Here is a 54870-nt window from a genome sequence, read left to right as displayed (position 1 = left end):
CAGGGCATTGACCGGGTTGACCCAATCCAGTGCATGCAGATGGTAGAAATGCACGATGTGGTCGTGAACCTGAAGGTTCAGCTGCATGATGTTACGGATCGAGTTCGCGTTGTCGGGGATGGAAATCCCCAGCGCGTCCTCGACGGCGCGCACGCTGGTCAGGGCGTGTGTGCCGGTGCAGACCCCGCAGATTCTTTCGGTGAAGGCCCAGGCGTCGCGCGGGTCGCGGCCCTTGAGGATCACCTCCAGACCGCGCCACATTGTGCCGGTGGAGACAGCGTTGCGAATGATACCCGATTCGTCGACATTCACTTCGCACCGCATGTGCCCTTCGATGCGGGTGACCGGGTCGACGACGATACGCTGACCGCTGGTGTCGAGGTCAAAGCCGTTCGGAGTGGTCGCCATCTATCAGGCCTCCTCTTTTGTCTTGTTGTCTTCGGTTTTCTTCTGGGCACTCTTGAGCGCGCTGGCAGCCACGTGCAGGGCGATCCCCGCCCCGAGGACGCCTGCGGCAGTCGCGCCGATCTTGTCGGCGTTGGCCTCGATTCCGAACGCGTTGACCTTTGTCAGCCGGTCGTAGAAACCTCCCTGGTCCCAGAACCCGTCCTCGGAGCAGCCGATGCAGCCATGGCCGGACTGGATGGGGAAGCTGACACCCTCGTTCCAGCGGATCGTGGAACACGCATTGTATGTGGTCGGACCTTTGCAGCCCATCTTGTAAAGACAGTAGCCTTTGCGGGCGTACTCGTCGTCCCACTGCTCGACGAACTGACCTGCATCGAAATGCGGGCGGCGATAGCACTTGTCGTGAATCCGCTGGGAATAGAACATCGCCGGGCGGCCCTGGCGATCCAGCTCCGGCAAGCGGTCGAAGGTCAGCATGTAAGTGATGACGCCGGTCATCACCTCGGCGATCGGCGGGCAGCCGGGCACCTTGATGATGGGTTTGTCGGTGATGACCTTGTGCACCGGAGTCGCGCGCGTGGGGTTCGGCGCGGCGGCCTGTACACAGCCATACGAGGCGCAGGCGCCCCAGCTGATGATTGCCTTGGCGTGTTCGGCCGCATGGCGCAGCTGCTCCACGAAAGGCTTGCCGCCGACGATGCAGAACATCCCATCCTCGTTGAGCGGCGGGTTCCCTTCCACCGCGAGGATATAGTTCCCCTTGTATCGGTCGATCGTGTCCTGAAGGGCCGCCTCGGCCTGATGCCCGGCCGCCGCCATCAGCGTATCGTCGTAATCGAGGCTGATCATCGACAGCACGACATCCTTGGCCAGCGGATGGGCCGACCGGATGAAGCTTTCCGAACAGCAGGTGCATTCCAGCCCGTGCACCCAGATGACCGGGGTGCGCGGCTTTGTTTCCATCGCGTGGGCGATCCTGGGGACGAAGCTGGGCCCGAGCCCAAGTGCGGCCGCCGTCAGCGAGCAGTATTTCATGAAGCTGCGCCGGGTGATTCCTTGGCGGCGCATGACGTCGTAGAAGGTTTCGATTTCCGGCAAGGGGGCCTCCCGTTGCAAATGTGTTACCGGCCCCATGCAATCAGGCGGCGCCGGGCACGGCAAAAGAAAAGCCGTTTTGGGCCCTCGGCAGGTTTTTTCTTTTTAAAACAATATAAAAGCCGGAATTTGCGGAGCTTTTCCGCACCCGCATCCGGAAACGGACTTACCGGCGGGCAGCCTGTCCGGTCAGGGAGTTTCCGAATTTTCCAGATGGCGGGCTGCCGCTGCGACAGCTTGCCCCAGGGCCAACCCCCCGTCATTGGACGGGACCTGCCGATGCACCAGAACCGGCACCCCCTCAAGGGCTTTCAGGGTGGCCGCCAGCAACCGCGCGTTCTGAAAGCACCCCCCCGACAGGGCAACGGCGCGGGCCTGCCCGCGTTCCACCAGGCTCCGGGCCTCTTGTGCAAAGGCCCCGGCCAGACCGGCGTGGAACCGGGCCGCCATCTCGCCCGGCGGGCGGGTGGTGCGCTCCCCGGCCCAGGCGGCAAACAGGGGTGCGGGGTCGATCACGCCGTCTGCTCTGCCCATCGGGTAGGCCGGGGCGTCATGACCTTCGGCCAGCGCCTCCAGGCGCATCGCGGCTTCGCCCTCGTAGGTTTGGGCCAGGGGGCAAAGCCCCAGCCCGGCGGCGAAGGCATCGAACAGCCGCCCGGCGGAGGAACTTTGCGGCGCGTTCACCCCGGCCCTGGTGGCGGCCCGCAGCGCGTCGCGGGGGCAATCCGCCAGCAGCCTGTCGGCCAGGTCGCCAAGCCCCGCCTGATCCAGCCGCACCAGGAGGTTGCGCCACGGTTGCCGCGCGGCCATGTCCCCCCCTGCCAGCGGCGCCGGGGCCAGATGCGCCACCCGCCGCGCGCTTCGGTAATCGCCCAGCAGAACTTCCCCCCCCCAAAAGGTGCCATCACTTCCCAGGCCGGTGCCATCCAGGATGATCCCGGCCACGGGCCCGCCGTCGAGCGGCCAGAGGGCCTCCGCCAGGCAGGCGGCAAGGTGGGCGTGGTGGTGCTGTATATGTTCTACAGGCAGGCCCAGTGAGGGCGCCAGACCCGTGGTGCGATAGCCGGGATGGGTGTCGCAGGCGACGATCTCCGGACGATGATCGAAAAGGGCGGCGTAATCCTCCTGCGCCTGCCGAAAGGCTTCCCAGCAAAGCGCATCGTCGAGCGTGCCAAGGTGGTGCGACAGGAGGGCCTGGCCGTTCTTCGTCAGGCAGATCGCGCCTTTCATCTGCCCGCCGAGGGCCAGCACCTGTGGCGCGTCGGCGAACCCCTCGGGCAGCGGCAGCGTACCCGGCACCCGCCCCCGTGCCCGGCGCAGCACCATTGGCGGGCTGGCGCACTCCACCCCGTCATCGAGACGGCGGGCAATGGGCCGGTCATGCATCAGAAAGGAATCCACGAACGGGCCGAGCTTTTTGCGGGCTTCGTCATTGGCGATGACCTGCGGCTCCCCGGAGAGATTGCCCGAGGTCATTACGAGCGGACCGCCGAACGCTTCCAGCAGCAGATGATGCAGCGGCGTGTAGGGCAGCATCACCCCCAGCCGTGTCATCCCCGGCGCCACGGTGTCGGGCAGTGTGCCGGTCGCGCGCACCAGCACCACCGGCGCGGCGGGGTCGCGCATCAGGGCGATCTCTGCCATATCCGGTGCGCAAAACCCGGGCAGAATCGCCTCTGTTGCCATCAGGGCAAAGGGCTTGGCCGGGCGGTGCTTGCGGCGGCGCAACAGGTCCACGGCGGTGGCGTCGCGGGCGTCGCAGGCCAGATGAAACCCGCCCAACCCCTTGATCGCCAAGACCTTGCCCCCGGCCAGCAAACGCGCGGCGGCGGCGATCGGGTCCTTTGCCGCAGGTTCCATCCACAGGCGGGGTCCGCAGGCAGGGCAGGCGATGGGCTGCGCGTGAAAGCGCCGGTCGGCGGGGTTTGCGTATTCCGCCCGGCAGGCCGGGCACATGTCGAACCCGGCCATCGTCGTTTGCGCCCGGTCGTAAGGCAACCCGGTCAGGATCGAAAAGCGTGGCCCGCAATGGGTACAGTTGGTGAAGGCATAGCCCTGCCGCCGCCCCTGTGTCCGGGTTTCTTCCAGGCAGGCCGGACAGGTGGCGGCATCGGGCGTTACACGGGTTTCCGCTCCTTTCCCCTCGCTTGGGGCGATGGTGAAATCGCGGGGCAGGGCGCTAAAACGGATCGGCCAGCTTTCTACCGAATCAACCCGCGCCAACGGCGGCGGGTTTTCCCGGAGCGCCGCCTGAAAGCGGTTCAGATCCCCCCCGATGGCGCGGATCAGGACCCCTTCGGTATCGTTGAGAACCTCGCCCCGTATCCCGAGATCTTCGGCCAGAAGCCAGACGAAAGGCCGGAACCCCACACCCTGTACCTGCCCCCTTACCCGGATTTCACGCCCTTCCATCAGTGCACCGTGCAGACCATGCAGGGGTCGAAGGAGCGCACGATGTGCTGAACGGCAAGGGTGGCCCCTTCGTCCGCAGGGGTGCCTTCCAGCGCGGTTTCCAGCGGGCCGGGGGTGCCGGCCCCGTCGCGGGGGCTGAAGTTCCAGGTCGTCGGCGCAATGATCTGGTAAGAGGCGATGCGACCCTCTTCCACCCGCACCCAATGCCCCAGTGCGCCGCGCGCGGCCTCCACCAGGCCTGCGCCTGCTCCGTCCCGCAGATCCGGGGCGGGGGCCATGAAGCGTGAGCTCGGCATGATTTGCGCGGTGAGATCTTCCATCAGAACCTGTGTTCGGGCCAGCTCCAGCAGCCGTGCCGCAACGCGGGCCAGAACGCCACCCCCCGCCAAGGCCCGCGCCAGGGGGTGCCCGTCGATCACCTGCCGGGCCAGCGCGCCGGTTTCAAAGGGCAGGCCGTTCAGGCGTGGGGCCTTGCACCAGCTGTAGGCCCCGTCGCGCATATCCTCATCGGGCTCGGTGTGGCCGGAGGCAGGGTGCGCCGGACCACCCAGCATCCAGCTATGGGCCGTGTCCTCGACAAGGCCGGACAGCTCCAGCGGCGCGGGTGCCCCGTTCCACAGTCCCGCCGCGAAGCCGTGGCCTTCTGTCAGGGCGTAGGCTCCGAAGGACAGGTAGCGCCCGGCCCCGCGGCCCAGGGCGTCAAGATCCAGATCGGCGGCGATCTCCATGAACAGGCCGGCATCGCCGGTGTCCCAGCCTTGCAGCGCAGCGGGGGAATCCAGGGCAATGAATGCCTCCAGCGGGGCGCCGAAAAGGGTGCGCTCCAGATATTGGCGGAACGCGCGCAGGCTGGAGAGAATGCGCACCTTGTCGCGCGCACTCGGGCTGCGGGTGACGCCACCGGGCTGAATCGCCAGCGTATGTGGCCACTTACCCGCCAGCAGGCCCAGGACATGCATCAGCGCCGCGCGCGCCTCGAGGACTTCGCGCGGGGCGGCGCCCTCCATCGCCGTGAACCGCGCCACCGCGCGGGCGTGCCACGGGTGCGCGGCATAGGCGGGGCGGGCGAAATCGGGCATGAAGAACAGATTGAAATGAGTCAGGTGATCGGCGGCGTTCTCCACCGCGTGGATCAGGGCCGTTACCAGTGCCCCCTGTGGTGCGGGACGGTGTGCCCCCGCGGCGGCCAGCGCCTGCGCTGCGGCTGCCGACTGGCTGATCGAGCAGATCCCGCAGATGCGTGGCGTCAGGGTCAGGGCGTCGCTGGGCGGGCGCCCCCGAAGCATCCTTTCGAATCCGCGATAGAGGGGGGCGTTTACCTCTGCCCGTGCAACCCGGCCCCCGGACAGCGTCAGGTGTACCTCCAGATCGCCCTCCACCCGGTTGAAGGGGCCAACGACAAGGCGCGTGCCGCTCATCGGGGCCGCTTTCGGAGACTGGGGGGGATGGTGATGCGGTCGGCCACGGCGTTCTTGGCCAGCCGTTCCGGGGTGGCGGCCTTGGACAGGGAGGCCAGCGCCATGAACCAGGCCTTGGGCATGTCGCTGGGCAGGCCGACGGGAATGCCGCCCACCTTGGGCGTTTCGGTGAAAGCGTGGGCCGGTTCCTCGAATTCCGGTGCGGTGCAGGCGATGCAGGGGTAGCCCCCCTTTGTGCAGGAGCCGCCGCCGTTCCAGGGGCGGATGTTGCAATCGCCTACGGCCTGTGTGCCGATGCAGCCGAGATGCTCCATCATGCATCCCAGTTCACACAGCTGGCGGGCACTGGCCTTGTATTCGTAGAACTCGTTTTTCGGGCAGCCGTGATGGACGAGGTGATCGGCGTAGAATCTGGGGCGTGCCAGCGGGTCGAGCCCATCCGCCGCCAGTTCCCCCGCCGCCAGCATCAGGAGCGTTTCCCCGACCCAGTCGGGGTGGGTGGGGCAGCCCGCGACATTGATGACCGGCAGGCCGCCTGACGCCTGGAAGCGTGCGGGCAGAATGCCGCCTTTGTGGCCGCCTTCGTATTGCAGCCCCACCGCGTCCGAGGGGTTGCCCCCGGCACTGGTTACGCCGCCGTAGGCGGCACAACTGCCTACGGCGACAACATGGGTGGCCCGTGGCACAAGGTTGGTGATCCAGTCCAGCATCGATCGCCCGGTGCCCGACAGCATCTGGTATCGCCCGCTGCCGCGCGGGCCGCGCGCGATGGCACCCTCCACGCAGAGAATGTCCAGCGGAATGTCTCCCCGTTCGACGGAGTCCAGCAGGGTGCGGGCCTGCGCCCCGGTTTCGGCGCTGAGCGCCGGGTGCCACAAGAACCGCAGCCCGGCCCCCGCGAGAAGGTCGAGAATACCGGGCGCTTCCGCGCAAAGCAGCGACATCGTGCACCCACCGCAGCCCGCGGCCTGAAGCCAGAGGATATTCATTGGCCATTCCCGGCCAGCGGCAGGTCCAGCCGGAAGCACGCGCCCCCCTCGCCGGGGCAGAGTCGCAGATCGCCGCCATGCTCCTGCGCGATCTTGTGGCTGATCGCCAGCCCCAGCCCGGTGCCTTGGCCCACGGGCTTGGTGGTGAAAAACGGATCGAAAATCGTCTCGCGCACGGCTGCGGGCACGCCGGGGCCGTCATCGGCCACGGTCAGCACGCCACGCGGACCGTCCATGCCGGCGGTCAAAGTGATGCGCCCTCCGTCTTCCATCGCATCCAGTGCGTTCTGGATGAGGTTCATGACCACTTGCTGAATATGGCCGGGGCGCCCCCTGACGCGGAGTTCCGCCAGCCCCTCGAAAACCGCCTGTACGGTGCTTTCGGAGCCGCGCATCACCCATTGCGTCGCCACGGTCGCGGTTTCGACAAGATCGAAGGCGACTTCCTCGCCGCTGCCCTCCGAGGACAGCCGACGCAGGTCCTCGACGATGTCGCGCACCCGCTCGGCCCCATCACGGGCTCCGCCAATGGCTTCGCGCAGGTTGCGAAGGGCGCGGTCCAGCTGCAAATCCTCCCGCAGGGCGATAAGATCCTCCCGGCTTGCGCCCGCCTGGACACGGCTGAAATAGGTTTCGAACTTGTCCGCGTAACGCCCCAGCGCGTGGGCATTCGCATAGACGAAACTGATGGGGTTGTTCAACTCATGGGCCACACCCGCCAGAAGCCGCCCCAGCGAGGCCAGCTTTTCATTGCGCACGAGGTGCGCCTGCGCGGCTTTCAATTCGTCATGGCCGGCGGCAAGCTCTGCATAGGCCTGCCGCAACTCCCCCACCGGGCGGCCGGTCAGGACATGGCCCGCGACGCGGCCCCTGTCATCGAAGCGGGGGCTGACCGACAGTTCCAGCGGGCCGGGGCCTCCGGGCGTGTCAAGGCTGGCTTCGATCATCACGGGGGCGCGGCGGGTGGTCACCTGGTGCAGCGCCTGCGCGAGGGCCGCGTGGTCCGCCGGGACAAAAAATTCCGCGACGTGGTTGCCAAAGGCCCCTTTGCGGCCGGTATGGGTGGTGACGGAGGTGGAAACTTCTTCCACATTTCCGCTGCGCGAGACCACGATCAGGATGTCGGAAACCGAAGTCAGAACCGAGGCCAGAAAACCCCGCATGGTTTCCATTTCCGCGTTCTTCCGTTCAAGCCTTTCCTGGTACTCGACCAGTTCGGCATAGGTGCGGTCCACCGCCGAAAGAACATCGGCCCAGACCGCGTCGGAAACCGCATCGGGTGGGGTAACGGATTTACTGAACAGCTTGGCCATGGTCGCTCCCCGGCCAGAATACCCGGCTCCGCTGCCCGCGCAACGAAAATGCGCGTGATGCGGAGCCGGGGGCTCAGCCCTCTTCAGGGACGTGGCGCACGGCCCCCTGGGCCGCGCTGGTCGCCATGGCTGCGTAGGCACGCAGGGCGGCGGAAACCCGTCGCTTGCGCGGGTGGGCGGGCTTCCAGCCGGCCTTGTCCTGTTCGGCGCGGCGGGCGGCAAGCCCGGCCTCCGCCACAGCAAGGCGAATGGTGCGGCGGGGAATGTCGATCTCGATCGTGTCGCCGTCACGCACCAGCCCGATGGGGCCGCCATTCGCCGCCTCGGGCGAAACGTGGCCGATGGACAGCCCCGATGTGCCACCGGAAAACCGCCCGTCGGTGATCAGCGCGCAGGCTTTGCCCAGCCCCTTCGATTTCAGGTAGCTGGTTGGGTACAACATCTCCTGCATGCCGGGGCCGCCCTTGGGGCCTTCGTAGCGGATGACGACCACATCGCCTTCCCGGACCTTGCCGGTCAGGATGGCGCTGACGGCGGCGTCCTGACTTTCGAAGACCCGTGCAGGCCCGGTGAAGACGAGGATGCTGTCATCCACCCCGGCGGTTTTCACGATACACCCGTCCGGGGCGAGGTTGCCGGTCAGCACCGCCAGCCCGCCATCGGCAGAGAAAGCGTGCGCGGCGTCGCGGATCACGCCGGTTTCCCGGTCTGTATCGAGATCGTCCCAGCGGCGGTCCTGGCTGAACGCGGTTTGCGAGGGCACCCCCCCCGGCGCGGCGCGGAAGAAGTCGCGCACTTCGTCCGAGGGCGTGCGGCTGATATCCCAGGTGTCGATGGCCGCGCCAAGGGTGGGCGCGTGTACGGTGGGGCTGTCACGGCGGATCAGCCCGGCACTGTCGAGCCGCCCGAGAATCGCCATGATACCGCCCGCGCGGTGGACATCTTCCATGTGGACGTCGTTCTTCGCGGGCGCAACCTTGCACAGAACCGGAACCTTGCGCGAAAGCGCATCCACATCGGCCATGTTGAAATCCACCCCGCCCTCGTGGGCGGCCGCCAGAATATGCAGCACCGTGTTGGAGGACCCGCCCATCGCGATGTCCAGCGTCATCGCGTTTTCAAAGGCTGCGCGGTTGGCGATGCCGCGCGGCGTGGCGGTGGTGTCGTCCTGGTCGTAGTACCGCCGGGCAAGGCCCACGATACGGTGGCCGGCCTCTTCGAACAGGCGGCGGCGGTCGGCATGGGTGGCCAGAACCGAGCCGTTGCCGGGCAACGACAGGCCCAGTGCCTCGGTCAGGCAGTTCATCGAGTTTGCCGTGAACATGCCGGAGCAGGAGCCACAGGTGGGACAGGCGGCGCGTTCGATCTCCAGCACCTGCTGGTCGCTGAACCGCTCGTCGGCGGCGGCGACCATCGCATCGACAAGGTCCATCGCCTGTTCCTTGCCGTTCAGGACCACCTTGCCGGCTTCCATCGGGCCGCCGGAGACGAAGATCGTCGGGATGTCCAGCCGCATTGCGGCCATCAGCATGCCGGGGGTGATCTTGTCGCAATTGGAGATGCAAACCATCGCGTCGGCGCAGTGGGCGTTCACCATGTATTCGACGCTGTCGGCAATCAGGTCGCGCGAGGGCAGGGAGTACAGCATTCCGTCATGGCCCATGGCGATGCCGTCATCCACCGCGATGGTGTTGAATTCCCTGGCCACGCCACCGGCCTTTTCGATCTCCCGCGCGACAAGCTGGCCCATGTCCTTGAGATGCACATGCCCGGGCACGAACTGCGTGAAGGAATTCACCACTGCGACGATCGGTTTGTTGAAATCCTCGTCCGTCATGCCGGTGGCACGCCACAAGCCCCGGGCGCCGGCCATGTTGCGGCCATGGGTCGAGGTGCGGGAACGGTAGGTTGGCATGGCGATCTCCGGTTGCTGGCTCTCCTGATGGATTTGCACCCCCCCCGCTCTGCCGTCAAGGGCGGCTCAGAGCCGGGGAACCACACCGGGCAGGTTCAGGGCTTGCAGCAACTCCCGTACCTCCTGGCGGGCGGCGATGTTGCTCATGGTCAGGTTTTCGGCGCCGGTGTCGCGTAAATCCAGCAATGTCAGGCCATTGGGGAACAGCTCCCGGAAGATCACGCGCTCCGAAAAGCCGGGGGCGACACGAAACCCGATCCGGCGGGAGAGATCCTCCAGCGCCTCGCCGACCTTGCGTTTGTTGTGCATGTGCTGGGTCCCCATACGGTTTCGCAGCACGATCCAGTCGATCGGTTTCAACCCCGCCTGGGCGCGCAACTGACGTGCGCTCCAGACCATCTCGGAATAGATCGAGGGTCCGGTGATCTGCCCGGTTTGCCCATCGCGGCGGGCAAGCAGATCGAAATCGATGAAACTGTCATTGAGCGGTGTGACCAGCGTATCGGCCATCGAATGGGCCACGCGGCTGGCGCGGGTATGGGAACCGGGGCAGTCGATCAGGACGAAGTCTTTTTCCGACTGAAGCGTTTCCATCACGCGGTTGATCCGGGCGTCCGTCGGGTTCAGGCCCGCAGGCAGGTCGGCGCGGTCGATCTCGGGCAGTTCGCGGTAATCGGGGGTGGGCAGTTCCAGCCCTTGTTGGCGGCAAAAGATGCGGCGGTTCTCGACATAACGTCCAAAGCTGCGTTGCCGCAGGTCCAGATCAAGCGCGCCCACCTTGTGCCCCAGCCGCGCCAAAGCGGTTGCCAGGTGCATGGACACGGTGGATTTGCCTGCGCCCCCCTTTTCGTTTCCGACAACAATTATATGCGCCAAGATGAAACCCTCTGCCGGAATCAGAAACGGCGCGCCCCCGGGGGCGCGCCGCCGACTATATGGTGCGCCCCGCCGGGGAGGAAGCGCAGGCCGGGAATCAGAAGCCCAGACCCTCGTATTTTTTCTTGAATTTCGACACACGACCACCGGTGTCCATCAGGCGGGTCCCGCCCCCTGTCCAGGCCGGGTGAGACGAGGGGTCGATATCAAGCGACAGCGTATCGCCTTCCTTGCCGTAGGTGGATTTCATCTGCACCACGGTCCCATCGGTCAGTTTGACGTCGATGATGTGGTAGTCGGGGTGGATATCTTTTTTCATGCCCGGTCTCCTTACGCTTCGGCGCCGGCTTTGGGCTTGTAGGTGGAATCTTCCGCGATCCGGGCGGATTTGCCCCGGCGCGAACGCAGGTAGTAGAGCTTGGCGCGGCGCACGCGGCCACGGCGCACGACCTCGATGCTCTCGACATTGGTCGAATAGAGCGGGAACACACGCTCCACCCCTTCGCCGAACGAAATCTTGCGGACGGTGAAGGATCCGGCAATGCCCTTACCGTGCTTGCGGCTGATGCATACGCCTTCATAATTCTGGACGCGGGTGCGGGTGCCTTCGGTAACCTTGTACCCCACGCGAATCGTGTCACCGGCCTTGAAATCCGGGATTTTCTTGCCGAGCGCGGCAATCTGCTCCGCCTCGAGCTGTGCGATCAGGTCCATCGCATTTCTCCTGTCTGCTCACGGTTCGGTCCGTGAAGGTGATGTGCGCCCTCAGAGCTCTTGGTCTCCATCCGGGTCCCTACCGTGTTTGGCACGGTAAGCCCGCCAGAGGTCAGGTCGGCGTTTCTGCGTCAGCCTTTCGGCCATGTCCCGGCGCCATGTGGCGATATTCGCGTGATGACCCGACAGGAGAATATCGGGGATCGTGCGGCCTTTCCAGACGGCGGGGCGGGTGTACTGCGGATGCTCAAGCAGCCCGTCGGAGAAGCTCTCCTCCTCGGTGGATGCCTGATTCCCGAGCACGCGGGGTATAAGGCGAACCGTCGCATCAATCAAGGCCTGTGCGGCGATCTCTCCGCCGGTGAGGACGAAATCCCCCAGCGAAACTTCTTCCACCGCATATTCTTCCAGCGCACGTTCGTCCACGCCTTCAAACCGGCCGCACAGCAGGGTCATCCCTTCGCTCCGGGAAAAGCGCGCGGCCATGGACTGATCAAAGGGTTTGCCGCGGGGGGAGAGATAGACAACCGGCCAGCGGGCCGGATCGGCCGGGGTGCCGTCTGCGGCCTGCTCCAGGGCCGCGCCCACCACGTCGGCCCGCAGCACCATCCCCGCGCCGCCGCCCGCGGGGGTATCGTCGACATTCTTGTGGCGACCGTCGCCAAAAGGGCGCAGGGCGACCGTTTCCAGCGCCCACAGACCTTCCTCCAGGGCCCGCCCGGTAAGCGAATGGCCCAGAACGCCGGGAAACGTTTCGGGAAACAGGGTGATGACACGCGCCGTCCAGGCGCCTTTCACGCGCGGGCGGCCCGTCAGGTCGCGTGGGTGCGCGGAGGCGTTGATCGACAAACGCCCGTGGGATCTTGCAGCGGGCACCTTATCTGCCGTTGCGCGACGACATCGCCGCCAAGACCAGCCCGGCGGTCAGGCCCAGCGCCGAAACCACCAGCGGCAGCAAGACCGGCAGCGGCAGGGCTCCGAAAAGGCGGCTTATCCCTAGACCGACGAGAAAGGCGAGGTTTACCCAGATCAACTGGTTCAGCACCATGCCGGGCAGGACCTGAAGCAGGCTGCGGCCTTCACGGGTGCGGATCAGCCGGGTGCGCGGGTCGTAGACACGGGACACGGTTGCCAGCGCGGCGATGACAAGGATTGCCCAGGCGGGGTGGGCGGACAACCCCGCGAGGGCGGCCCCCGCCAGAAGCAGGGCGTAGGAAGTTGTTGCGAGTGTTTTGGGCATTGAAGGCCTCGTGCAGAGATATTTCGATTAGCCAAACAACCCTTCCGGCGGGTCGGCAATGAGACGCCCCGCCGCAAGGTCCACGGTGGGAACGCAGTCATTCGTGAACGGCAGCAATACGGTGGATCCGAGGCCGGGGCCATGGATCTCAAGCAGATCCCCGGCGCCATGATCGTGGACCGCCCGGACCTCGCCAAGCCGGACGCCGCCGGTGTCGATCACCTCCAGCCCGATCAGGTCGGTGTGGTAAAATTCGTCCTCGGGCAGGGCCGGAAGGACCTCGCGGCCGGCATAAAGCCGGATGCCGCGCAGAGCGTCGGCGGCGTCCTTGCTGTCCACGCCGGAAAGGCGGGCCGCAAAGCCGCCTTTCACCGGGCGCGTCAGCCGAAGGGAAAAGCCGCGCCCTTCGGGTGTGTACAGCGGGGCATAGTCGGCGATGGCCTCAGGCGTGGCGCAAAAACTTTTCAGCCGCACCTCCCCCCGCACACCGAATGCGCCGGTGATCGCCCCTACACAGACCCGTTCGGCCATTTTGCGTCCCCCCTAGCGGGTTTCCATCCACAGGCCCGGTGCGCGCTTCTCCCAGCCGATTTCTTCCAGCTCGGGGCTGTCGCGCACCGCTTCGGGCCAGCCGATGCAAAGATACGCCACCAGCGTCCAATTGTCAGGCACATCCAGATCCCGGCTCAGCCGGTCCGGGTCCAGTATCGAGACCCAGCCAAGCCCAAGGCCCTCGGCCCTCAGCGCCAGCCAGAACATCGAGATTGCCGCCACCACCGAGTAACGGCGCATCTCGGGCATGGTGGCCGCCCCAAGGCCGCTGCCCTGCACGGTGGCGTCATCGCAGTAGATCGCCAGTTGCACCGGCGCGCGATCCATACCGGAAAGCTTCAGTTTCGGGTAAAGCGCGGCTTTCTTACCGGCATAGCCGGCAAGGGCCCGGGCATTGGCGGCCTCGAAGTTTTCCCGCGCGGCCTTGCGGGCGCTGGCGCTTTCGACCCGCAAAATCCGCCACGGCTCCGACAGGCCGACCGAAGGGGCAAGGCGGAAGGACTCCAGGCATCGTGCCAGCACGGTTTCGTCCACCGGGGCGGTGCGGAAATGGCGCACATCCCGCCGCCAGCGCATCAGTTCCGTTAGGTCGTTGCGGAAGGCGGCGGGAAAGATATGTGTGTCCCCGGACACGGCTTATTCTGCGCCGTTCCCGGCCTCGGCCGCCTTCGCCGCCCTGGCTTCGGCACGTTCTTTGGCCTTGGTCCCGGGCGCACCCTTGCTGGGGTTGCTGCGGGTCTTCTTCTCCAGCAAGCCCGCGGTTTCCAGCATGCGGGAAATGCGGTCGGTGGGCTGTGCGCCCTGAGACAGCCAGTGCTTGACGCGCTCGACGTCCATTTTCACGCGTTCTTCGCTGTCTTTGGGCAGCAGCGGGTTGTAAGTGCCCAGACGTTCGATGAAGCGCCCGTCGCGCGGCATGCGCGAGTCGGTTGCCACGATGCGGTAGAAGGGGCGTTTCTTGGACCCTCCACGGGCCAGACGGATTTTCAGTGCCATTGGTTCTCTCCTTGGGTTTGGGTTCGGCGGTTTGCCTATCTTTGATGTTCGATGTGATGCCGGATCACTTCCTGTATGATGAAGCTCAGGAATTTCCGGGCGAATTCCGGGTCGAGGTCGGCCCGCCGGGCCAGATCTTCCAGCCGGGCGATCTGGCGGGCTTCCCGTTCCGGATCAGAGGGCGGAAGGTCGTGCTCCGCCTTCAGCTTGCCCACCGCCTGGGTGTGCTTGAAGCGTTCCCCCAGCGTATAGACAAGGATCGCGTCCAGCCGGTCGATGCTGTCGCGATGTTCCTTCAGAATTTCTGCGGCGCGTGCGGCGTCAGTCAATCCGGCCTCCCGTTCCGAAAAGAGCCTTTGCAGTGCTGTTCTCCATCGCGATCCCATCGGCAAGCTGGCTGCCGCGCAGGGCCGCGGGGCCGGGATGGCGGTAGACGATGTCGTGGCTGTCCACGGTGGGCGCATCCGGGTCCGGGCGGGCTCCCAGCCGTTCGGCCAACTGGACCGAGCGGATATTCTTCGGGTCGAGATAGGTCACCGCCGTGTCCCAGCCCATCCGGTCATAGAGCCACGCGCGGGCAGCGTGGGTGGCTTCCAGTGCGATGCCGCGCCCTTCGGCGCCGGGCCAGATCATCCAGGCGATCTCGCGCTCGGGCCAGCCTTTTGGAAACCAGCCCCCGGCCATACCGCAGCTTTCGCCGCTGGTGCGGTCGGCGATCACCCACATGCCGAAACCATGGATCTTCCAGTGGCCGATCTCGGCGGCGTAGAGCATCCAGCTCTCGTATTCGCTCAGCGGTCCCCCCATGAAGCGCGCCCGATAGGAGGTGAAGGTGGCCTCGAATCCGGGGTAGTCCCGCGGTGCGGGCGCGCGCAGGATCAGGCGGGCGGTTTCCAGGGTGGGGATGGACATCAGGCGCCCCCCGGTGCGGGATGGCGGTAGACGTCCAGCGTGCCGAGATGGGGCCTGCTGACCTGCCCTTCCCTGACCGCGCCCATGCGCGCGCAGACGCGCGCCGAGGCGGTGTTTTGCGGATTTACCAGCGAGATCACCGTAGACCAGCCCAGCGTGCCGTAGGCGTAATCGCGTGTGGCAAGGGCGGCTTCGGTCGCGTAGCCGTGCCCCTCGAACCCGTCGAACAAATCCCAGCCGATCTCCGGTTCCGGCCAGCCTTCGGGGTTCCACAGGCCGACGATTCCGCAGGTTTGCGCGGTGTCGGCAAGGTCGACCATCCACCGGCCATAGCCGCGCAGCGTCCAGTGACCGATTTCGGTGGCCAGTTGGCGCCACGCCCCCTCGGGGTCCTTCGGGCCGCCCACGAAGGACGACCGCGCCGACGCGTAAAACCGTGCCATGGCGGTGACGTCACGCGGTCCGGGTACGCGCAGGGTCAGCCGTGCGGTCCGAAGGGTGGGAATGGGAAGGGCGCGGTGCAGGGTCATTTTTTCCTGTCCAGCCCGCTGAGCGGCGGCAGCCCCCCGCCCAGTCCGGGCATGCCGCCCATCTTGCGCGCGGCGTCTTCCATCGCCCTGGGGTCCATGTCGGGCATCCCGCTCTTGCCGAGCATCCCGCCCATCGCCTTCTTCAGCATGGCACGGCCGCCTTTCTTGCCGAGCTTCTTCATCATGTCCGACATTTGCCGCTGCATTTTAAGCAATTTGTTCAGTTCGCTCACGTCCAGCCCGGCGCCCTTGGCGATCCGTTTTTTGCGGCTTGCCTGTAGGATCTGCGGGTTGGCGCGCTCGCGCCGGGTCATGGAGTTGATCAGCGCGATCTGGCGGCGCAGGACCGAATCGTCGAAGCCGGCCTGTTCCATCTGCCTGGCCATCTTGCCCATGCCGGGCATCATGCCCATGATGCCTTCCATACCGCCCATCTTGAGCATCTGTTCAAGCTGGGATTTGAGGTCGTTCATGTTGAACTGGCCCTTCTGGAAACGCTTCATCATGCGCTCGGCCTGCTCGGCCTCCAGCGTGGCCTGGGCCTTTTCCACCAGGCTGACGATGTCGCCCATGCCAAGGATGCGTCCGGCGATGCGCTCGGGGTGGAACTCTTCGATCGCGTCGAGTTTTTCGCCAAGACCCACATACTTGATCGGCTTGCCGGTGACCTTGCGCATCGACAAGGCCGCCCCGCCGCGCCCGTCGCCGTCCATCCGGGTCAGGATCACGCCGCTGATGCCGATCCGGGCATCGAAATTCTCGGCGGTGTGAACGGCGTCCTGGCCGGTCAGCCCATCCACCACCAGAAGCGTTTCGCGCGGCGCGGTGACGTCGCGCACGGCCTCGACCTCGGCCATCAGCGCGTCGTCGATGGACAGGCGTCCGGCAGTGTCCAGCATGTAGACATCGTAACCGCCCATGGTCGCCTGCTGTTTGGCGCGCCTGGCAATCTCAACGGGGTTCTGGCCGGGGACGATCGGCAGGGTATCGACTTCGATCTGGCGGCCAAGGATTGCCAGTTGTTCCATCGCAGCGGGGCGGTTCACGTCGAGCGAGGCCATCAGCACCCGCTTGCCGTTGACCTCTTTCAGGCGCAGGGCCAGCTTGGCGGTGGTGGTCGTCTTGCCACCCCCCTGAAGCCCGACCATCAGAATGGGGGCGGGCGGGTTGTCCACCTTCAGCGCGCCCGGCTCACCCTCGCCGGTGAGAACCTTGACCAGTTCGTCATGGACGATTTTTACCACCTGCTGGCCGGGGGTGACGGATTTCGTCACCGCCTGCCCGGTGGCCTTCTCCTGCACCGCGCTTACGAATTCCCGTGCCACGGGCAGGGAAACGTCCGCCTCCAGAAGGGCCACGCGCACCTCGCGCAGGGCAGTTTTCACGTCATCCTCTGACAGGGCGCCCTGCTTGGTCAGCCGGTCGAAAACGCCGGAGAGGCGGTCGGAAAGACTTTCGAACATGGCCTGGCCTCCTTCGTGCCGTTAGCGTTGCCCCAGTGTCGGGCGGGGCGGGCGATCTGTCAGCGCGGCAATCTGCCAAACGCGTATGGCACCCGCGGGCGAAACCTCGCTGACGGGTGGCGATCCTGTACAGGACAGGACCGGAAGGTCTGTGCCTTTCCGGATATCGCGCTGCTTAAGCCATGTTTCCCGATCTGAGTCAACAGGCTTGCACCGGCCCGTGGCACTTGGCAAAAGTCACCCTTGGGGCAAGGAAAGCGAAACCGCATGGGCCTGGACAACTGGGATGAAATCCGTACCGCCTATCAGGTGGCACGGATTGGGACCGTCAGCGGCGCGGCGGCAGAGATGGGCGTGCATCATGCCACCGTCATCCGCCATGTCGACTCCCTGGAGGAACGGCTTGGCGTAAAACTGTTTCAGCGCCATGCCCGCGGCTACACCCCGACCGAGGCCGGGCAGGATCTGCTGAAGGTGGCGCAGGTCACGGCCGATCAGTTCGATCAGTTGGTGGGGCGCATGCGTGGCAAGGGTGCGGCGGTGACGGGGGAACTGGCGGTAACGACGGTCGATCCTCTTGCGCCGCTGCTCATGCCGGTGCTGACGGCGTTTCGGGCCGAACACCCGGAACTGTCCGTGCGCCTTCTGGCGGATCAGCGGGTGCTGCGACTGGAATATGGCGAGGCCCATGTCGCGGTGCGGGCCGGGGGGGAGCCGGACGAACCGGACAACATCGTGCAGAAGCTCTATGTCCAGCGCAGCGGGCTTTACGCCCACCGCAGCTATCTGCGCGCACATGGAATGCCACAAGGGGATCTGACGGGCCACAGTTTTGTCGGGCCCACGGACGATGCGCACCGCGCGCCGTTTTTCCGCTGGCTGCGCGATACCCAGCCTGCGGAGAGCCTCGTGTTCCGGGCCAGCAGTATCCGCAGCACGATCGAGGCGATCCAGGCAGGGGCCGGGCTGGGCTTCGTGCCGTTGTGGCTGGCCCGGGACGACCCGGATCTCGTGCAGGTTCTCCCGCCGCAAAAGGAATGGGACGTGTCGCTGTGGCTCGTTACCCATGTGGACCTGCACCGCACGGCCAAGGTTCATGGTTTTACCACACGCCTCAAGGAAGCCGCCAGGACATGGCCCTGAGCCGCACCGCAGGGGGGCACCTTGCGATGCTGACATTTTCGGCCCTCGTGGCCGGATCGTTCAGCTTCGGAAGCCTGATCGCAAACCGGATCGACCCGGTCGCGCTGACCGTCGTGCGCTTTGCGATCGCGGGGGTGGTGATCGGCGCGGCGGCGGCGCTGGGGCCGGGGCTGCACGCGCGCCAGTTCCGCGCTCCGTGGCGGTTTTTCATCCTCGGCGGTATTTTCGGGGCTTACTTCGTACTGATGTTCGAGGGGCTCAAGACCGCGCTGCCGGTTTCTGCCGCGGCCATTTTCACCCTGACGCCGGTCATGGCGGCGGGATTCGGCTGGCTGCTGCTGCGACAGGTGACCACGGCACGCATGGCGCTGGCGCTGGGCATCGGCGGGGGCGGGGCGTTGTGGGTGATTTTTCGCGGTGACCCGGCAGCCCTGGCGGCGTTCGACCTGGGGCGCGGGGAGGCCGTCTATTTCATCGGCTGTCTTGCTCATGCGGCCTACCCGGCCCTGGTGCGCAAGCTGAACCGGGGTGAGCCCGCGCTGGTGTTCACCTTCGGGATGATGATGGCCGCCCTGATCATGTTGACGCTTTATGGCCTGCCCGCGATTCTGGCCACCGACTGGGCGCATCTGCCGCCACTGGTCTGGGCGGTGACGCTGTACCTGGCGCTGTTCACCAGCGCGCTGACCTTCGTGCTTCTGCAATACGCGGCGCTGCGGCTGCCCTCGGCCAAGGTGATGGCCTATACCTACCTGACGCCAAGCTGGGTTATCGGGTGGGAACTGGCGCTGGGCCACGGCGCCCCGCCGGGGCTGGCGCTGGTGGGGGTGGCGCTGACGGTTGTGGCGCTTCTGATGCTGCTGAAGAACGAGGGTTAGGTCTCGTCCTCGCGGAGTTCGGCCTCCAGGAACCTCTCAAAGGCGTCAAGGTTGACCGGCTCGAACTGGCCAAAGCCCTGCATCCAGACCGAGGCCTCGCGCAGGGAGTCGGGTTCCAGCTTGCACCACTTTACCCGCCCGCGCTTTTCCTGGCTGATCAACCCCGCGCGGGTGAGGATTGCCAGGTGCTTGGACACCGCGGCCAGGGAAATCTCGAAAGGATCGGCCACATCGGTCACGGCCATGTCGTCTTCCAGCAGCATGGCAAGGATCGTCCGGCGGGTCGGGTCGGCCAGCGCGGCAAAGACGGTATCAAGGGGGCTTTCCATGGCGGCAGCTTTGCGGCACGACGGCGCAATCGTCAACCGTCCGGTTGAATATGAAAAGACGCGCGGGTGGCGGTGCCACAGGCGGCATGAATTTTAAATTTCTTTTATAAACAACGTGTTGTACAGCAAAGAGCCAGCTTGACTCGGGGCGCGGGTATTTCTACCTTCGCGGCGACTGTTCTGAGGACCTTCCTGAATGATCGACCCGGCGGAGAAAGAGCGCCTCGCGCGGCTTGAACGGCGGATTTCGAACCTCAAAAAGACGGATCAGGCGGCAGCGAAGGCGCATCAGGACGAACACTATTCCCAGGCCCAGCTGGCGTGGCGGATGGTGATAGAGCTTGTAGCCGGTCTGATGATCGGCTTCGGCATCGGCTACACGCTGGATCTCTGGATGGGGACCCTGCCTCTGTTTCTGGTGCTGTTCATATTGCTGGGCTTTGCGGCGGGCGTGCGTGTCATGATGCGATCCGCGAAAGAGGCCCAGGCGCAACAGGCGGCCGCGGCCGCGGATGAAACGAGGGACTGAAACGTGGCGAGCGAAGAAGCGACCGGCGGTTTGCAAATTCACCCGATGGACCAGTTCATCGTGAAACCCCTCTTCGGCGGCGACACGATCCACTGGTACACCCCCACCAACGTGACCCTGTGGATGGCGCTGGCGGTGCTGTGCGTCGTTCTTCTGCTGGTGATCGGCACCCGCGGCCGGGCGATCGTGCCCTCCCGCGTGCAGTCGGTCGCGGAACTCGCTTACGGGTTCGTCTACAAGATGGTGGAAGACGTGGCTGGCAAGGATGGCCTCAAATACTTCCCCTACATCATGACGCTGTTCATGTTCATCCTGTTTGCCAACTTCCTTGGCCTGGTTCCGATGAGTTTCACCACCACCTCGCATATCGCCGTGACGGCCACGATGGCGCTGGCGGTGTTCTTTGCCGTGACGATCCTTGGGATCGTCAAGCACGGGGTTGGCTTTCTCAGCCTGTTCTGGATCAGTTCCGCCCCGCTGGTGCTGCGCCCGATCCTCGCCATCATCGAGGTGATTTCCTATTTCGTGCGGCCTGTCAGCCACTCCATCCGACTGGCCGGCAACATGATGGCCGGACACGCCGTGATCAAGGTTTTCGCAGGCTTTGCCGGGGTGCTGGGCGTGGGTGCGATTTTCCCGCTCGCGGCCATAACTGCCGTTTACGCGCTGGAGACGCTGGTGTCCTTCATCCAGGCCTATGTCTTCGCGATCCTGACCTGCGTCTACCTGCGGGATGCGCTGCATCCGCACCACTGACCTGAATTCAATCTGATTGCCACTTCCAACGTAAGGAGACATCGACATGGAAGGCGATATCGTTCAAATGGGTGCTTACATCGGTGCCGGTCTGGCCTGTACCGGCATGGGTGGGGCCGCCGTTGGTGTGGGCCACGTCGTTGGCAACTACATCTCGGGCGCGCTGCGCAACCCCTCCGCCGCGGCGTCGCAGACCGCGACCATGTTCATCGGTATCGCGTTTGCCGAAGCCCTGGGGATCTTCTCGTTCCTCGTTGCGCTTCTGCTGATGTTCGCCGTCTGATCCCCTGATCCGATCCTTACGGCCGGGTGGGCGCCGCTGGCCCCACCCGGTGTATTCCGGGGTTCCAGGAGGACGACATGGCATCACAAACGCACGCCGCCGAAGGCACCGCGCACGCCACCGAAGCCGTTGGCATGCCGCAGCTCGACTTCGCGACCTTTCCGAACCAGATCTTCTGGCTCGTCGTCACGCTTGTCGTGATCTATTTCGTTTTGTCGCGCATTGCGCTGCCGCGTATCGGCGCGGTTCTGGCCGAGCGTCAGGGGACGATTTCCAACAACATTGCCGCCGCCGAAGAGCTGAAGCTCCGCGCCCAGGAGGCTGAGCGCGCCTATGAAAAGGCGCTGGCCGATGCCCGCGCCGAAGCCCAGCGCATCGTCGGGGAAGCCCGCGCCGAAATTCAGGCGGACCTCGACGCCGCGACCGCAAAGGCCGATGCAGAGATTGCCGCCCGATCCGCCGAGGCCGAGAAGGCAATTGCCGAAATCCGCGCCGGCGCGATGGAAAGCGTGACCGAGGTCGCCCGAGACACCGCACGTGAGATTGTGGCTGCCATGGGCTTTAGCGCGGATGCCGCGACCGTGGACGCCGCGGTCCAGTCGAAGCTGAAAGGGTAAGACGATGAAGAAGCTCTCGCTCGTTTTCGTTCTTGTCGCCAGCCCGGCGCTTGCCGCTTCAGGACCGTTCTTCTCGCTTTTCAACACCAATTTCGTGGTGCTGATCTCGTTCCTCGCCTTCGTTGCGGTACTGGTTTATCTCAAGGTTCCCGGAAAGCTGATGGCCATGCTGGACAAGCGGGCCGAGGGGATCAAGGCGGACCTGGACGAGGCGCGTGCCCTGCGCGAAGAGGCCCAGACCGTGCTGGCCTCTTATGAGCGCAAGCATAAAGAAGTGCAGGAGCAGGCCGAACGTATCGTCGAGACCGCGAAGTCCGAGGCTGAGGCCGCTGCGGCAAAGGCCAAGCAGGATCTCGAGGTTGCGATTGCGCGCCGCCTTGCCGCCGCTGACGACCAGATCGAGTCCGCCAAGGCCGGGGCCGTGAAAGAGGTGCAGGATCGTGCCGTTCATGTGGCCATCGCCGCCGCGCGGGACATGATTGCCAGGCAGATGACCGCGCAGCACGCGGACAAGTTGGTCGACACGGCCATTGCCGAGGTCGACGCCAAGCTGCACTGATTCTTGAGGCGGGTGCATCCAAAAACCCGGCCATGGGCCGGGTTTTTCATGGCCGGCTTTGCTGGCGTTCCAGCCGCTGGCGGGCAATGCGTTCGTGGCGTTCCGACAGCAGGTGGTCGGACAGAGTGTCTTTCACGTAATCGAGATGCCGCTCCACAGCGGCGCGGGCTGCGTCCGGTTTTCGGGACTGAATCCCGTCATTGATTGCGCGATGTTGATCGAGCAGGCTTTCACGGGTCGTGCGCTGACGAAACATGATCTTGCGGTTGTAGAACACGCCTTCGCGCAGCAGATCATACATCGACCGCATCACATGCACCATTACCACGTTGTGGGCGGCTTCGACGATGGCAAGGTGAAATTCCGCATCGAACCGTGCCTCCTCGGCAGGGGCGCGTTTGGTGTGGGCGTCTTCCATCTTGTGGAACACGGCGTCGATGACCTTGAGATCGGTCGTTGAGCCAAGGCGCGCAGCCCGTTCGGCGGCCAGCGCCTCCATGTCACGGCGAAAGGCGACGTAGTCGAATATGGCTTCGTCATGGGTTGCGAAAAGCTGCACGAGTGCCGGCGAAAAGGCCGAGCCCAGCACATCGGCCACAAAAATTCCTGCCCCCGCGCGTGCCTCCAGCAGGCCACGGGCCTGTAACTCGGCGATCGCTTCGCGCAGGGACGGGCGGGACACCCCGAGTGTTTCGGCCAGTTCCCGTTCCGGCGGCAGGCGTTCTCCAGGGCGCAGGATGCCGCGCAAGACCAACAGTTCCACCTGGCGCACGACCGCGTGCGATAGTTTTTCCGCCTGAATTTTCTGGAAAGGCATGTATCCCCCCGGTTTGGTCAAAATATATGACCGCTGGGTCCGGGGGGCAATGGGAAAGGCCGGGCCGGTGGCCCGGCCGGAGGTCAGGACCGTCCGGTCGGTGTAATGACGATCTCCACCCGGCGGTTTTGTGCACGGCCCTGTGGCGTGAGGTTTGAGGCGACGGGCTGATCCTCCCCCCGGCCATAGGCGCGGATGCGGTTCCCGGACACCCCGGCTTCGCGAAGAACGCCCGCCACGGAAGATGCCCGCCGGACCGAAAGATCCTGATTATAGGCGGAACTGCCGGTGTTGTCGGTATGGCCGATGATATCGACGGTGGTGTTGGGGTAATCGCGCAGGCTGTCGGCCAGCACCAGCAGGTCGCGGCGCTGATCGTAGCGCACGGCGGCGCTGTCGGTGGCGAACAGAATGTCCTGCGGCATCGTGACGACCAGTTCGTTGCCGGTATTGACCACGCGAATGCCGTCATCGCCGAAGTTGCGGCGCAGTTCGGCGGCCTGTTTGTCCAGCTGGTTGCCGATCACCCCGCCAGCGGCCGCGCCAAGCGCGCCCCCGATCACCGCGCCGCGCAGGCGTTCGTCGGAATCGTCGCCGGCCACGACGCCGGTAATGGCCCCAAGAACGCCGCCCACGACGGCGCCTTCCTTGGTGCGCTGGTTCGGATCGTCGGTGGGGACATCGGTCGCGGTGCATGCGGTCAGCGCCAGCAGGCCCGCGGACAGAAGAAGAAAAGTGCGTGCTCGAATAGCGATCATTGAATGCCTCTTGGTTTGTTTGGGCCTTGATAGCACAACATTACAGGCAGTTTTTCACGTCTGTGTTACTCTTGCCTTAAGGCGGGTCCGGTCGGCGGGTTTTCGCGCGCGCTTTCCCAGGCCAGCATTGCGCGTTTGACGGGCAGCCCCCAGTGATATCCCCCCAGCCCGCCGGATTTGCGCAGGGCCCTGTGGCAGGGGATCAGCCAGCTGACGGGGTTGCGGCCGACGGCGGTGCCCACGGCGCGCACGGCGCGGGGCTGGCCGATGGCGCGGGCGATTTCCGAATAGGTGGTGACGTGGCCCGAGGGGATGGCCATCAGGGCTTCCCATACCTTGATCTGGAAAGGGGCGCCGATCAGGTGTAGATGCGCCTGTCCCTGCCTGCGGAAGACCGCGGCAACGGTGTGGGCAAGTGCCGCCGGGTCTTCGCTGAACCGGGCGTGGGGCCAGCGGGCGCGCATGTCTGCAAATGCGGCGTTGCGGCCCGTTTCGGCCGTGAAGGCCAGCCCGCACAGCCCGCGCGGTGTCGCCATGGCCAGCACCTCTCCGAACGGGCTGGGGAAAAAGCCGTAGCGGATTTCCAGCCCGGCGCCCTTGCGGGCGTAGTCCCCCGGTGTCATGGCCTCCCACCGCACGAACAAATCATGCAGTCGCCCTGAACCCGACAACGCCAGCGCATGGGCGGTGTCCAGGGTGGTGAACCGTTCGCGCAGCAGGGTGCGGGCGTAGTCCAGGGCCAGGTATTGCTGATAGCGTTTCGGGCTGACACCGACCCACCGGCTGAAAAGCCGCTGAAAATGGGCGGGGCTCATGTTGAGCTCCGCAGCCAGGTCTTGCAGGTGCAGCGGCGCGCCTGCGGTGTCGATCCTTTCGATCGCGCGGCGGACGATGGCGTAATGGTAGCCGCTTTCGGGGTCGGTCATGGCGATCTCCTCCGGTGCGATCATAGGCGGGCCGCTTTCCCCGTGCGACCCGAAAGCTGCGCGAAAAGGTCGGGCTTGCCCCCGGCGCTCCGGCGAGGCATACCGCTTTCATGGCTGCGCAGCTCGATTACCTTACGATCCATGAGATCTTTACCCGTTTCCAAGCCGCCGAGCCCGAACCCAGGGGCGAGCTGGAACATGTGAACGCCTATACCCTGCTGGTTGCGGTGGCGCTGAGCGCGCAGGCCACGGATGCGGGTGTCAACAAGGCGACGCGGGGGCTTTTCGCGGTTGCCGATACACCGGAAAAGATGGTGGCGCTGGGGGAAGAGGGGCTGATCGCGCATATCAGGACGATCGGCCTTTACCGCAACAAGGCGAAGAACGTCATGAAGCTCAGCCAAATGCTGATGGAGCTTTATGGCGGCGAGGTGCCGTCTTCCCGCGCGGCGTTGCAGGCGTTGCCGGGGGTGGGGCGCAAGACGGCGAACGTGGTGCTGAACATGTGGTGGGGTCTGCCCGCCCAGGCAGTGGACACCCACATCTTCCGGGTCGGAAACCGCACCGGGATTGCGCCCGGCAAGGACGTCACCGGGGTCGAACGCGCCATCGAGGACAATATCCCCGCCGAGTTTCAGCGCCACGCCCATCATTGGCTGATCCTGCACGGACGCTATACCTGCAAGGCGCGCAAACCCCAATGCGCCGCCTGCCTGATCCGGGACCTGTGCCCTTTCGAGGAAAAGAACATATGACCAAACCCTATCATGTTGTCGGCATCGGCAATGCCATCGTCGATGTCCTGGCCCATGCCGACGACGCCTTTCTGGAGCAGAACGGCATTGAGAAAGGCATCATGCAACTCATCGACATGGAACGGTCGGTGCAGCTTTATGACCGGGTCGGCCCGGCGCAGGAAATCTCCGGCGGTTCGGCGGCGAACACGATTGCCGGCATCGCCCATCTGGGCGGGCGCACGGCCTATGTCGGCAAGGTCAAGGACGACCAGCTTGGCCGCATCTTCGCCCATGACCTGCGTGCGCAGGGCGCCGAATACGACACCCCCCCGGCCCCGGCCGAAACGCCGGGAGAAACCGGGCGGTGCATCGTCCTTGTCACCCCCGATGGAGAGCGGTCGATGAACACCTACCTGGGTGTGACCGAACATCTCTCCCCCTCCGATATCGACGAACGCCAGATCGCCGGCGCGGAATGGATCTATCTTGAGGGCTACCGTTTCGACGGCCCCGAAAGCCATGAGGCCTTCGCCAGGGCCATAGGTGCGGCCAGAGCTGCCGGCGGGCGCGTGGCGCTGACCTTGTCGGACCCGTTCTGCGTGGAGCGTCACCGCGACGCTTTTCGCCGCATGATCCGCTCGGACGTGGACCTGCTGTTCGCCAACCGGGCGGAGATTTTATCGATGTACGAGACCGGGGATTTCGATGAGGCGCTCAGCCGCGCGGCGGCGGAAATCGACATTGTCGCCTGTACCGACAGCGAGAAGGGCGCGCATATCCTGTCCGAAGGTCAACGCTGGCACGCGCCTGCGGTGCCGACGCGAATCGTGGATGCTACCGGCGCTGGGGACTTGTTTGCCGGGGCTTTCTTGTGGGGGCTGACCCAGGGGAATGACCTGGGGGTCAGCGGCCGCATGGGGTGCGTGGCCGCGAGCGAGATCATCGGTCACATCGGCGCCCGGGCCGAAACCGACCTGAGAGTCCTTTTCCGGGAACACGGGTTGATCTGAGGGGGCGGCCCTGTCAGTCCCCCAGTTTGGCGTGCACCTCGTCGAGGTCGATCTCACCGACGGGCAGTTTGTTGCCGGGATTTTCGAAATCGTATTTGAACAGGTCGAAATCGCGTTTGTAGATTTCGTAGACGAGGTGCATCGAGATGTCGTCGAAATAGGCCTCGACCGGATGGGCGCGCTTGGGGCCGTGGCCTTCGGATTCGTTGAAACGCGGCACCTCGTCCAGCTTGACGGGGTACCGTGTTTCAACGGAATCCAGAACTTTCTGCATGCCGTCTTTGAATGTCTCGGTGAAGAAGATGTGGTCGTAGCGCCCGCCATTCACGATGAAGGTCGAGATATGTCCCGACATTGCGGACCAGTGGATGTCCGGTTCCATCGGGCGGCGCCAGCGAATCGTGTCGCGTGCGAACAGAAGAAAGCGGCGAAAGCTCTGAACCTGGTCGAACTCTTCCTTGCCGTCGTCCCCGCCGACCTCGATGCCATATTTCTGAATCAGCAGCGGCACCAGCTTGCCGCGGTAACGTTTGCCGTTACGCTGGATGCCGCAAATCTTGTCGAAAAAAGACGAAAGAATCCGCGTATAGGGGTTGCGTACGCAGGTAAAAGCGAAGGAGGAATGCTCCTTCACCGCGCGGGAAATGGGGTCATGGCTTTCTTCCAGCGCCCATTTGTGCAGGCCGCCGGTTGCGTCATGAACGTCGCCGTCGAAATAGTTTCCGTGGTCGGAATAGAACATGATCTGTCCGATCGTCGAGCAGGCGCATTTGGGCACGACGCGATAAACCATGCTTTCGCTTTCGGTCATCCATGTGCCGGGAAACCCCATAAAATTACTCCTCACCCTGGCGGGCCATTGCTTTGGCGCGCATTATCTCTAGAAAGCGATGTTAGAGGTTTTTCAACGTCACAGACCCTCAGTGTCAACGGCAATATGCGAAACTGAAATGCGAAACTGAAACGAATAAGGCGTCATGGCCCGCATAGCCTACATCCTCCTTTGCCATAAAGATCCCGAGTCCATCGTCCGGCAGGCCGAGCGGCTGACCGCTTCGGGCGACTACATGGCGATCCATTTCGATGCCCGCGCCACAACCGAAGATTATACTAGGATCACAGCCGCGCTGGCCGGCAATCCCGGCGTTGTTTTCGCCAGAAAGCGGGTGAAGTGCGGCTGGGGGGAGTGGTCCCTGGTGCGCGCCATGCTGAACGCGCTGGAAGAGGCCGAGAAAGCTTTTCCGAAGGCCACGCATTTTTACATGCTGTCGGGCGATTGCATGCCGATCAAATCCGCGGATTACGCCCATGCCTACCTTGATGCGCACGATGTCGACTTTATCGAGAGTTTCGATTTCTTTACCAGTGACTGGATCAAGACCGGCCTGCGCAAGGAGCGGCTGGTCTTCCGCCACTACTTCAATGAACGCACCCAGCCAAAGCGGTTCTATGCGGCGCTGGAGTGGCAGAAAAAGCTGGGCCTGACGCGCGAGATTCCCAGGGACATCCAGGTGATGATCGGCAGCCAGTGGTGGTGCCTGCGCCGGACCACCATAGAGGCGGTGCTGGAGTTCTCCCGCAAGCGGCCCGACGTATTGCGGTTCTTTTCCACGACATGGATTCCGGATGAGACCTTTTTCCAGACACTGGTGCGCCACCTCGTGCCCTCGCGCGAAATTCGCAGCCGCACCCTGACCTTTCTGCTGTTTTCCGATTACGGCATGCCGGTGACGTTCTACAACGACCACTATGACATGCTTTTGGCACAGGATTTCCTGTTTGCCCGCAAGATTTCCCCCGAGGCGCTGGAACTCAAGCGCCGTCTCGGCGCACTCTACGCCAGCGGCGAAACGTGTTTCGCGCTGTCCAATGAGGGGCGCAACCTTTATCGGTTCCTGAGCGGACGGGGACGGATCGGGCAGAGGTTCGCCCCGCGCTTCTGGGAGAAGGAAACGAGTCTCGGCAAGGGGCGGGAATTGCTGATCCTGACCTGCAAGAAGTGGCACGTGGCCAAGCGTCTGGTACGCAAGATCCGCGATGAGACCGGCCTTCCCGGTGTAGAGTATCTGTTCAACGAGGTGGATGCCGGTCTGCCGGACCTGGGCGGGATCGAGACGACAGTGGGCAAGCGTATGCGCCATCGCCGGGCGCTCATGCGAATGCTGTTCGACTTTTACGACAGCCGGAAGCTGATGATCTGCATGGACCCGTCGAATATCGACCTTTTGCAGGATCTGCACGGGGAACGGCCCCGCGTGCGGGTGCTGCATATCCAGTGCAATTTTTCCGACGAATACCTCAGGGGCCATGCCAGGCGGGTCGGGATCGCAGGTCCGTCAACCCCTCCGGAGGTCATGGCCCGGCTCTTGCCCAGTATTCGTAACGATTTTATTTTTGAAAGCGACCGACTGCTGGACAGCGATCTCCCCAACCTGTTCGAGATGCACCAGCAGCAGGAAGCCATTGCCAAGACCGATATCCTGGCGGACTTTCTTTCGATCCCGCGGGAAAAGGCGGCCGGGATCGCCGTGAAAGACCAACTCTTTGCCGATTGAGGACCCCATGCCCTACACGTATGACGACCAGAACGTATTCGCGAAGATCCTGCGCGGGGAGATCCCCTGCAAGAAGGTAAAGGAGACCGCACACGCGCTGGCTTTCCACGACATCTCCGCGCAGGCGCCCCACCACGTTCTGGTCATCCCGAAAGGGCCTTACGTCTGTTATGACCATTTCGCGCTGGAAGCGTCCGATGCGGAGATCGTCGATTTCACCCGGACCGTGGGGGAGGTGTGCAGGATGCTGGGCGTGCAGCCGGGCGAAGGCGGGGCGGGCTATCGCGTCATCTCCAATGCCGGGCAGGACGGGGTGCAGGAAGTTCCGCACCTGCATGTTCATGTGCTGGGCGGGCGCCATCTCGGGCGGATGCTTCAGAGGGGCTGATCCCGCCATGCGCCGGGGGTGAGCCCCCCCCAGGCTCCAGCGGCCCACGCGCGCGCGGATCAGGCGCAGTGTCGGGTGGCCCACGGCGGCTGTCATCCGGCGTACCTGCCGGTTGCGCCCCTCGGTGATCGTCAGTTCCACCCAGCAGTCCGGGACGGTCTTGCGAACGCGCACCGGGGGCTGGCGCGGCCACAGCCCGGCCGGGGGGGCGATGCGGCGCACCCTGGCCGGGCGTGTGGGGCCGTCGTTGAGCGCCACGCCCTCCCGCAAGGCCTTCAGGGCCGATTCGCCCGGCAGGCCTTCCACCTGCGCCCAGTAGGTCTTGGGCATCTTTGCCTTCGGGTTGGCGATGCGGTGTTGCAACCGCCCGTCATCGGTCAGCAGCAACAGGCCCTCGCTGTCGCGGTCCAGCCGTCCGGCGGGGTAGACGCCGGGGCGGTCGATGTAATCGGTCAGTGTTTCGCGCCCCGCCGTGTCGGTGAACTGCGAAAGAACCCCGTAAGGTTTGTTGAACAGGATCAGCGTCACGCCGCCTCGCTCTTGTTGGAGGTCAGCGCAACGAACACGTCCTCCAGGTCCGGCTCCTCGGTGGCGATGTCGCGGATGACGACGCCGGCGTTGCGCAGGATCTCGATCAGCGTGCCGGCAGAAATTTCGCGGCGGCGATAGGTCAGTGCCAGCGCCCCGTCGCGGCGGTGACTGGCTTCCACACCTGCGGGAAACGGGGGCAGGGCGGGCAGGGCGTCCTGCGGGTGAATGAGCAGCGTTTTCGCATCCATCCGCCCGATCAGTGCCGAAGTGGTGTCGCGGGCGATCACCTCCCCGTGGTTGATGATGGCGATTTCGTCGCACATTTCCTCGGCCTCTTCGAGGTAATGGGTGGTCAGGATGATAGTCGTGCCTTCCTCGTTGAGACGGCGGACGTTCTGCCACAGCATCTGGCGCAGCTCGATATCCACCCCGGCGGTGGGCTCGTCCAGCACCAGGATCTGCGGCCGGTGCACCAGCGCCTTGCCCAGCAGCAGCCGCCGCCGCATCCCCCCGGACAGGGAGCGCGCGTAGGCCTCGGCCTTGTCCTCCAGCCCGATGGCCTTGAGGATGCGGTCTGTCGCGCGCTGGGATTTCGGGACGCCGTACAGACCGGCCTGCACCTCCAGCGCCGCGCGGGGGGTGAAGAACGGATCGAGGTTGAGTTCCTGCGGCATCACCCCGATCGAGGCACGGCTCTGGCGCGGGTTCACGTCCTGGTCGAAGCCCCAGATCCGCACCTTGCCCGAGGTCTTGCGGACCAGCCCGGCGAGAATGTTGATCAGCGTCGACTTTCCCGCCCCGTTCGGCCCCAGAAGCCCGAAGATGGACCCGGCGGGGATGGTCAGGTCCACGCCCTTGAGCGCGTGTTTGGGCGGCTGGTTGCCCTGCGCGGCGTAGGTCTTCGTCAGGCCCTCGATTTCGATCGCATTGCCGGTCATTGGTGCTCCTTCGCGGCTTGCCCATGGCGGGCCACTCGCTATCATGGGGGACAACGTAAGGCGACACCCTCGCCACGGCAAGAAACGGAGATCCCCGATGACAGACGCCCCTGAAACCGAGATCGTCAGCCAGTGGCGCGTGGCCTGTGACGGCAGCGGCCCCGGGCTGGGCCACCCGCGGGTGTGGCTTCAGATCCCACAGGACAAGGGCTATGTCGAATGCGGCTATTGCGACAAGAAATTCGTCCACGACAGCTTTGCAACGCGGGACTGACCCGGCCCCTCAGGTGATCGGGATTTCGATCGGACCGCAGAGCAGGGTTGGCATCTTGCCTGTTTCGGTCTCCAGATAGTCCAGAACATGCAGCCCCGACCAGCTGCGAATGCGCATACCCGTTTCGGTTTTACCCTGTCCCAGCGCGGTGTCGGTATAGCGGTCCCGGTAGAAAAACAGGATTGTCGCACGCATTCCGTCGTGACAGGCGACATCCGCCTGCCCGACACCAAGGCTGTTGCGCTCTATCCATGTGCCGGTGCAGACAGCCCCGTCATTCGTTTCCCCCGCCAGGGTCCCGTGCCGCGGCCGAAGGCCCGCCCGTTGAACCGGCGCCCCTGTTCTCCGATGCAGGCCAGGATGCGTGCGCAGTTGGACGAATCATCGGTCAGCGGGCAGGTGCGGGAGGGTTCCTCCGCCACGGCCGGGGCGGAACAGAGCGCAAACAGAAGCAGGGCAGCGCGGCGCATCGGAGTCCCCATCGCAAAACGCCTGTTCAGGTTGAGATGCCGCCCTCCTTGACACAAGCTGTTTTTCGCAGCGTTTTCCGTTCCCGGCTGGAAGCGCGTGGCACTTCGTGGCAAGACCGGGACGGATATGCCTAGGGGGGACGACATGAGCGGAACGTTCGGCAAGGGCTGCCACCTGCATCTGATCGACGGATCGGCCTTCATTTTCCGGGCCTTCCACGCGCTGCCGCCGTTGACGCGCAAGTCCGATGGTTTGCCCGTGGGGGCGGTCAGCGGCTTTTGCAACATGCTGCACAAGTATGTCGAGGACACCCGGGGCCCCGAAGCGCCCACCCATGTGGCGGTGGTGTTCGACAAGGGCAGCCACACTTTCCGCAACGATCTCTACGATCAGTACAAGGCAAACCGGGACGCCATGCCCGAGGACCTGCGCCCGCAGATTCCCCTGACGCGAGAGGCCACCCGCGCCTTTAATATCGCCTGCCTGGAGCAGGAGGGTTTCGAAGCCGACGACATCATCGCCACCCTTGCCACCCGTGCGCGCGATGCGGGCGGGCGGGTGACGATCATCAGTTCGGACAAGGATCTGATGCAGCTTGTCGGCGGTGGCGTGGAAATGCTGGACGCGATGAAGAACCGCCGGATCGGCCTGGAGGAGGTCCACGCCAAGTTTGGTGTCGGACCCGACCGGGTGGTGGACGTGCAGGCCCTGGCCGGCGACAGCGTGGACAACATCCCCGGTGCGCCGGGGATCGGGGTGAAGACGGCGGCGCTGCTGATCAACGAATACGGCGATCTGGAAAGCCTGCTGGATCGCGCCGCGGAGATCAGACAGCCCAAGCGCCGCCAGGCCCTGCAAGAGCACCGCGCCCAGATCGAGCTTTCGAAAAGGCTGGTGCTTCTGGATGTGAACATGCCGTTGGATGTGGCCCTGGACGATCTGGAAGTGTGTGAGCCGGACCCGGAGACGTTGCTGGGTTTTCTCAGCCAGATGGAATTTCGAACCCTGACGAAACGCATTGCGGAAAAGCTGGGCGCGGAGCCCCCCGCCCTGCCCGACACCAGCCCCGCAGAGGCAGACCCTGACCCCGAAGCGCGCCCTGTAGATCCCTCGGCCTATGAGTGTGTGCGCGACGCCGGGGCGCTGAAGGTGTGGATCGCGCGGGCCCGGGCGCTGGGCCGGGTGGCGGTGGATACCGAAACCACCGGGCTGGATGAGATGCGCGCCGGTCTGGTGGGGATATCTCTGGCCACCGCGCCGGGGCAGGCCTGTTATATCCCGCTGGCGCACAAGGCCGGCGGCGACGATCTCTTCTCCGCGGAAGCGCCGGTTGAGGGGCAGATGGAGATGGAGGCCGCGCTGACCCTGCTCCGGCCACTGCTGGAAGACCCGGCGGTGATGAAGATCGGCCAGAATATGAAATACGACGCCAAGATCCTGGCCCGCCATGGCATCGACATCGCGCCCATAGACGACACGATGCTGATGTCTTACGCGCTTGATGCCGGGTTGCACGGTCATGGGATGGATGCGCTTTCGGAACGCCACCTGTCCCACACGCCGATTCCGATCAAGACTTTGCTGGGGTCGGGCAAATCCGCGATCACCTTCGACCTGGTGCCCATCGACGAGGCGGTGAAATACGCCGCCGAGGATGCGGACATCACCCTGCGCCTGGCCGACCTGCTGAAGCCGCGGCTCCACCACCGCAAGGTCGCCACCGTTTACGAAACGATGGAGCGCCCCCTGGTGCCGGTCCTTGCAAAGATGGAAATGACCGGCGTCAAGGTGGACCGTGACACGCTCAGCCGCATGTCCAATGCCTTTGCGCGGAAAATGGCCGCGCTGGAGGCCGAGATCCATGATCTGGCCGGGGAAAGATTCAATGTCGGCAGCCCCAAGCAACTGGGCGAGATTCTGTTCGACAAGATGGGCCTGCAAGGGGGGCAGCGTGGCAAGGCCGGCGCCTATGCCACCGGTGCCGACATATTGGAAGACCTCGCCGCCGAGGGTCACGATCTGCCCGCCCGCGTGCTGGACTGGCGGCAGCTTTCCAAGCTGAAATCGACCTACACGGATGCGTTGCAAGACCACATCAACCCCGAAACCGGGCGGGTGCATACGTCTTACGTCATTGCCGGGGCGAATACCGGGCGGTTGGCCTCGACCGACCCCAACCTGCAAAATATTCCGGTCCGCAGCGAGGAAGGCCGGCGTATCCGGGAAGCCTTCGTGGCCGAGGAGGGCAAGGTGTTGCTCAGCCTCGATTACAGCCAGATCGAGCTGCGCATCCTTGCCCATGTCGCCGGGATCGGCGCGCTGAAGGAGGCTTTCCGCCAGGGACAGGACATTCACGCCATGACGGCTTCGGAGATGTTCAGCGTACCGCTGGCGGAGATGACACCCGAGATCCGCCGCCAGGCCAAGGCAATCAATTTCGGGGTTATCTACGGTATTTCCGGCTTTGGGCTGGCGCGCAACCTGCGGATTCCGCGCGCCGATGCACAGGGGTTTATTGACCGCTATTTTGAGCGATTCCCCGGCATCAAGGACTACATGGACGCGACCATCGCCTTCGCGAAGGAACATGGCCATGTGCAGACGCTTTTCGGCCGCCGGATCCACACGCCGGAGATCGCCGCCAAGGGGCCGCGGGCCGGGTTCGCGCGGCGTGCCGCCATCAACGCGCCGATTCAGGGGACCGCCGCCGATATCATCCGCCGCGCGATGATTCGCATGCCCGAGGCCATCGCCACCCTGCCGGCGAAGATGCTGTTGCAGGTCCATGACGAACTGATCTTCGAGGTGGAGGAACACGCCGCCGAAGATACCGTTGCCGTCGTGCGCAGGGTGATGGAGGGCGCAGCCCTGCCGGTGGTGCGGCTTGACGTTCCGCTGGAAGTGGATGCCGGGCAGGGGGCCAGCTGGGCCGAGGCCCACTGACTGCCGGTTGCGGGTCCCGGCCTGTCGTATCGGGGCGTGCGCGGGCGGCGCACGGCTGTTAAGGTGCGCGTGAGGCTATGAAAGGAGGCCCCATGCCCCGCGAAATCCGTACCATCCTGTGCCCGCTGAACCTGCGCCATGCCGCCCATGCCCACCCGGCCTATGGGGAGGCCCTGCGCCTTGCCCGCTGGCACGGGGCCGAGGTGATCGCCGCCACCGTCGCCCCGGAAATGGAGCGCAACCTCAACATCCGCGATGCAGAGGGCTTCTGGACCGCAAAGCTGAAGGAATTTCTGAAAAACAACCCCGCCGGGGATGTTGCCGTGCGGCCGGTGGTCCGCAAGGGGTCGGTCCACCGTCAGATCGTGAAACTGGCTGAGGACGAAAAGACTGACATGATCGTGATGGAGGCCGCAAACCCCCGGATACAGGACTATTTGCTGGGAACTACGGCCAGCCACGTGGCCACCCATGCGCCATGCACGGTGATGGTGGTCCGCTAGGCGCTTGCGCTTTGCGCCGGGTCGGGGCACCTATCCGGTATGGGCGCACATCATCATCACCATCACCATATCGACCCCGAGGCCGGGGATCGCCGGGTTGCCTGGGCGGTCGGCGTCAACATGCTGCTCACGGTTGCGCAGATCGTGGGGGGGATCGTCTCGGGGTCGCTTGCGCTTGTCGCCGACGCGATTCATAATTTCTCGGACGCGATTTCGCTGATCGTCGCATTGGTGGCCCGCCGCATTGCCCGCCGCCCCAGCGATGCGCGCATGACCTTCGGGTATCACCGTGCTGAAATCGTGGCCGCGATGGTCAATTACACCACGCTGATCGTGATCGCGCTCTACCTGATTTACGAGGCCGTGCTGCGCCTGGTCGACCCGCCCGGCGTGACCGGCTGGATTGTCGTGGTGGTGGCGGCCATCGCGCTGGTGGTGGATGTGATCACCGCCCTTTTGACCTACGCCATGTCGAAAAGCAGCGTGAACATCCGTGCCGCCTTCCTGCACAATGTGGCGGATGCGCTGGGATCGGTCGCGGTGATCGTGGCGGGCACGCTGATCCTGATCTACGACTGGCGGTTGATCGATCCGCTGGTGACGCTGGGCATTGCCGTCTACATTCTGTGGCATGTGGCGCAGGATATCGGGCCGGTGATCCGCATGCTGATGATGGGCGGACCGGACGCGCCGGGGCTGGGCGACGTCCGCGCGCGGCTGATGGCGGAGGACGGGGTGGAAGACCTTCACCATCTCCACCTGTGGCAGATCGATGAACACCGCACCGCGTTTGAGGCCCATGTGGTGATGGCCGAGGATGCAGGCTTTGCGGCACTCACCGCGCGGCTCAAGCGGGTTCTTCTACAGGAATTCGGCATCGCCCACGCAACGCTGGAGGTGGAAACCGTCGCCTCCGGTTGCGCGGACCCGCGCTGACCTTTCCGGCCCGCGGGCCCTCTTGCCTTGCGGGGCCATGGCGAGGCCGTGCCTGCCGAACGGCTCCGTGCCGGCAGGCAGGTATGGGCACCGGGTTCAGATCTCTTGCGAGGGGATCACCGGAAAGAACATACCGCCCGACCACAGACCGAACCAGCGATCGCCGTCGTGGTTTTCATGGGCGCCGATTTCAACCAGCCGGTAAAAGCTTTTACGATCGATCAGGGCTTCAAGGTTCGTGCGTACCGTTACGTAAGGCGCGGGTTCGCCGGTATTCGGGTCACGCGCGACCCGCAGGGGGGCTTTGGGTCCTGCGGTCACCCTGTCGCCCACATTGGTCGTGAATGTCAGGCACTGGGCGCGGCCTTCGCCTTCGGCCTCGAAATCGATGGCGACGAAGGGCGCGTCCTCCACAACGATGCGGACCTTTTCCACCGGTGTCACGAGGAAGTAATCCCCTCCGTCGCGACGCAGGATGGTGGAAAACAACCTGACAAGCGGCGCCCGTCCGATCGGGGTGCCCTGGTAGAACCATGTGCCGTCACGGGCGATACGCATGTCCATGTCGCCGCAAAAAGGCGGGTCCCAAAGATGTACGGGGGGCAGGCCTCCGGATTTCGCGGCGGTCCGGGCGGCTTTGGCAAATGTGCCTGCATCGGGCTTCACGGGGCTTTGTTTCGTCATATGGGCATTTCGGCTGCGGGAGATGTGTGACTCTGATACCCTGATACAGCCATAGAGGGAGGTTTGTCATGGCCGAGTGCGACCTGCTGGAGGAGATCGAGGCGCTGGGCGAGAAGCTGGCGGAGACCCGCGCCAGCATTACCACACGTTTCATCGGGCAGGCCCAGGTCGTGGATCTGACGCTGGCGACGCTGCTGTGCGGGGGGCATGGGCTGCTGATCGGCCTGCCGGGCATGGGTAAGACACGGCTGGTGGAGACACTTTCCACCGTCATGGGGCTCGCGAGTGCCCGCATCCAGTTCACGCCGGACCTGATGCCGACCGACATTCTCGGGTCCGAGGTCCTGGAAACCGCCGCCGATGGCAGCCGGTCGTTCCGGTTTCTCGAAGGTCCGGTCTTTTGTCAGCTTCTCATGGCCGATGAGATCAACCGCGCCAGCCCGCGCACCCAGTCGGCGTTGCTGCAGGCGATGCAGGAACGCTCCGTTACCGTTGCGGGGCAAGACCATCCGCTGCCGCCGCCCTTTCACGTGCTGGCCACGCAGAACCCCATAGAGCAGGAGGGCACTTACCCTCTGCCCGAGGCGCAGCTCGACCGATTTCTCATGCAGATCGACGTCCCCTATCCCGACCGGCAAAGCGAGCGTGAGATCCTCCTTGCCACCACCGGGGTGGGGGAGGCCCGCGCGACCCGCGTCTTCACGCCCGACGATCTGATGCGCGCCCAGACCACGGTGCGTCGCATGCCGGTGGGGGAAAGCGTCGTTTCCGCGATTCTCGACCTTGTGCGGGCCTGTCGACCGGGTTCCGAGGCGCCGGCGCTGGTACGCGAAACCGTGGCCTGGGGGCCGGGGCCGCGTGCGGCGCAGGCACTGATGTTGTCGGTTCGGGCGCGGGCGCTGTTGCAGGGGCGTCTTGCCCCCGACACCGATGACATCGCCGCGATGGCAGCGCCGGTTCTCAGCCATCGCATGGCGCTGGGGTTTGCCGCGCGGGCCCAGCATGACCTGCAAGACGTGATTTCAGAGGTCGCCCAAATAACCCTGCGCGATGAGGCCGCCGCATGAGCGCCCCGGCCCTGCGCACCGGGGCAGAGACCCTTGCCGCCCCCCTGCCGCCTTTGCTGGCCGAGGCGGAACATCTGGCGCAGGCGGTGCTGCCGGGCAGTCACGGCCGTCGCCGCGTGGGGCAAGGGGACGAATTCTGGCAATACCGTCCCGCCCATGGGGGAGATCCCGCGCACCGGATCGATTGGCGCCGCTCTGCCCGGTCCGATACTCATTACGTCCGGGAACGGGAATGGCAGGCGGCGCAGAGCGTCCTGCTCTGGGTCGATCCGTCCGCCGCGATGCGGTTTGCCTCGCCCGGCCGGGTAGAAAAAAGGGCGCGGGCACAGCTTCTTGCGCTGGCGCTGGCGGTGCTTCTCGTGCGTGGCGGAGAGCGGGTTGGCCTGGTTGGCGGCCCGCCGCCGCGATCGGGAGGCCTGCAACTCATGCGGCTGGCGCAGGCGCTGGCCGCCCAGTCCGGGCCACAGGATCACGGGACACCAGGGCTCGATGGGGCCCGCCCGCATATCCGAGCCGTGTTCCTTTCCGATTTTCTTGGTCCGCTCACCCCTCTGCGCGCGGCGCTGGCCGAGGCTGCCGACCGCGGGGTTCGGGGCGCGCTCGTTCAGGTGCTGGACCCCGCAGAAGAAACCTTTCCCTTCGAAGGGCGCACCATTTTCGAAAGCATGTCAGGCCATTTGCGCCACGAAACGCTGAAGGCTTCCGAATTGCGGGCCCCCTATTGCGCACGCCTGTCCGCGCGCAAGGCCGAACTGGCGGAGCTTGCCCTGTCCGTCGGCTGGCACGCCACCTGCCATCACAGTGACGATGCGCCTCTGGCCGCTCTCCTGTGGTTGTATCGGGCCCTGGAGCCGGTACGGGGATGACGCCCCTTGGTCCCATAGCCTTTGGTGCGCCGGGGGTGTTGTGGGCACTGCTGGCCTTGCCGGTGCTGTGGGTGCTGTTGCGCGCGGTGCCGCCCGCGCCGGTGCGCCGGCGTTTTCCCGGTGTCGCGTTGCTTTTGGGGCTGTCCGACGAGACCGCGCAAACCTCGACGACCCCTTGGTGGCTGCTGTTGCTGCGTATGCTGGCCGTGGCCGCCGCGATTCTTGGTTTCGCCGGCCCGGTGGTGAATCCGCAGCCTGCGCGGGAAGGTCGCGACCCGCTTCTGATCTATGCCGATGGCGGCTGGGCGGATGCCCGGGACTGGCCGCGCCGGCAGGAGCGTATTCGTGCAGAATTGCAACAGGCGGCTCGGGCTGGCCGCCCGGTTGCGGTGGTGCTGGGGACGGATCTGCCCGCGGAGCCTTTCCGGTTCGAACCTGCTGAAAGCTGGCTTCCGCGTCTTGCGGGGCTCGGCCCCGCGCCGTGGATGCCGGGGCAGGCCCCCGTGGATTGGGCGCGGGCGCTGGAGGGCGATTTCGAGACGCTGTGGCTGTCGGCAGGGTTGGAAACGCCGGAGCGCGCCGGTCTCCTGGCCGTGTTTCAGGCCCGCGGCGATGTGCGGGTTCATGAAAGCCCGCGCCCGCTTTTCGCGCTCCGCCCGCCTGAGGTCGAGGGGGGCGGGATCGCATTGACCGTCCTGCGTGCCCGGCCCGGCGCGGACGCGCCTGACCTGCGTGCCATCGGGGTCGATCCGGCCGGTCAGGAGCGGGAGTTGGCCCATGCCGCTGTCCGTTTCGCCCCCGGTGCGCGGCAGGCGAAAGTCGTTTTGTCCCTCCCGCCGGAGCTTCGCAACCGGGTGGCGCGGTTCGCGCTGGCGGGGGTTCCCTCTGCCGGGGCGGTGGCGCTGGCGGATGACAGCTTGCAGCGGCGCAAGGTGGCCCTGATCGCCGCGCGGGAGGATCGGGAAGGGCTTCGCCTGCTGTCGCCGCTCTACTACCTTGAAAAGGCGCTCATGCCGTCTGCGGATTTGCTGTCGGGCCGGTTGACGGAGGTCATTCAGGCCGGGCCGGACGTGATCATTCTGGCGGATATTGCCGCGTTTGCCCCGACGGAGGCCGAGGCATTGGCCGCGTGGGTGACGCAGGGCGGGCTTCTGGTCCGGTTTGCCGGGCCGCGCCTTGCCGCGCGGGGGCAGGATGGCCCGCTGCTGCCCGTGCCGTTGCGCGCGGGGGGGCGCAGCCTTGGCGGAGCGATGAGTTGGGGAACCCCGCGGGGCCTGCAACCCTTTCCGGAAGGGTCGGTGTTTCATGGTCTGCCGGTCCCTGACGAGGTCGGGGTCCGACAGCAGGTGCTGGCCCAGCCGGGGCCGGAGCTTGCGGGCCGCACCCTTGCCGCGCTGTCCGACGGCACGCCGCTGGTGACGCGCAAAGCGCTGGGACAAGGCCAGGTGGTGCTGTTTCATGTCACCGCCAATGCGGAATGGTCGAGCTTGCCGCTTTCAGGTCTGTTCGTGCAGATGCTGGAGCGGCTTGTCGTTTCCATGCGTCCGGCGATACCGGGGCAGGCAGCGCCGGAGGAGGGCACGGTCTGGGTGCCGCAGAAGGTGCTGACGGCGTTCGGCGGGCTGGAGGCCACGGATACCCTTGCTGGCGTGGATGGCGCACGGTTCGCCAAGGGGCCGGGGCCGGGCATGCCGCCTGGGCTTTATGCCGGACCGGACCGGCGGATTGCCCTGAACGTGATCGCGCCGGGGCAGGAGATTGCCGCGCCCCGGTGGCCGGCCTCGATTCCGGTCGAGCAGGGGGACGCCCGGCCGGAGCGCGCGCTGAAGGGGCCGTTGTTGCTGGCGGCGCTGGGGCTTTTGGCGCTTGATGTTCTGGCGGCATTGGCGCTGACCGGGCGTCTGCGGGTGGCGGTGCTGCTGTTGGCGATCGTTTTGCCGGTGGAGACCCGTGCCGATGAGGCCGGCGCCGTTGCCGCGACGGCAGAGGTTACGCTGGCGCATGTCCGGACCGGCGACCCCCGTGTGGATGACATCGCCCGCGCCGGTCTGGAGGGGTTGTCGCGGGTGTTGACCTTGCGGACGGCGGTGGAGCCCGGCCCGCCCGTGGCGGTGGACCCGGAAACCGATGAACTGGCTTTTTATCCGCTGCTGTACTGGCCGGTGACGGCGTCGCAGCCGTTGCCATCGGGTGCGGCGTATGAACGGCTGGTGCAATACCTGCGCGGGGGCGGGATGATTCTGTTCGACACCCGCGACGCCGATATCGCGGGGCTGGGGGGCGCCTCGCCCGAGGCGCGGCGTCTGCGCCAGGTCGCGGCACCGCTGGATATTCCGCCACTGGAGCCGGTGCCGGGGGATCACGTTCTGACCCGCGCCTTTTACCTGTTGCAGGATTTTCCGGGCCGTCACCCGGCCGCCCCGGTCTGGGTGGAGGTGGCGTCTTTGGAAGGAGAGCAGGCCGAGGATATTCCGTTCCGCACGCTCAACGATGGTGTCAGCCCGGTGGTCATCGGCGGCGGCGACTGGGCCACCGCCTGGGCGGTGGACGCGCGGGGTGTGCCGCTCTATCCCGTTGGTCGCGGCTATGGGGGGGAGCGGCAGCGCGAGATGGCCTATCGCTTCGGGGTGAACCTGGTGATGTATGTCCTGACCGGGAATTACAAATCCGATCAGGTTCATGTGCCCGCGCTGCTGGAGAGGCTGGGGCAATGAACGGGGTGATATTTTCTCCGATCGTGCCGTGGCCGGTGCTGTGGGGGACGCTGGGGCTGATTGTTGCAATCCTCGGGGTGGCAGTATGGCGGGGGCTGGCGGGCTGGCCCCTGCGGGCCTTGGGTGCGGGGGTGTTGCTGGTGGCCCTCTCGGGTCCGGTATTGCGGCAGGAGCAACGGACACCCCTGTCCGACATCGTGCTGACAGTTGTGGATGAGAGCCCCAGCCAGGGTCTTGCGGGCCGGGCCGCACAGGTGGAAACCGCGCTGGCGCATCTGCGCGGCGAAGTCGCCGCCCTGCCGGATACGGAGTTGCGCGTTGTCCGGTCCGGCGCGGGGGAGGACGGTACGCTGCTGATGGGGGCGCTTTCCGCCGCACGGGCCGAAATTCCGGGCGGGCGGCTGGCCGGGGTGATCGTGCTGACCGACGGGCAGGTGCATGACGCCGGGCCGTTGTCCGAACTGCCTGCCCCCCTGCACGTGTTGCTGACCGGCCGGCCCGAAGATTGGGACCGCCGGCTGATCGTGCGCAATGCCCCGCCTTTTGCCATTCCCGGCGAAGAGATCGCTCTTGTCCTGCGCATCGAGGACACGGGTGCCGTGCCCGGCGGGCTTGCCCGTGCGGACCTGCGGATCAGTGCCGATGGCGGAGAGGAAAAGGTGGTGTCCGTTCCGGTGGGGCGCGACATCCCCGTGCCTGTGCGTCTTGGGCATGCCGGACAAAACATCATCCGGTTTGCCTTGCCCGAGATGCCGGGCGAACTGACGGGGCGCAACAATGCCGCCGTGGTGCAGATCAACGGCGTGCGCGACAGGCTGCGGGTGCTTCTGGTGTCCGGCGTTCCCCATCCGGGGGAGCGCACATGGCGCAACCTGCTGAAATCCGACAGCGCCGTGGACCTTGTGCATTTCACCATCCTGCGCCCTCCTGAAAAGCAGGACGGTGTGCCCGTTACCGAGTTGTCGCTGATCGCTTTCCCGACGCGGGAATTGTTTATGGAAAAGATCGACGAGTTCGATCTGATCATCTTCGATCGTTATCGCCGTCGCGGTATTTTGCCGGAAAGCTATCTTGAGAACGTCTCCCGGTATGTCGAGGAGGGCGGCGCGGTTCTCGTCTCCGCCGGGCCGGATTACGCGGGGGCGGAGTCGATCTATCGTTCGCCACTGGCCTCTGTCCTGCCCGCCATCCCGACGGCAAGGGTGAGGCAGGAGGGCTTTCGGCCCGGTGTGACGGATCTGGGCCAGCGCCATCCGGTGACCTCCGGGCTGAAGCAGGGCCAATGGGGGCGCTGGTTCCGGCTGGTTGAGGTGGACGCCGACCGCGGGCAGGTCGTAATGACCGGTCCGGATGCGCAGCCCTTGCTGGTACTGGATCGTGTCGGCGCGGGGCGCGTGGCCCTTTTGGCCTCCGATCACGCGTGGCTGTGGGACAGGGGCTTTGAAGGTGGCGGCCCGCAGATGGAGCTTTTGCGCCGCCTCGCCCACTGGATGATGAAGGAGCCGGATCTGGAAGAAGAAGCCCTGAGCGCCAGGGCGGACGGTACGGGTTTGCAGATCATCCGGCGCAGCCTGTCGCGCGCCGTGGGGGCGGTTGAGGTCATCCGTCCTGATGGGGAAAGTCAGAGCCTGCCGCTGGAGGAGACCGCACCGGGGGTTTTCGAGGTGCGCCTCGACACGACCGAACCCGGTATCTATCGCCTGCGCGAAGGGGATCTGGAGGCCGCCGCGGCCCTTGGCCCGGCCGCCCCGCGTGAGTTCGCCGAAGTTGTGGCCAGCGGTGCTGCGCTGGAGCCCGTGGTCAAGGCCACGCGCGGGGCTGTCTGGCGTATTTCCGGCGGCATGCCCGATCTGCGGCAGGTGCGCAGCGGGCGCAGTGCGGTCGGGCGGGGCTGGATCGGGGTGACCCCGCGCGATGCCATGCAGGTTCAGGACGTGCGACTGGTTCCGCTTGCGCCGGCCTGGGCGATGCTGCTGCTTGCGGCCGGTCTGATTCTCGGGGGTTGGCTGCGCGAGGGCAGACGCTAACGCTGCAGCAATGCCCGCCGGGACTGGGATGCGAACTCCCGCCGCAAGAGTACCAGCACGGTCACCAGTGTCGCAAGCATCAGGGGCACCGCGCCCAGAAGCCACGCCAGTCCGCCCAGCGCGAAATACAGCGCCCGAAGCCCCCGGTTGAAACTGCGTGCGGCGGTCATGTTGATCTTTGCCGCCTGATCGGCGCGGCGGAAGGTTTGCGGATCGGCGGTGTCGTTCGGGACTGCGCCCATCAGAACAGCGCAGTAGCCGAAAAGCCGGTGCGACCAGACGAATTTCAAAAAGGCGTTGGTTACGAACAGAAGCACGACAAGGATCTTCACTTCCCACACGATTGCCGGGGCCGTGCTGAGCGTCAGGTCTTCCGCCACGCCCAGAAGGCGTTCGGTGTTTCCGATCAGGGCAAGGCCGCTGCCGATAAGGATCATCGAGGCCGATGCGAAAAAGGTCGTCCCCTGGCGCAGGGTCGACAGAATCCCTGAATCGAACATGCGCGAGTCGCGGCCGGCCATGGCGTGCATCCAGTCGCGGCGGTAGTCTTTCATCAGGACCGAAGCCGAGGGGCAGCGCGGGCCGAGGCCGCGCTCGATCGCGAAGCCGGAAACCAGCCATGTCAGCACCCAGATCGCCACGGCGGTGGCGTCCAGCGGGGAGAAAAGGGCGATGCGGTCGATGAATTCCATGGCCGCAAGATAGGGGTCTGGAAAAATTCTTGCCAGATGGGATTATTGGTTATATTTTCTTACCAATAATAGGGGGAAAGCCATGGATATGCCCGTGCCCGATACACGTATCCTGTCGGGAAAGGACAGGATCGTTGCCCGGCTTGTCGCGACACTGGGGGCGGGTGGGGTGATCCACGATCCGGCCGAGACGCGCGCCTACGAATGCGATGCACTGACCGCCTACAAGTGCCCGCCGCTGGCCGTGGTGCTGCCCCGCAGCACCGATGAGGTCGCGGACGTGCTGCGCGTATGCCATGAGGAAGATATCCCCGTGGTGCCGCGCGGCGCGGGAACGTCCCTTGCCGGAGGGGCGCTGCCGACCGCGGACGCGGTCATCCTGGGCGTGGCGCGCATGAGCGATGTGCTTGAAACCGATTACGACAATCGCTTCATCCGTGTGCAGGCAGGGCGCACCAACCTTTCGGTTTCCACCGCGGTGGAGGAGGCGGGGTTTTTCTATGCCCCCGATCCTTCCAGTCAGCTGGCCTGTGCCATCGCAGGCAATATCGCGATGAATTCCGGCGGGGCCCATTGCCTGAAATACGGGGTGACGACGAACAATCTGCTGGGTCTCACCATGGTGCTGATGGACGGTACGGTGGTGGAGCTTGGCGGGCCTTACCTGGAACCCGCCGGGCTGGACCTTCTGGGGCTGGTTTGCGGCTCCGAGGGGCAGTTGGGCGTGGTGACGGAGGCGACCTTGCGCATCCTGCCCCGGCCCGAGGGCGCGCGCCCCGTCCTGATCGGCTTTGACAGCAACGAGGTCGCGGGGGCCTGCGTCTCGGACATCATCAAGGCCGGGGTTCTGCCCGTGGCGATCGAGTTCATGGATCGCCCCTGTATCCGCGCGACCGAAGCTTTCGCTGGCGCGGGCTATCCTGATTGCGAGGCGCTGCTGATCGTCGAGGTCGAGGGCAGTGCCGAAGAGATCGACGCCCAACTCGAACTGATCTGCGGTATCGCCCGCCGCCACGACCCTGTGGAACTGCGCGAAAGCCGCTCCGAGGAGGAAAGCGCCCGCATCTGGCTGGGGCGGAAGTCCGCCTTCGGTGCGATGGGGCAGATCAACGATTACATGTGCCTCGACGGCACGATTCCGGTGTCGCAACTGCCCCATGTTCTCAAGCGGATCGGCGAGATGTCAGAACATTTCGGGCTTGCGGTGGGCAACGTCTTTCACGCGGGGGATGGTAACATGCACCCGCTGATCCTGTTCGATGCCAACAGGCCCGGCGATCTGGAAACCTGCGAAGCGTTCGGGGCCGAGATCCTGAAGCTGTGCGTCGAAGTCGGCGGTTGCCTGACCGGGGAGCATGGCGTGGGAATCGAAAAGCGGGACCTGATGGGCGTGCAGTTCAGCGCCGCGGATATGAAAGCGCAGATGCGTGTGAAAGATGTGTTCGACCCCAAATGGTTGCTGAATCCCGCGAAGGTGTTTCCGCTGGATGTTTCCGCGCCGCACCGGGCCGGCGCCGCCTGAAAGGGAGAGCGGAAATTGGACCTTGCAAGATGATGACACCGGCGGATGAAGCGGAACTTTGCGCGATGGTGGCCGGGGCGCAGGCGCCCCTGCGTGTGGTGGGCGGCGGCACCCGGAGTTTCGGCAAGGGAGAGCGTCTGAGCCTTTCGGCCCTGCGCGGTGTGGAGGTGTATGAACCCGGTGCGCTGACGCTGGTTGCGCGCGCCGGGACCCCTGTGGTGGAGGTCGAGGCCCTGTTGGCGGCAGAGGGGCAGCGGCTGGCTTTCGAACCGATGGATCATCGCTCGCTTCTGGGGACCACCGGGGAACCGACCCTTGGCGGGATGGTTGCGGCGAACGTTTCCGGTCCGCGGCGGGTTCAGGCCGGGGCATGCCGCGATGCGCTGCTGGGCGTGCGGTTCGTGGATGGGCGCGGGCAGGTGCTGCGCAATGGAGGGCGTGTCATGAAGAACGTCACCGGGTATGACCTGGTCAAGCTGATGGCGGGCAGTCGGGGTATGCTGGGGGCCTTGACGGAGGTCAGCCTGAAGGTTTTGCCCGGGGTCGAAACCGCGGTGACGCTGATCTTGCACGGGCTTGACGACCGGCGGGCCGTGGCCGCGATGGCGGCGGCATTGGGCTCTCCTTTCGAGGTGACGGGGGCGGCGCATCTGCCTGCCCGTGCCGGTGGGCCGCTGACCCTGCTGCGGCTGGAAGGGTTTTCGGATTCGGTGTGCTACCGTGCCGGGCGCCTGGAGGCGCTGCTGTCAGCCTTCGGAGAGATCGAGGTGGAGCAGGGGGACGCACGATGGGCGGATCTGCGCGATGTCCGCCTCTTCGCGGGCAGCGGTCGCGATGTATGGCGCATCGTGGTCAAGGCGACTGAGGCACCGGGGCTGGTGGCGCGTCTGCCGGAGGGGGCGCGGGCGTTCTATGACTGGGGCGGCGGTCTGGTCTGGGCAGAGTTGCCCGCAGGCACCGATCTGTCTGCCTTGGGGCCGTTTGCGGGCCACGCCCGTCAGGTGCGCGGCTCCGGCTGCGGGCTGAGTGCGCATCCGCCGGCCATCGCAGCCCTCACCGCCGCCCTGCGTGCTCAATTCGATCCCCGCGGTATCTTCATATGCGATCCGGCCTGAATCCATGCAGACAAATTTCACCGAAGAACAGCTGAAAGACCCGGCATTGCAGCGTGCGAACGAGATTCTGCGCGCCTGTGTGCATTGCGGGTTCTGCACCGCAACCTGCCCGACCTATCAGGTTCTTGGGGACGAACTGGACAGTCCGCGCGGGCGCGTCTACCTCATCAAGGATATGCTGGAAAGCGGTCGTCCGGCCGATGCCAACACGGTAAAACACATCGACCGTTGCCTGTCCTGCCTTGCCTGCATGACGACCTGCCCTTCGGGCGTACATTACATGCATCTCGTCGATCAGGCGCGTGCGCATATCGAGAAAACCTATCGCCGCCCGTTCCTGGACCGCAGCCTCAGGGCCGTTCTGGCGCGGGTGCTGCCCTACCCGGCGCGGTTTCGCCAGGCCCTGCGGCTGGCACGGCTGGGGCGGCCGCTGGCGCGGCTGATGCCCGATATACGTTTGCGGGCGATGCTGGCCATGGCGCCTGACCGGGTGACCGGGCCCAGCCCCAACGATGCGCCCCAGGTCTTCCCCGCGCACGGGCAGCGCCGTGTGCGCGTGGCCCTGATGACGGGCTGCGCGCAGAAGGTTCTGAACACGGATATCAACGATGCGACCATCCGGCTGCTGCGGCGGCTGGGATGTGAGGTGGTCGTGGCGCGGGGCGCGGGGTGCTGCGGGGCGCTGAACCATCATATGGGGCGCACGACGGGCAGCCATGCGCAGGCCGAGGCCAATATCCGCGCCTGGATGGCGGAGATCGAAGGTGAGGGGCTGGACGCCATTGTCATCAATACCAGCGGCTGCGGCACGACCGTGAAGGATTATGGGCACATGTTCCGCACCACTGCCCTGGCCGATGCGGCACAAACGGTGGCCGCAAGGGCAAAGGACGTGAGCGAGATGCTCTGCCTCCTGGATCTGCCCGAAGGTGCCGGCGGATTGCGGGTGGCGTATCATTCCGCCTGTTCCTTGCAGCATGGGCAGAAGGTGACATCCGCGCCGAAGGCGCTGCTGATCCGGGCGGGGTTCGAAGTGGTCGAACCGGCTGACAGTCATCTTTGCTGTGGGTCGGCGGGAACTTACAACCTTTTGCAGCCGGAGATTGCCGGGCAGTTGAAGGCCCGCAAGGTCGCGACGCTGGAGGCGAAGGCCCCACAGGTGATCGCCGCCGGGAATATCGGGTGCATGGTGCAGATCGGTTCGGGAACCGATGTGCCGGTGGTGCACACGGTAGAACTTCTGGACTGGGCGACCGGCGGGCCGCGTCCCCGTGCGCTGGGGTCCTGAAGGTGGTCCGGGGCCGTTTTCGCTGCCCCCGTGCAGCGCCCCGCGAAGGGAGGTCCTGAAATCGGCAGGAGCCGGCGTCGTTCTCAACCATGTTTTTGAGAGATGGCCCGGTGCGTCTGGACAGTTTCAGTCGTTTGCGGGGGGAGTGTTCGCCGGACATGTCGCGACCGGGAGTGCCTGGCCGGGTCTTCCGGCCTTCGGGCGTTTTTTGGGCGGCGCCTGATACGGATTTTGGAAATACCTTCAGGCGGTCCGGCCCGGTCATCCTGTCTTTGACCTTGAGGTCGTCCGGGGCGATCCCGATGTCCCGACGAACAGTGTTTGCGCATAGGCCGTACCTGCCTTTGGCGGCCTTTTTGCCGTCGCTCGGCGGGGCGGTTTCTGCCTTATCGTCACTCTCCGGGGGACTCCCGGCATGCGCGATGAGGCAGAAACCTCCTCTTGCCGGGCGGTCTTAAGCCGCCCCGGTCGCGCTGGCGGCAGGCACCGCATTCTCCGGGGCTGCGGATGCCGCTTCACGGACGGGCAGGACGCGGCCGAGAAATTCGATCTGGTCCTTCAGGGACATTTCGAACCCCTTGCCGGTATAAACATCGAAGTGACCGATATCGTAGAGCCGCGTCTCTGCGGTTGGCATCTTTTCCGCCGCCTTTTTCGCGACTTTCGCAGGGGCGACCGTATCCTTTTCACAGATCAGGAGCAGTGCGGGGGCGGTTACCTTGTGTGCCTTGCTGACCGGGCGGAAGAAGGGAAGATACATGGAAACGATTGCCGCGACGCGGTTGTTCGCATTGTCCGCAAGGATCGGTACATAGCCATCGTAGCAATCGTCGGCTGTCATCATGGCGAGGTCGCCGGGCTTGCCCGCAGCACCGACATAGCGCCGCCGCGCCCCGAATATGGATCGTACCGCATCCACTGTGGCATGCCATGACAGCCGCATGCCCTGGCCAATCCCGGCATACCCGATGAGTCCGGCCGTTGCCGCCAGACCATCCATCATGGGGCATTGTGAGATCGTGGCCTGCACCTGGCCATCACGCGCTGCCGCCACGGTCACGAGGCCGCCGGCAAAGGACGTGCCCCAGAGCGCAATCCGCGCGGCATCCACCTCTTCGGTCGACCGGGCATGGGCCAGTGCGGCCAGGTAGTCGTCGACCTGGTGAAACGGGTTCATCACGTCGCGCGGGGTGCCATCGCTCGAACCGAATGTCCGGTAGTCGAAGGCAAAGACAGCGTAGCCGGCCTCCACGAAAGCTTCCTTGAAGGGCATCAGGCCACTGTCGTGGGTCAGTCCGAAGCCATGTGCCATGACAATGCAAGGATGCGGCCCATCGGTATGTTCAGGAAGATAGAGAACGCCTCTGCAGGTCGTCCCGTTGCTGATGAATTCTTCATTACGCATTTTCATTGGTATCTCCGTTTCCTGTGGGTGTGGGGGAGCGCGGCACCGCGGTCATTGCGGCGCCACAGGATGCTTTGGGTCCGCTCAGGCGGCCTCGAGAGCCTCGCGGAGCGCATTCTCGTCCTTTTGCGACAGCGAGGTGGTGAAGACGTTACCTTTGCCGCGGAAGGCTTCGATTCCGTCCAGAACCTTGTCCTGCGTCAGATCGCGGACGAGGACGAAGACGGCGGCCTTCCCGTTTTTCAGCGTCTGGCCGACGTCTTTCATGAACCGGTCGTCGATCCCGATATCGGCAAGCCGACCGCCAAGGGCGCCGGAGGCTGCGCCAACGGCCATGCCGAGAAGCGGGTTGAGGAAGATAAGTCCGATGAACATGCCCCACCAGCCGCCGTTGATGGCGCCCAGGGTGGTCAGGTCCGTCGCCTGGTGAAGTCTGGGTTTGCCCTCTTCGTTCGTGACGACGACGATGTCGTCGAGTTGCAGGAGGTAGTCGTCCTGCATGGAAACGAGCCGGGCTTTCATATCGAAGGCGGTGGCGGCGTCGTCAAAGGTGATGGCGATAAGTTTGGACATTTCGGTGTTTCCTCGATGTGGGTTGCGACGCCGGTGTTGCGTCTGTGATGCCAATATCGGGGAGTATTTGCCAGAAAAGAAATAATTCTAATTGCCACCTGATATAAATATTTTTATATATGGTGTATGTCCCTTCTGCTCCTCCGAAGTTTCTGCGAAGTTTTCAGGCAACGCTCCATTTCACGGGCGGCCGATCTGTTGGGGATGACGCAGCCCGCCATTTCACAGCATATCTCAAGCCTTGAGGCGCAGTTCGGGCGGCAATTGTTTGAGCGTCACCCGCGCGGTGTGGCGCCCACCAAAGTGGCCGAGGAGCTTGCCCTGAGGATCGGTGGGTCGATCGATCACCTTGAATCCGTGTTCGCGGAAACCCAGGCCCGGTCCGTACATCTGAGCGGCAGCATCCTTTTGTCGGGCCCTTCTGATATCCTCTCCGATCTTGTCGGCCCGCGCCTGAGGGCCTTGACCGAAAACAACCTTGCCCTTCGCTTTTCCCCTGCCCCTGGCGAGGAATCGCTGCTGGCTCTGGAAAGCGGCGCGGCGGATTTCGGGTTCGGAATCAACGTTCCGGCGGACCCGAAGATCGGCTATGCAAGGCTTGGGAGTGAAGAACTCATCCTTGCCGTTCCAAAAAGCTGGGAACGCCGGTTCGAGCTTCCGGACGATCTGCCCCGGACACTTTTGAGTACGCCGTTCGTCGCCTATGAAATGGGCCGCCAGTTCATTCGCCAGTGGCTCGGCCATAACGGCATTGACATTGGGAATACCAATGAATGCGCGACCGCGCCGGACTTGCGCTGTCTTCGCAATCTCGTAATCGCCGGCTTTGGATGGTCGGTTCTTCCAACCTACCTGGCCAGAAGGGAGATTGCCGCCGGGACTCTGATTTCCGTGGACGGGCCCAGTGGCGATCCGAAAGTGGACTACTTTCTCTATTGGTTGAAGGCAGGGATGCGGACGCCACGGCTCACTGCGGCCCGGAACATGATTCTGGAGCAGTTCCAGGCCAAATAGGAACGCTCAGGCCGGAGGGGCGGCATGGCATCCGCGCGGTGACGCAAGGAACCCTTGAAAACCGTTCCCCCGTCAGGGCACGTCCTGCCGTGCATTTGCGCCTGATTCGGCGCCCCCGATGTGTTGGCCAGTCTTGCAATATCGGAAGGGCTCCGGTGACGCGTCCCTCACAATTCCGGCAGCGGGGGCGCCACCGATCAGCGGTCGGCCGGGTGGACATCATGCCGACGGTTCCGCCCGCGAGGCGGATCAAGCTGCGTCGGCCCAAAGGCCGCATTCAAGGCATCCGAAAGGCAGGGGCGCGCTCCCGCGCACCCAGATGTTCCAGGCCCTTACGGAGGAACGGCGAAGAACATCGTCTCGCCGGAGTGATTGTCGACCCCGTCATTGTCGGTGACCGCCCGGATCTTGCTGCCGCCAGCACTTTTCCAGTGCTCAATGCGAGAAGATGTGCCCCCAGGGTTCCCCAAAACAGGTTACGATCTGCCTTGGGTGCCGGTTTCCCGTGACCGCCCGCTGGCGGAAATGCGCAGATTTCATGACGGATTCAGATCGCGAGGCACATGTATTTCATTTCGAGGAAGTCCTCGATCCCGTGGCGGCTGCCCTCGCGGCCCAGACCGGATTGCTTGATGCCGCCAAAGGGCGCGACCTCGGTCGAAATCAGCCCGGTGTTGATCCCGACGATGCCGTATTCCAACGCCTCGCCGACCCGGTGCACGCGCCCAATGTCGCGGGCATAGAAATAGGACGCCAGCCCGAAGATCGTGTCATTGGCCAGCGCGATTGCCTCTTCCTCGGTCTCGAAGCGGAACAGGGGTGCCAGCGGGCCGAAGGTTTCCTCGGTGGAGAATTTCATGTCGGGCGTGGCGCCGGTCAGGATCGTCGGTTCGAAATAGGTCCCGCCATTGCCGTGGCGCGCCCCGCCGTGGATGACCTGTGCGCCCCTGGCGGTGGCGTCGGCCAGATGCTCTTCCACCTTCCTGAGCGCCTCTTCGGAGATCAGCGGCCCGAGGTCGGTCCCGGCCTCCAGCCCGTCCCCCACGTTCAGTTTTGCCACCGCGGCCGCCAGTTTCCCGGCAAAGGCCTCGTATACGCCGGCCTGGACATAAATGCGATTGGCACAGACGCAGGTCTGGCCGTTGTTGCGAAACTTGCACAGGATTGCGCCCTGAACGGCGGCGTCCAGATCCGCGTCGTCGAACACGATAAAGGGCGCGTTGCCGCCCAACTCCATGCTGCATTTCATCACCTGGCCGGCAGCCTGACGCAGCAGGATGCGCCCGACCTCGGTCGAACCGGTAAATGTCAGCTTGCGCATGATCGGGTTTTCGCAAAACTCCTTGCCGATGTCGGAGGCGCGGCTGGACGTCACGACCGAAAATACCCCGGCGGGGATGCCCGCGCGTTCGGCCAGAACCGCCAGCGCCAGCGCCGAAAGCGGCGTTTCCGCCGCCGGGCGGGCAACGAAGCTGCACCCCGCCGCCATTGCGGGCGCGGCCTTTCGGGTGATCATGGCGTTGGGAAAGTTCCACGGTGTGATCGACCCCACCACCCCCACCGGTTGGCGGATCACGGTCAGGCGTTTGTCCGGCTGATGGCCGGGAATGGTTTCGCCGTAGATGCGCTTGGCCTCCTCGGAAAACCACTCGATGAAACTGGCACCATAGGCGATTTCGGCTTTCGCTTCGGCCAGAGGTTTGCCCATTTCAGCGGTCAGGATGGTGGCCAGGTCGGCCTGGCAGGCCATCATCAGCTCAAACCAGCGGCGCAGGATCGCGGCGCGCTCTTTCCCGGTGCGGGCGGCCCAGTCCTTTTGGGCGGTCTCGGCGCAGGCTATGGCGCGGGCGGTTTCCGAGCGGGTCACATCCGCCACGCGGGCAATCACATCGCCGCGTGCGGGGTTCGTCACGTCAAATCGTGCCCCGTCGTCGGCCTCCACCCATGTGCCACCGATATAGGCGCGGGTTTCCAGGAGCGCGGGGTCCTTCAGCAGGCTTTGCAGATGTGTCGCGGTCATGTCGGTTTCCCTTCCTCCTGTTTTATCCGGGCAGGTCGCGCATCAGCCAAATTTCCCGCGCCAGGTGGGGTGTATGTCGTCCGGTTCGGGGCGGGCATGGTACACGCCACGGGCAATGGCACGGGCAAGGCACTGGGCGGCGGCATGGCCCAGGCGGACGGTTTCGAACCCTTCGGGCAACGGGTGCGCACCGGTTGCGGCGGCAAATACGAGGTCGCCGTCGAAAGGCGTGTGGCTGGGCAGCAGGGCGCGTGCCATGCCGTCATGGGACGCCACGGCCAGCCGGGTTGCCTGCGCCTGTGTCAGGGCCGCGTCCGTGGCGACGATGGCGATGGTGGTGGCCGCGCCAGGCCGCGTCTCGGGGCGGGGTTCGGATGCCGGGTCGTGGGTGCCGTGGCGCGGGCCGCCGAATTCGGCGTTGAACTCGAACGGTTCGGCCCAGAACCGCCCACCCTCCATCACCGCGGAGCCAAGCGCATTTACCGCCACCAGCGCGCCGACCGTGACGCCACAATCCAGCACCAGGGAGGCCGAGCCCAGCCCGCCTTTCAGGTCTGCCGTGGTGGCGCCGTATCCCGCGCCCGCGGTGCCCAGTTCGAAAGTCTTCCCGGCGGCGTCCAGTGCCGCGCGCCCAAGGGGTTTGTAGGGGTTCTCGTGCCACCCCTTGTTTCCGCCGTTGAGCAGGTCGAACAGGATCGCGCCGGGTACGATCGGCACGCGCTGCCCGCCCACGTCAAAGCCCCGTCCGAGCGCGCGCAGCCCGTCCGCCACGCCCGAAGCCGCATCCAGCCCGAAGGCGGACCCGCCCGACAGGACAAGCGCGTCCACCTCCTGTACCAGCCTGTCAGGGGCCAGAAGGTCGGTTTCCCGCGTGCCGGGGGCGCCGCCCATGACATGTATGCCGGCGGTGAAGGGGGTTTCGCCCACCAGAACGCTGACACCCGTTTTTATGCGGGCGTCCTGTGCATTGCCGACGCGCAGCCCGGCAACATCGGTGATCAGGTTGCGCGCCCCCGGCCTCATGGTGCGTCATCGCCAAGAGCGCGGGCCAGAAGGGTGTGGGCCTCGGGGTCCATTTCTTCGCCTTTGCGGGTCAGCCGTTCGGTGTATTTCCAGCCGGTGGAAATGCCGGAACAGTGCCAGTACCCGACATCCTCGCGCAACAGTCGATGACGCAGGGGGAAGGGCTCCAGCCGGTGTACGTCCCAGCCGAATCGCCCGGCGAAGCTGCGCGGGACGACGGCGAATTTCGTCGGGCAGGGGGCACTGCCGTCTTGCCAGACGTGGTCGGCATGGGTTGGGGAACCGGTGTTGGGGAGACGCCATGTGCCGGTGAAGGGCTGATACCCCAGCCTGCTTCGGACGGCGAGATCGAAGACCGAGGCGGTCTTGCTCCAGACCAGTTCGTCGATATCCACGTTCAGAACCGCGCGCGCCTGTGAGAGAAACCGCAGCCTGGCGACATTCAGTATCGCGGTTTTGAAAAACTTGAGCTTGTGACGGCTGGCAGACCCTTTCAGTACCGGGCCATAGGGCAACGGGGCGCGCAGGATCAGCCCGCTCAGCCCGCTGGGGCGAAGGGCCTGAACGATGTCATCGGCGGTGTAGCGCTCGGAGCCGTTGTCGATGAACAGGATCGCTTGTGCGTCCTGAGTTTTGCGGTGGAACAGGGCGAAATCGCGGATCCAGCGCAGGTCGTTGTTTTTCGACAGGGTGACGATGGTGTTTTTGCCTGCGAAGAGGGCCGGACCAGCGGGCGCCACGGCCATGTCATGCTGCCAGCCGCCAATTCGGATGGAGAGGCTCCGGGGCGGGCGTGGCGCGGCCACGGCCCATAGTTCCCAGCGTTTGAAGCGCCACAGGCGGCGTGCACGGGCGCGGCTCCCGTCGAGGCGCAACTCCGCCCTGCGCAGGGCGCTGCTCAGATTCAGCAACCGGGGGGTGATCAGCACGACCCGCCCGTCGCGCCAGAAGGCATCGTACCACAGGGTGGTGCGGTCGTATTTTGAAAGCTCTTCTTCCGTAAGGGCATGCGCGGGGCCAAGAATCCGGCGGCGCAGGCCGGTTTCGGCAATATCAAGGCAGGCCAGATCGGCGATCCCGATATCCGGGCGGTCGTGCACGGGTTCACCTCATCGTTTCAGTTTTGGCGCCGCGCGCAGCAGGGCG

General features: G+C 65.1%; 58 protein-coding genes and 1 pseudogene (2 of these 59 only partly in view). 23 read left to right on the top strand and 36 right to left on the bottom strand.

The window, feature by feature from the left end; translation table 11 throughout:
• The 19 genes from C8N32_RS08340 to ffh form a co-directional block, all read right to left on the bottom strand.
• Positions 1 to 408, bottom strand: the 5' end (the start) of a protein-coding gene (locus C8N32_RS08340) for a nickel-dependent hydrogenase large subunit (protein WP_107892392.1). The gene continues 1383 nt to the left of window position 1, outside the view; the window shows 408 of its 1791 coding nt (coding positions 1-408); the start codon lies at positions 406 to 408; its stop codon lies beyond the left edge, outside the window.
• Between the two features lie 3 nt (positions 409 to 411).
• Entirely contained in the window at positions 412 to 1506 is a 1095-nt protein-coding gene (locus C8N32_RS08335) for a hydrogenase small subunit (RefSeq protein WP_107892390.1), read from the bottom strand.
• A 186-nt stretch (positions 1507 to 1692) separates the two neighbouring features.
• Positions 1693 to 3915, bottom strand: coding sequence for a carbamoyltransferase HypF (gene hypF, locus C8N32_RS08330; protein ID WP_107892388.1), 2223 nt, complete (start codon positions 3913 to 3915; stop codon positions 1693 to 1695).
• Entirely contained in the window at positions 3915 to 5333 is a 1419-nt protein-coding gene (locus tag C8N32_RS08325; RefSeq protein ID WP_107892386.1) for a nickel-dependent hydrogenase large subunit, read from the bottom strand. Before C8N32_RS08325 ends, hypF begins: the two co-directional genes overlap by 1 nt.
• Entirely contained in the window at positions 5330 to 6322 is a 993-nt protein-coding gene (locus C8N32_RS08320) for an NADH-quinone oxidoreductase subunit B family protein (RefSeq protein WP_107892384.1), read from the bottom strand. The genes C8N32_RS08325 and C8N32_RS08320 overlap by 4 nt, the downstream gene beginning before the upstream one ends.
• A complete protein-coding gene (locus tag C8N32_RS08315; protein ID WP_107892381.1) occupies positions 6319 to 7635 on the bottom strand; it encodes a PAS domain-containing sensor histidine kinase in 1317 nt (438 codons plus the stop codon). The genes C8N32_RS08320 and C8N32_RS08315 overlap by 4 nt, the downstream gene beginning before the upstream one ends.
• A 73-nt stretch (positions 7636 to 7708) precedes the next feature.
• A complete protein-coding gene (ilvD, locus tag C8N32_RS08310) occupies positions 7709 to 9550 on the bottom strand; it encodes a dihydroxy-acid dehydratase (RefSeq protein ID WP_107892379.1) in 1842 nt (613 codons plus the stop codon).
• A gap of 66 nt (positions 9551 to 9616) precedes the next feature.
• The gene (locus C8N32_RS08305; RefSeq protein WP_107892376.1) at positions 9617 to 10426 is read right to left on the bottom strand and encodes a division plane positioning ATPase MipZ; all 810 of its coding nucleotides are present in this window, start codon (positions 10424 to 10426) and stop codon (positions 9617 to 9619) included.
• Between the two features lie 97 nt (positions 10427 to 10523).
• Positions 10524 to 10745, bottom strand: a complete 222-nt coding sequence (gene rpmE, locus C8N32_RS08300) for a 50S ribosomal protein L31 (protein ID WP_107892374.1) — start codon at positions 10743 to 10745, stop codon at positions 10524 to 10526.
• Between the two features lie 11 nt (positions 10746 to 10756).
• Positions 10757 to 11140, bottom strand: coding sequence for a 50S ribosomal protein L19 (rplS, locus tag C8N32_RS08295; protein WP_107892372.1), 384 nt, complete (start codon positions 11138 to 11140; stop codon positions 10757 to 10759).
• 51 nt (positions 11141 to 11191) lie between these two features.
• Positions 11192 to 11989 (bottom strand): tRNA (guanosine(37)-N1)-methyltransferase TrmD, encoded by a 798-nt coding sequence (trmD, locus tag C8N32_RS08290; protein WP_207187003.1) that lies wholly within the window; start codon positions 11987 to 11989, stop codon positions 11192 to 11194.
• A gap of 28 nt (positions 11990 to 12017) precedes the next feature.
• Positions 12018 to 12380 (bottom strand): hypothetical protein, encoded by a 363-nt coding sequence (locus tag C8N32_RS08285; protein ID WP_107892368.1) that lies wholly within the window; start codon positions 12378 to 12380, stop codon positions 12018 to 12020.
• Between the two features lie 27 nt (positions 12381 to 12407).
• Positions 12408 to 12911, bottom strand: a complete 504-nt coding sequence (rimM, locus tag C8N32_RS08280; RefSeq protein WP_107892366.1) for a ribosome maturation factor RimM — start codon at positions 12909 to 12911, stop codon at positions 12408 to 12410.
• Positions 12912 to 12923: 12 nt separating this feature from the next.
• The gene (bluB, locus tag C8N32_RS08275; RefSeq protein ID WP_280523233.1) at positions 12924 to 13565 is read right to left on the bottom strand and encodes a 5,6-dimethylbenzimidazole synthase; all 642 of its coding nucleotides are present in this window, start codon (positions 13563 to 13565) and stop codon (positions 12924 to 12926) included.
• Positions 13566 to 13568: 3 nt separating this feature from the next.
• Positions 13569 to 13928, bottom strand: a complete 360-nt coding sequence (rpsP, locus tag C8N32_RS08270; protein WP_107892364.1) for a 30S ribosomal protein S16 — start codon at positions 13926 to 13928, stop codon at positions 13569 to 13571.
• A 35-nt stretch (positions 13929 to 13963) separates the two neighbouring features.
• Complete coding sequence (locus C8N32_RS08265; RefSeq protein WP_107892362.1) at positions 13964 to 14257, bottom strand: chorismate mutase; 294 nt, start codon at positions 14255 to 14257, stop codon at positions 13964 to 13966.
• Positions 14250 to 14840, bottom strand: a complete 591-nt coding sequence (locus C8N32_RS08260; protein WP_107892360.1) for a GNAT family N-acetyltransferase — start codon at positions 14838 to 14840, stop codon at positions 14250 to 14252. The genes C8N32_RS08265 and C8N32_RS08260 overlap by 8 nt, the downstream gene beginning before the upstream one ends.
• On the bottom strand, positions 14840 to 15370 hold the full coding sequence (locus tag C8N32_RS08255) for a GNAT family N-acetyltransferase (RefSeq protein ID WP_107892358.1): 531 nt from the start codon (positions 15368 to 15370) through the stop codon (positions 14840 to 14842). The genes C8N32_RS08260 and C8N32_RS08255 overlap by 1 nt, the downstream gene beginning before the upstream one ends.
• Positions 15367 to 16833 (bottom strand): signal recognition particle protein, encoded by a 1467-nt coding sequence (gene ffh, locus C8N32_RS08250; RefSeq protein ID WP_107892355.1) that lies wholly within the window; start codon positions 16831 to 16833, stop codon positions 15367 to 15369. Before ffh ends, C8N32_RS08255 begins: the two co-directional genes overlap by 4 nt.
• A 273-nt stretch (positions 16834 to 17106) precedes the next feature.
• On the opposite strand from ffh, the gene C8N32_RS08245 reads away from it, so the two are divergent.
• Positions 17107 to 17976, top strand: a complete 870-nt coding sequence (locus C8N32_RS08245; RefSeq protein WP_107892465.1) for a LysR family transcriptional regulator — start codon at positions 17107 to 17109, stop codon at positions 17974 to 17976.
• Complete coding sequence (locus tag C8N32_RS08240) at positions 17967 to 18854, top strand: DMT family transporter (RefSeq protein ID WP_107892353.1); 888 nt, start codon at positions 17967 to 17969, stop codon at positions 18852 to 18854. Before C8N32_RS08245 ends, C8N32_RS08240 begins: the two co-directional genes overlap by 10 nt.
• Here C8N32_RS08240 and C8N32_RS08235 read toward each other — a convergent pair.
• Positions 18851 to 19183, bottom strand: a complete 333-nt coding sequence (locus C8N32_RS08235) for an ArsR/SmtB family transcription factor (protein ID WP_107892341.1) — start codon at positions 19181 to 19183, stop codon at positions 18851 to 18853. The two genes, C8N32_RS08240 and C8N32_RS08235, sit on opposite strands and share 4 nt — an antisense overlap.
• 196 nt (positions 19184 to 19379) lie before the next feature.
• Between C8N32_RS08235 and C8N32_RS08230 the strand changes: the two genes are divergently transcribed.
• The 5 genes from C8N32_RS08230 to C8N32_RS08210 all read left to right on the top strand — a co-directional run bounded on the left by C8N32_RS08230 (position 19380) and on the right by C8N32_RS08210 (position 21927).
• Positions 19380 to 19712, top strand: a complete 333-nt coding sequence (locus tag C8N32_RS08230; RefSeq protein ID WP_107892339.1) for an AtpZ/AtpI family protein — start codon at positions 19380 to 19382, stop codon at positions 19710 to 19712.
• Positions 19713 to 19715: 3 nt separating this feature from the next.
• Complete coding sequence (locus C8N32_RS08225; protein ID WP_244905908.1) at positions 19716 to 20468, top strand: F0F1 ATP synthase subunit A; 753 nt, start codon at positions 19716 to 19718, stop codon at positions 20466 to 20468.
• A gap of 46 nt (positions 20469 to 20514) precedes the next feature.
• Positions 20515 to 20751, top strand: a complete 237-nt coding sequence (locus tag C8N32_RS08220) for a F0F1 ATP synthase subunit C (RefSeq protein ID WP_074220027.1) — start codon at positions 20515 to 20517, stop codon at positions 20749 to 20751.
• Between the two features lie 77 nt (positions 20752 to 20828).
• Complete coding sequence (locus tag C8N32_RS08215) at positions 20829 to 21368, top strand: F0F1 ATP synthase subunit B' (protein ID WP_107892335.1); 540 nt, start codon at positions 20829 to 20831, stop codon at positions 21366 to 21368.
• Between the two features lie 4 nt (positions 21369 to 21372).
• A complete protein-coding gene (locus tag C8N32_RS08210; protein ID WP_107892333.1) occupies positions 21373 to 21927 on the top strand; it encodes a F0F1 ATP synthase subunit B in 555 nt (184 codons plus the stop codon).
• A 46-nt stretch (positions 21928 to 21973) separates the two neighbouring features.
• Here the strand turns inward: C8N32_RS08210 and C8N32_RS08205 are convergent, their stop codons facing one another.
• From C8N32_RS08205 to C8N32_RS08195, 3 genes are all read right to left on the bottom strand, one after another.
• Complete coding sequence (locus tag C8N32_RS08205) at positions 21974 to 22744, bottom strand: FCD domain-containing protein (protein ID WP_107892331.1); 771 nt, start codon at positions 22742 to 22744, stop codon at positions 21974 to 21976.
• A gap of 83 nt (positions 22745 to 22827) precedes the next feature.
• Entirely contained in the window at positions 22828 to 23502 is a 675-nt protein-coding gene (locus C8N32_RS08200; protein ID WP_107892329.1) for a YiaD family glycine zipper/OmpA-like lipoprotein, read from the bottom strand.
• 65 nt (positions 23503 to 23567) lie between these two features.
• Complete coding sequence (locus C8N32_RS08195; protein ID WP_107892463.1) at positions 23568 to 24428, bottom strand: methylated-DNA--[protein]-cysteine S-methyltransferase; 861 nt, start codon at positions 24426 to 24428, stop codon at positions 23568 to 23570.
• A 110-nt stretch (positions 24429 to 24538) separates the two neighbouring features.
• Between C8N32_RS08195 and nth the strand changes: the two genes are divergently transcribed.
• Together nth and C8N32_RS08185 are read left to right on the top strand one after the other, a co-directional pair.
• Positions 24539 to 25183, top strand: a complete 645-nt coding sequence (nth, locus tag C8N32_RS08190) for an endonuclease III (RefSeq protein WP_107892327.1) — start codon at positions 24539 to 24541, stop codon at positions 25181 to 25183.
• Positions 25180 to 26175 carry an adenosine kinase gene (locus C8N32_RS08185; protein WP_107892325.1) on the top strand — a complete coding sequence of 332 codons (996 nt, stop codon included), beginning with the start codon at positions 25180 to 25182 and terminating at the stop codon, positions 26173 to 26175. The genes nth and C8N32_RS08185 overlap by 4 nt, the downstream gene beginning before the upstream one ends.
• A 13-nt stretch (positions 26176 to 26188) precedes the next feature.
• Here the strand turns inward: C8N32_RS08185 and C8N32_RS08180 are convergent, their stop codons facing one another.
• Complete coding sequence (locus C8N32_RS08180; RefSeq protein WP_107892323.1) at positions 26189 to 27007, bottom strand: sulfotransferase family protein; 819 nt, start codon at positions 27005 to 27007, stop codon at positions 26189 to 26191.
• Between the two features lie 145 nt (positions 27008 to 27152).
• Here C8N32_RS08180 and C8N32_RS08175 point away from each other — a divergent pair, with 145 nt between their 5' ends.
• Positions 27153 to 28730 (top strand): DUF5928 domain-containing protein, encoded by a 1578-nt coding sequence (locus C8N32_RS08175; RefSeq protein ID WP_107892321.1) that lies wholly within the window; start codon positions 27153 to 27155, stop codon positions 28728 to 28730.
• A gap of 7 nt (positions 28731 to 28737) precedes the next feature.
• The gene (locus C8N32_RS08170) at positions 28738 to 29118 is read left to right on the top strand and encodes an HIT domain-containing protein (protein ID WP_107892319.1); all 381 of its coding nucleotides are present in this window, start codon (positions 28738 to 28740) and stop codon (positions 29116 to 29118) included.
• On the opposite strand, the pseudogene C8N32_RS15090 reads toward C8N32_RS08170, so the two are convergent.
• A pseudogene (locus C8N32_RS15090) lies at positions 29106 to 29646 on the bottom strand (pseudouridine synthase). The gene C8N32_RS08170 and the pseudogene C8N32_RS15090 sit on opposite strands and share 13 nt — an antisense overlap.
• On the bottom strand, positions 29643 to 30587 hold the full coding sequence (locus C8N32_RS15085) for an ABC transporter ATP-binding protein (RefSeq protein ID WP_201132414.1): 945 nt from the start codon (positions 30585 to 30587) through the stop codon (positions 29643 to 29645). The pseudogene C8N32_RS15090 and the gene C8N32_RS15085 overlap by 4 nt, the downstream one beginning before the upstream one ends.
• A 97-nt stretch (positions 30588 to 30684) precedes the next feature.
• Here C8N32_RS15085 and C8N32_RS08160 point away from each other — a divergent pair, with 97 nt between their 5' ends.
• Entirely contained in the window at positions 30685 to 30861 is a 177-nt protein-coding gene (locus C8N32_RS08160; protein ID WP_107892317.1) for a zinc-finger domain-containing protein, read from the top strand.
• 9 nt (positions 30862 to 30870) lie between these two features.
• Here the strand turns inward: C8N32_RS08160 and C8N32_RS08155 are convergent, their stop codons facing one another.
• Both C8N32_RS08155 and C8N32_RS08150 read right to left on the bottom strand, forming a co-directional pair.
• The gene (locus tag C8N32_RS08155) at positions 30871 to 31056 is read right to left on the bottom strand and encodes a hypothetical protein (protein ID WP_107892315.1); all 186 of its coding nucleotides are present in this window, start codon (positions 31054 to 31056) and stop codon (positions 30871 to 30873) included.
• 50 nt (positions 31057 to 31106) lie between these two features.
• Complete coding sequence (locus tag C8N32_RS08150) at positions 31107 to 31331, bottom strand: hypothetical protein (protein ID WP_146159693.1); 225 nt, start codon at positions 31329 to 31331, stop codon at positions 31107 to 31109.
• 145 nt (positions 31332 to 31476) lie between these two features.
• On the opposite strand from C8N32_RS08150, the gene polA reads away from it, so the two are divergent.
• The 3 genes from polA to C8N32_RS08135 all read left to right on the top strand — a co-directional run bounded on the left by polA (position 31477) and on the right by C8N32_RS08135 (position 35714).
• Positions 31477 to 34275 (top strand): DNA polymerase I, encoded by a 2799-nt coding sequence (polA, locus tag C8N32_RS08145; protein WP_107892311.1) that lies wholly within the window; start codon positions 31477 to 31479, stop codon positions 34273 to 34275.
• A gap of 92 nt (positions 34276 to 34367) precedes the next feature.
• On the top strand, positions 34368 to 34778 hold the full coding sequence (locus C8N32_RS08140; protein ID WP_107892309.1) for a universal stress protein: 411 nt from the start codon (positions 34368 to 34370) through the stop codon (positions 34776 to 34778).
• 39 nt (positions 34779 to 34817) lie between these two features.
• Complete coding sequence (locus tag C8N32_RS08135; RefSeq protein ID WP_107892307.1) at positions 34818 to 35714, top strand: cation diffusion facilitator family transporter; 897 nt, start codon at positions 34818 to 34820, stop codon at positions 35712 to 35714.
• Positions 35715 to 35810: 96 nt separating this feature from the next.
• Here C8N32_RS08135 and C8N32_RS08130 read toward each other — a convergent pair whose 3' ends face one another.
• Positions 35811 to 36398, bottom strand: a complete 588-nt coding sequence (locus C8N32_RS08130) for a DUF1285 domain-containing protein (RefSeq protein WP_107892305.1) — start codon at positions 36396 to 36398, stop codon at positions 35811 to 35813.
• A 68-nt stretch (positions 36399 to 36466) separates the two neighbouring features.
• Here C8N32_RS08130 and C8N32_RS08125 point away from each other — a divergent pair, with 68 nt between their 5' ends.
• The 4 genes from C8N32_RS08125 to C8N32_RS08110 are packed head-to-tail and all read left to right on the top strand — an operon-like array spanning position 36467 to position 43072.
• On the top strand, positions 36467 to 37465 hold the full coding sequence (locus C8N32_RS08125) for an AAA family ATPase (protein WP_107892303.1): 999 nt from the start codon (positions 36467 to 36469) through the stop codon (positions 37463 to 37465).
• On the top strand, positions 37462 to 38331 hold the full coding sequence (locus C8N32_RS08120; RefSeq protein WP_107892301.1) for a DUF58 domain-containing protein: 870 nt from the start codon (positions 37462 to 37464) through the stop codon (positions 38329 to 38331). The genes C8N32_RS08125 and C8N32_RS08120 overlap by 4 nt, the downstream gene beginning before the upstream one ends.
• Complete coding sequence (locus C8N32_RS08115; RefSeq protein WP_107892299.1) at positions 38328 to 41045, top strand: DUF4159 domain-containing protein; 2718 nt, start codon at positions 38328 to 38330, stop codon at positions 41043 to 41045. Before C8N32_RS08120 ends, C8N32_RS08115 begins: the two co-directional genes overlap by 4 nt.
• The gene (locus tag C8N32_RS08110) at positions 41042 to 43072 is read left to right on the top strand and encodes a hypothetical protein (RefSeq protein ID WP_107892297.1); all 2031 of its coding nucleotides are present in this window, start codon (positions 41042 to 41044) and stop codon (positions 43070 to 43072) included. Before C8N32_RS08115 ends, C8N32_RS08110 begins: the two co-directional genes overlap by 4 nt.
• Here C8N32_RS08110 and C8N32_RS08105 read toward each other — a convergent pair.
• Positions 43069 to 43764 (bottom strand): DUF599 domain-containing protein, encoded by a 696-nt coding sequence (locus C8N32_RS08105; RefSeq protein ID WP_107892295.1) that lies wholly within the window; start codon positions 43762 to 43764, stop codon positions 43069 to 43071. The two genes, C8N32_RS08110 and C8N32_RS08105, sit on opposite strands and share 4 nt — an antisense overlap.
• A gap of 82 nt (positions 43765 to 43846) precedes the next feature.
• On the opposite strand from C8N32_RS08105, the gene C8N32_RS08100 reads away from it, so the two are divergent.
• From C8N32_RS08100 to glcF, 3 genes are read left to right on the top strand one after another with little or no spacing between them, the layout of a single operon-like run.
• Positions 43847 to 45286, top strand: coding sequence for an FAD-linked oxidase C-terminal domain-containing protein (locus C8N32_RS08100; protein WP_107892292.1), 1440 nt, complete (start codon positions 43847 to 43849; stop codon positions 45284 to 45286).
• Between the two features lie 32 nt (positions 45287 to 45318).
• Positions 45319 to 46401 carry an FAD-binding protein gene (locus C8N32_RS08095; protein WP_107892461.1) on the top strand — a complete coding sequence of 361 codons (1083 nt, stop codon included), beginning with the start codon at positions 45319 to 45321 and terminating at the stop codon, positions 46399 to 46401.
• 4 nt (positions 46402 to 46405) lie between these two features.
• On the top strand, positions 46406 to 47689 hold the full coding sequence (gene glcF / locus C8N32_RS08090; protein ID WP_107892290.1) for a glycolate oxidase subunit GlcF: 1284 nt from the start codon (positions 46406 to 46408) through the stop codon (positions 47687 to 47689).
• 454 nt (positions 47690 to 48143) lie between these two features.
• On the opposite strand, the gene C8N32_RS08085 is transcribed toward glcF, so the two are convergent.
• Together C8N32_RS08085 and C8N32_RS08080 are read right to left on the bottom strand one after the other, a co-directional pair.
• Positions 48144 to 49094, bottom strand: a complete 951-nt coding sequence (locus tag C8N32_RS08085; RefSeq protein ID WP_280523234.1) for an alpha/beta hydrolase — start codon at positions 49092 to 49094, stop codon at positions 48144 to 48146.
• A gap of 84 nt (positions 49095 to 49178) precedes the next feature.
• The gene (locus tag C8N32_RS08080; protein ID WP_107892286.1) at positions 49179 to 49667 is read right to left on the bottom strand and encodes a DUF1269 domain-containing protein; all 489 of its coding nucleotides are present in this window, start codon (positions 49665 to 49667) and stop codon (positions 49179 to 49181) included.
• Positions 49668 to 49793: 126 nt separating this feature from the next.
• Here C8N32_RS08080 and C8N32_RS08075 point away from each other — a divergent pair, with 126 nt between their 5' ends.
• Positions 49794 to 50681, top strand: coding sequence for a LysR family transcriptional regulator (locus C8N32_RS08075; RefSeq protein WP_107892283.1), 888 nt, complete (start codon positions 49794 to 49796; stop codon positions 50679 to 50681).
• A 547-nt stretch (positions 50682 to 51228) separates the two neighbouring features.
• Here the strand turns inward: C8N32_RS08075 and C8N32_RS08070 are convergent.
• The 4 genes in view from C8N32_RS08070 to C8N32_RS08055 are tightly spaced (at most 42 nt apart) and all read right to left on the bottom strand, a layout consistent with a single transcriptional unit that may run on beyond the window.
• Entirely contained in the window at positions 51229 to 52701 is a 1473-nt protein-coding gene (locus C8N32_RS08070) for an NAD-dependent succinate-semialdehyde dehydrogenase (protein ID WP_107892281.1), read from the bottom strand.
• A gap of 42 nt (positions 52702 to 52743) precedes the next feature.
• Entirely contained in the window at positions 52744 to 53724 is a 981-nt protein-coding gene (locus C8N32_RS08065; protein WP_107892279.1) for a P1 family peptidase, read from the bottom strand.
• On the bottom strand, positions 53721 to 54824 hold the full coding sequence (locus C8N32_RS08060; RefSeq protein ID WP_107892277.1) for a hypothetical protein: 1104 nt from the start codon (positions 54822 to 54824) through the stop codon (positions 53721 to 53723). Before C8N32_RS08060 ends, C8N32_RS08065 begins: the two co-directional genes overlap by 4 nt.
• Before the next feature lie 9 nt (positions 54825 to 54833).
• Positions 54834 to 54870: the 3' end of an ABC transporter ATP-binding protein gene (locus C8N32_RS08055; RefSeq protein ID WP_107892274.1), read on the bottom strand. The gene runs 1520 nt beyond the window's last position; 37 of the gene's 1557 nt are visible here — the last part of the coding sequence; its start codon lies beyond the right edge, outside the window; it ends in the stop codon at positions 54834 to 54836.

It is taken from the genome of Rhodovulum imhoffii (assembly GCF_003046545.1).
GTDB classification, from domain to species: Bacteria; Pseudomonadota; Alphaproteobacteria; order Rhodobacterales; family Rhodobacteraceae; genus Rhodovulum; species Rhodovulum imhoffii.
Note: the sequence above shows the minus strand (reverse complement) of the source record. Positions and strands in the feature narration are given on the sequence as shown.

Coding starts and splice junctions, on each gene's coding strand:
- hypF (WP_107892388.1), bottom strand. CDS start 3,915: ATGGAAGGGCGTGAAATCCGGGTAAGGGGGCAGGTACAGGGTGTGGGG.
- C8N32_RS08325 (WP_107892386.1), bottom strand. CDS start 5,333: ATGAGCGGCACGCGCCTTGTCGTTGGCCCCTTCAACCGGGTGGAGGGC.
- C8N32_RS08320 (WP_107892384.1), bottom strand. CDS start 6,322: ATGAATATCCTCTGGCTTCAGGCCGCGGGCTGCGGTGGGTGCACGATG.
- C8N32_RS08315 (WP_107892381.1), bottom strand. CDS start 7,635: ATGGCCAAGCTGTTCAGTAAATCCGTTACCCCACCCGATGCGGTTTCC.
- ilvD (WP_107892379.1), bottom strand. CDS start 9,550: ATGCCAACCTACCGTTCCCGCACCTCGACCCATGGCCGCAACATGGCC.
- rpmE (WP_107892374.1), bottom strand. CDS start 10,745: ATGAAAAAAGATATCCACCCCGACTACCACATCATCGACGTCAAACTG.
- rplS (WP_107892372.1), bottom strand. CDS start 11,140: ATGGACCTGATCGCACAGCTCGAGGCGGAGCAGATTGCCGCGCTCGGC.
- C8N32_RS08285 (WP_107892368.1), bottom strand. CDS start 12,380: ATGCCCAAAACACTCGCAACAACTTCCTACGCCCTGCTTCTGGCGGGG.
- rimM (WP_107892366.1), bottom strand. CDS start 12,911: ATGGCCGAACGGGTCTGTGTAGGGGCGATCACCGGCGCATTCGGTGTG.
- rpsP (WP_107892364.1), bottom strand. CDS start 13,928: ATGGCACTGAAAATCCGTCTGGCCCGTGGAGGGTCCAAGAAACGCCCC.
- C8N32_RS08260 (WP_107892360.1), bottom strand. CDS start 14,840: ATGTCCATCCCCACCCTGGAAACCGCCCGCCTGATCCTGCGCGCGCCC.
- C8N32_RS08255 (WP_107892358.1), bottom strand. CDS start 15,370: ATGACCCTGCACCGCGCCCTTCCCATTCCCACCCTTCGGACCGCACGG.
- ffh (WP_107892355.1), bottom strand. CDS start 16,833: ATGTTCGAAAGTCTTTCCGACCGCCTCTCCGGCGTTTTCGACCGGCTG.
- C8N32_RS08240 (WP_107892353.1), top strand. CDS start 17,967: ATGGCCCTGAGCCGCACCGCAGGGGGGCACCTTGCGATGCTGACATTT.
- C8N32_RS08235 (WP_107892341.1), bottom strand. CDS start 19,183: ATGGAAAGCCCCCTTGATACCGTCTTTGCCGCGCTGGCCGACCCGACC.
- C8N32_RS08230 (WP_107892339.1), top strand. CDS start 19,380: ATGATCGACCCGGCGGAGAAAGAGCGCCTCGCGCGGCTTGAACGGCGG.
- C8N32_RS08220 (WP_074220027.1), top strand. CDS start 20,515: ATGGAAGGCGATATCGTTCAAATGGGTGCTTACATCGGTGCCGGTCTG.
- C8N32_RS08215 (WP_107892335.1), top strand. CDS start 20,829: ATGGCATCACAAACGCACGCCGCCGAAGGCACCGCGCACGCCACCGAA.
- C8N32_RS08210 (WP_107892333.1), top strand. CDS start 21,373: ATGAAGAAGCTCTCGCTCGTTTTCGTTCTTGTCGCCAGCCCGGCGCTT.
- C8N32_RS08205 (WP_107892331.1), bottom strand. CDS start 22,744: ATGCCTTTCCAGAAAATTCAGGCGGAAAAACTATCGCACGCGGTCGTG.
- C8N32_RS08200 (WP_107892329.1), bottom strand. CDS start 23,502: ATGATCGCTATTCGAGCACGCACTTTTCTTCTTCTGTCCGCGGGCCTG.
- C8N32_RS08195 (WP_107892463.1), bottom strand. CDS start 24,428: ATGACCGACCCCGAAAGCGGCTACCATTACGCCATCGTCCGCCGCGCG.
- nth (WP_107892327.1), top strand. CDS start 24,539: ATGGCTGCGCAGCTCGATTACCTTACGATCCATGAGATCTTTACCCGT.
- C8N32_RS08185 (WP_107892325.1), top strand. CDS start 25,180: ATGACCAAACCCTATCATGTTGTCGGCATCGGCAATGCCATCGTCGAT.
- C8N32_RS08180 (WP_107892323.1), bottom strand. CDS start 27,007: ATGGGGTTTCCCGGCACATGGATGACCGAAAGCGAAAGCATGGTTTAT.
- C8N32_RS08175 (WP_107892321.1), top strand. CDS start 27,153: ATGGCCCGCATAGCCTACATCCTCCTTTGCCATAAAGATCCCGAGTCC.
- C8N32_RS08170 (WP_107892319.1), top strand. CDS start 28,738: ATGCCCTACACGTATGACGACCAGAACGTATTCGCGAAGATCCTGCGC.
- C8N32_RS15085 (WP_201132414.1), bottom strand. CDS start 30,587: ATGACCGGCAATGCGATCGAAATCGAGGGCCTGACGAAGACCTACGCC.
- C8N32_RS08160 (WP_107892317.1), top strand. CDS start 30,685: ATGACAGACGCCCCTGAAACCGAGATCGTCAGCCAGTGGCGCGTGGCC.
- C8N32_RS08155 (WP_107892315.1), bottom strand. CDS start 31,056: ATGCGTGCGACAATCCTGTTTTTCTACCGGGACCGCTATACCGACACC.
- C8N32_RS08150 (WP_146159693.1), bottom strand. CDS start 31,331: ATGCGCCGCGCTGCCCTGCTTCTGTTTGCGCTCTGTTCCGCCCCGGCC.
- polA (WP_107892311.1), top strand. CDS start 31,477: ATGAGCGGAACGTTCGGCAAGGGCTGCCACCTGCATCTGATCGACGGA.
- C8N32_RS08140 (WP_107892309.1), top strand. CDS start 34,368: ATGCCCCGCGAAATCCGTACCATCCTGTGCCCGCTGAACCTGCGCCAT.
- C8N32_RS08135 (WP_107892307.1), top strand. CDS start 34,818: ATGGGCGCACATCATCATCACCATCACCATATCGACCCCGAGGCCGGG.
- C8N32_RS08130 (WP_107892305.1), bottom strand. CDS start 36,398: ATGACGAAACAAAGCCCCGTGAAGCCCGATGCAGGCACATTTGCCAAA.
- C8N32_RS08125 (WP_107892303.1), top strand. CDS start 36,467: ATGGCCGAGTGCGACCTGCTGGAGGAGATCGAGGCGCTGGGCGAGAAG.
- C8N32_RS08120 (WP_107892301.1), top strand. CDS start 37,462: ATGAGCGCCCCGGCCCTGCGCACCGGGGCAGAGACCCTTGCCGCCCCC.
- C8N32_RS08115 (WP_107892299.1), top strand. CDS start 38,328: ATGACGCCCCTTGGTCCCATAGCCTTTGGTGCGCCGGGGGTGTTGTGG.
- C8N32_RS08110 (WP_107892297.1), top strand. CDS start 41,042: ATGAACGGGGTGATATTTTCTCCGATCGTGCCGTGGCCGGTGCTGTGG.
- C8N32_RS08105 (WP_107892295.1), bottom strand. CDS start 43,764: ATGGAATTCATCGACCGCATCGCCCTTTTCTCCCCGCTGGACGCCACC.
- C8N32_RS08100 (WP_107892292.1), top strand. CDS start 43,847: ATGGATATGCCCGTGCCCGATACACGTATCCTGTCGGGAAAGGACAGG.
- C8N32_RS08095 (WP_107892461.1), top strand. CDS start 45,319: ATGACACCGGCGGATGAAGCGGAACTTTGCGCGATGGTGGCCGGGGCG.
- glcF (WP_107892290.1), top strand. CDS start 46,406: ATGCAGACAAATTTCACCGAAGAACAGCTGAAAGACCCGGCATTGCAG.
- C8N32_RS08085 (WP_280523234.1), bottom strand. CDS start 49,094: ATGCGTAATGAAGAATTCATCAGCAACGGGACGACCTGCAGAGGCGTT.
- C8N32_RS08080 (WP_107892286.1), bottom strand. CDS start 49,667: ATGTCCAAACTTATCGCCATCACCTTTGACGACGCCGCCACCGCCTTC.
- C8N32_RS08075 (WP_107892283.1), top strand. CDS start 49,794: ATGTCCCTTCTGCTCCTCCGAAGTTTCTGCGAAGTTTTCAGGCAACGC.
- C8N32_RS08070 (WP_107892281.1), bottom strand. CDS start 52,701: ATGACCGCGACACATCTGCAAAGCCTGCTGAAGGACCCCGCGCTCCTG.
- C8N32_RS08065 (WP_107892279.1), bottom strand. CDS start 53,724: ATGAGGCCGGGGGCGCGCAACCTGATCACCGATGTTGCCGGGCTGCGC.